Origin of the sequence: Pseudomonas sp. HMSC065H01 (assembly GCF_001815235.1) — a bacterium.
Taxonomy (GTDB): Bacteria; Pseudomonadota; Gammaproteobacteria; order Pseudomonadales; family Pseudomonadaceae; genus Pseudomonas; species Pseudomonas aeruginosa.
The window spans coordinates 222,347-278,522 of sequence record NZ_KV819855.1 but is presented as its reverse complement, the minus strand read 5'-3'; the positions used below and the strand labels follow the sequence as shown (position 1 = coordinate 278,522).

The window sequence follows — 56,176 nt, the reverse complement described above, 5'->3', positions numbered from 1 at the left end:
CCCGGAAAGATCCTCGCGCGGCGGGAAGAACACCCAGCCGAGCATGCCCAGGCCGCGCTTGAGCACGTTCACCGGGGTCTGCAACAGCGCCGCGGCCAGGGTGCCGCCGATCACGATCAGCGCCGCCGGACCGTTGAGCAGGGCTCCGGCGTGGCCGCCCTCGAGAAAGTTGCCGCCGACGATGGCGACGAACGCCAGGATGATCCCGACCAGGCTGAGCACATCCATCAGCGCGTCCCCTCGGCTCGGCGAAGGCGCGCGCAGCTCGTCACGTGGGTGGCCATCGAAGGCAGTCTCCTCATTCCTGCACGCACGCTTACTGGCACGCCTCGACCAGGTGCCGGCCGATGTCGTCGAGCCCGTACACCGCGTCCGCCAGGTTGGCCTTGACCACGGCCATCGGCATCCCGTAGATCACGCAACTGGCCTCGTCCTGCGCCCACACCTGGCTGCCGCCCTGCTTGAGCAGGCGCGCACCCTCGCGCCCGTCGGCGCCCATGCCGGTGAGGACCACCGCCAGGACCTTGTCGTTGTAGGCCTTGGCCGCCGAGCCGAAGGTCACGTCGACGCAGGGCTTGTAGTTCAGGCGTTCGTCGCCGGGGAGGATGCGCACCGTGCCGCGGCCGTCGACCATCATCTGCTTGCCGCCCGGCGCCAGCAGCGCCAGGCCGGGACGCAGGATGTCGCCGTCCTCCGCCTCCTTGACGTTGATCCGGCACAGCTTGTCGAGGCGCTCGGCGAAGGCCTTGGTGAAGGCCGCCGGCATGTGCTGGATCAGTACCAGCGGCGCCGGGAAGTTGGCCGGCAACTGGGTCAGCACCCGCTGCAAGGCAACCGGTCCACCGGTGGAGGTACCGATCGCGACCAGCCGGTAGGCCTTGCGCTTCGGCGCCGCCGAGGTCGACGCCGGGGCCGGCGACGCGCCGGCACCAACACGCGCGCTCGCGCCGACGCTGGAGGACGACGCCGGCGCATGGCTGGACGAGGTGGCCGAAGGCAGCGGCGGCAGGCTGATCGAGCGACGATTGCTACGGGCGATGGTCAGGACCTTCTCGCAGAGCAACTGGCGGACCTTGTCCGGGTTGCGCGAGATGTCCTCGAAATTCTTCGGCAGGTAATCGACCGCTCCAGCGTCCAGTGCATCCAGGGTCACCCGCGCGCCCTCGTGGGTCAGCGAGGAGAACATCAGGACCGGGGTCGGGCAACGCTGCATGATGTTGCGTACCGCGGTGATGCCGTCCATCAGCGGCATCTCGTAATCCATGGTGATCACATCGGGTCTCAGGGCCAGCGCCTGCTCGATGGCCTCGCGGCCATTGGTGGCGGTGCCGACCACCTGGATCTGTCCATCGGCGGAGAGAATCTCCGAGACACGGCGGCGGAAGAACCCCGAATCGTCCACCACCAGGACTTTGACTGCCATAGCTACTCCTCAGAGGGCGACGCTCCTGCGCCGCCGGAAACCCATACGCGGCGTCAGATGCGCCGTGCGTAACGCTTGAGCATGCTCGGCACATCGAGGATCAGGGCGATGCGCCCGTCCCCGGTGATGGTGGCACCCGCCATGCCGGGGGTGCCCTGCAACATCTTGCCGAGTGGCTTGATCACCACTTCTTCTTGTCCCACCAACTGGTCGACGACGAAACCGATGCGCTGGGTGCCGACCGACAGGATCACCACGTGTCCCTCACCCTGCTCTTCGTGGGCCGCACTCGGCACCAGCCAGCGCTTGAGATAGAACAGCGGCAAGGCCTTGTCGCGGACGATCACCACTTCCTGGCCATCCACGACATTGGTGCGCGACAGGTCAAGATGGAAGATTTCGTTGACGTTGACCAGCGGGAAGGCGAACGCCTGGCTGCCCAGCATCACCATAAGGGTAGGCATGATCGCCAGGGTCAGCGGCACCTTGATGACGATCTTCGAGCCGGACCCCTTCTGCGAGAACACGTTGACCGTGCCGTTGAGCTGGGAAATCTTGGTCTTCACCACGTCCATGCCGACGCCGCGGCCGGACACGTCGGAAATCTCGGTCTTGGTCGAGAAACCCGGGGCGAAGATCAGGTTGTAGCACTCCAGGTCGGTCAGGCGGTCCGCCGCATCGCGCTCCAGCAGGCCCTTCTCCACCGCCTTGTTGCGCAGCACCTCGGCGTCCATGCCCTTGCCGTCGTCGGTGATCATCAGGAGGATGTGGTCACCCTCCTGCTCCGCTGACAGCACCACCTGGCCGACCCGCGGCTTGCCGGCGGCCTCGCGCTCCTCCGGACTCTCGATGCCGTGGTCGACGGCGTTGCGCACCAGGTGCACCAGCGGATCGGCGAGGGCCTCGACCAGGTTCTTGTCGAGGTCGGTCTCTTCGCCCACCAGCTCCAGGTTGATCTCTTTCTTCATGTTCCGCGCCAGGTCGCGAACCAGGCGCGGGAAGCGGCCGAAGACCTTCTTGATCGGCTGCATGCGGGTCTTCATCACCGACATCTGCAGGTCGCCGGTGACCACGTCGAGGTTGGCCACGGCCTTGGCCATGGCCTCGTCGCCACTGTTCAGGCCCAGGCGCACCAGGCGGTTACGCACCAGCACCAGCTCGCCGACCATGTTCATGATCTCGTCGAGACGCGCCGTATCCACCCGCACGGTGGTCTCCGCCTCGCTTGCCGCGGGCCTGTCGGGCGCCGCCGGACGCGCGGCGGCGGCCTTGGCCGGAGCGACCGGTTTCGCCGCGGGACTCTTCGCCGCGATGTTCTTGGCTACCGCCGCGGCGGCCGCCACGGCCTCGGAGGCGCCGTTGAACTTGCCCTTGCCGTGCAGTTCGTCGAGCAGCGACTCGAACTCGTCGTCGCTGATCTCATCGCCGCCCGCGGCGGCCGGCGCCTTGCCCTGCTCCGCCGGCGCAGCCGCTGGAGCCGCGGCAGCCGGTGCGGCGGGTGTGCCGGCGGCTTCCGGGACATCGCCGAACTTGCCCTTGCCGTGCAGTTCGTCGAGCAGCGCCTCGAACTCGTCGTCGCTGATATCGTCACCAGCGGCAGCCGCGGCCGGCTCGACCGCCTCGGCGGGGACTTGCGCAGGCTCGGCCGAGACCGCCGGCGGGACGAACTTGCCCTTGCCGTGCAACTGGTCGAGCAACGCCTCGAACTCGGCGTCGCTGATCTCGTCGCCAGCGGGAGCCGCGGGCGCTTCTGCAACGGCGGAGGCCGGCGCTTCGTCGCCCTGGAGAGCATCCAGCAACTGCTCGAACTCGTCGTCGGTGATATCGCTGGAGGCACTCTGCGCGGGCGCTTCCGGCGGCGCCGCAGGCTCGGCTGGCGGAACGGCCGCTGGCGGCGCTTGCACAGGTTCCGCGGGCGCGGCGCCCTCGGGCTCGGCCAGGCGGGCAAGGGCCGCCAGCAGTTCGGGCGTCGCCGGGGTCGGTTCGGACTGCTCGCGCACTTGGTCGAACATCGCGTTGACCGTATCCAGCGCCTGCAGCACCACATCCATCAGTTCGGAGCTGACGCGCCGCTCGCCCTTGCGCAGGATATCGAAGACGTTTTCCGCAATGTGGCAGCATTCCACCAGCGCGTTCAGCTGGAGGAAGCCGGCACCGCCCTTGACCGTATGGAACCCACGGAAAATGGCATTGAGCAGGTCCATGTCGTCCGGCCGGCTCTCCAGCTCGACCAGTTGCTCGGACAATTGCTCGAGAATCTCGCCGGCCTCAACCAGGAAGTCCTGGAGGATTTCTTCATCGGCGTCGAAGCTCATTCGGCTGCTCCCAGAGACGTGTTACTCGAAAGGATCGGCAGGACCGCTGTCCTGCCGGAAATACCGGCCCGGCTTTCCGGACCGACTTCAGCCCGCCCGCCGGGATCACCGGCATGACGAAGGCTGTGCCGGCAGCCCGCGGATGCCAGCGTTCAATGCTTACTTAACGGCAGCGATGCCGCAGTCTTGAGCCGGGCGGGTCAGAAACCCAGGCTGGACAGCAGATCGTCCACGTCATCCTGCCCGGACACCACATCCTCTCGTTTTTCCGCGGCGACCTGCGGCCCCTCGCCCTTGGCCGAACGCTCCAGCGCGGCCTGGTGGCGCATGCTCACGTGGTCGTGCTCGATCCCGGCGTAACGGTCCACCTGGCCGGCCATCCAGACCAGCTTCACGAGGTTGCTCTCGACCTCGGTGACCAGCTTGGTGACACGCTTGATCACCTGGCCGGTCAGGTCCTGGTAATCCTGCGCCAGCAGGATGTCATTGAGCTGCGAGGACAACTGGCCGGCGTTCTCGCCGCTGCGCACGAGGAACTGTTCGATGCGCTTGGCCAGCTCGCGGAAGCCGTCAGCGTCGATTTCCCGGCGCATGAAGCGTTGCCACTCCTGGTGCAGCTCCCGCGAATCGTCGCCCAACTGGTTGACCAGCGGGGCGCTCTGCTCCACCAGGTCCATGGTCCGGTTGGCGGCCTTCTCGGTCATTTCCACCACGTAGGAAAGACGATCGGTGGCATCGGCGATCTGCGACATTTCCTGCGCGTGGGGGGAATGCGGGTCGATCTGGAAATCGACGATGGCGTTGTGCAGTTCGCGGGTCAGCTTGCCCACTTCCTGGTAGAGGCCACGGTCCCTGGCCTGGCTGAGCTCCTGGATCAATTGCACCGCCTGCTGGAAGTGCCCCCGTTCGAGACAGTCCACCAGTTCGCGCGCATGTTTTTTCAGGGTCGATTCGAATTCGTCGCCCGTGGAATCGTTACCAAGCACCATGACACCCTCTTGGCCGGCTTCAGCCGTTGACCCGCTCGAAAATCTTCTCGATCTTTTCCTTCAGGACCTGAGCGGTGAAGGGTTTGACCACATAGCCGTTGACCCCGGCCTGGGCCGCTTCGATGATCTGGTCGCGCTTGGCCTCGGCGGTGACCATCAGCACCGGCAGGTGCTTGAGGCGCTCGTCGGCGCGAACCGCGCGCAGCAGATCGATGCCGGTCATGCCCGGCATGTTCCAGTCGGTGACGAGAAAGTCGAAATTGCCGCTGTGCAGCATCGGCAGCGCCGTGGTGCCGTCGTCGGCCTCGGCGGTATTGGTGAAGCCCAAGTCCCGCAAGAGGTTCTTGATGATGCGTCTCATCGTGGAAAAGTCGTCCACGATGAGAATTTTCATGTTCTTGTCCAAGTAAACCTCCGTACAGACCAGAGCGCGCCCCAGGGGACGCGCCACACATTCTTTTGCGTTAATGGTTACAAGCTGCGGTCGAGGCCGGTTCAGGCCGACCGCCAATCGGCCAGGCGCGCGCGCAAACGCGCGGCGCACTGGCTGTGCAACTGGCTGACCCGCGATTCGCTGACGCCCAGTACCTCGCCGATCTCCTTGAGGTTGAGTTCCTCGTCGTAATACAACGCCAGCACCAGGCGCTCGCGCTCCGGCAACTTGGCGATGGCATCCGCCAGGGCCGCCTGGAAACGTTCGTCGAGCAGGCCGTGGATCGGTTCGTTGTGACTGAGGCTGGTGTCTTCCGGCAATCCATGTTCGCCGTCCTGCAACAGGTCGTCGAAGCTGTACAGGCGGCTGCCCTGCGTGTCGCTGAGGATGCCGTAGTAATCTTCGAGGCTCAATTGGAGTTCGGCAGCAACTTCGTGATCTTTAGCGTCGCGCCCGGTTCTCGCCTCGATCGCGCGGATCGCGTCGGTCACCATGCGCGTGTTGCGGTGCACCGAACGCGGCGCCCAGTCGCCCTTGCGGACCTCGTCGAGCATGGCCCCGCGGATGCGGATGCCGGCATAGGTCTCGAAGCTGGCGCCCTTGCCGGCGTCGTATTTCTTCGCGGCCTCGAGCAGGCCGATCATGCCGGCCTGCATCAGGTCCTCCACCTGCACGCTGGCCGGCAGGCGGCCGAGCAGGTGATAGGCGATGCGCTTGACCAGTGGTGCGTAACGCTGGATCAGTTGCTCCTGGGAGTTCTGCGCTTGCGCCTTGCTATACATACGCACTCCAGAGGCCGCTGTCATACGGCCGAACCTGTCGCGGGGTGTTGGACCAGTCGTTCGACGAAGAACTCCAGGTGCCCGCGCGGGTTGGCCGGCAGCGGCCAGCTGTCGACCTTCTGCGCGACCGCCTTGAAGGCCAGGGACGCCTTCGAGCGGGGGAATGCCTCGTATACGGCTCGCTGTTTCTGCACGGCCTTGCGTACCGACTCGTCGTAAGGGATGACACCTACATACTGTAGTGCGACGTCGAGGAAACGGTCAGTGACCTTGGTCAGTTTGGCGAACAGGTTGCGTCCTTCCTGCGGGCTGTGGGCCATGTTGGCCAGGACCCGGAAGCGGGTCATGCCGTGGTCGCGGTTGAGCAGTTTGATCAGGGCGTAGGCATCGGTGATCGAGGTCGGCTCGTCGCAGACGACCAGCAGCACCTCCTGCGCGGCGCGGACGAAACTGACCACCGAATCGCCGATCCCGGCGGCAGTGTCGACGACCAGGACATCGAGGTTGTCGCTGATATCGCTGAACGCCTGGATCAGCCCCGCATGCTGCATCGGCGAGAGGTGCACCATGCTCTGCGTGCCGGAGGCCGCGGGAACGATGCGCACGCCACCGGGACCGAGGAGGAGGACATCGCGCAGTTCGCAGCGTCCCTCGATCACGTCGGCCAGGGTGCGCTTGGGCGTGAGTCCCAGCAGGACGTCGACGTTGGCCAGGCCGAGGTCGGCATCCAGCAGCATGACGCGACGGCCGAGATCGGCCAGAGCCAGTGCCAGGTTCACCGACACATTGGTCTTGCCGACGCCGCCCTTGCCGCCAGTTACTGCGATCACCTGTACGGGATGCATGCTACCCATCTGCTTCATACCTTGTGTTGTCGTCTTCCCGGAACGCCCCTTCCAGCGCTCTCCGGTATTGGCGGGAACGATGCGCCATCGCTCCCGGCCCGGCGGAAGCCACCTTCGCTTCCGTCACCCGCGCCACGCGCGGTTCTTCCCACGTCCTCAGCCGGCACGCCGCGCCGGTTGCTGGTAGAGCCCGGCGAACATCTCGGCCATGGCGTCCTCGCTGGGCTCTTCCGGTGCCTGCAGGCTCACCGCCCGGCTGACCAGTTGGTGACTGCGCGCCACCTGCAGGTCGTCCGGAATCCGCGGCCCATCCGCCAGATAGGCTACCGGGAGACGCTGGGCGATAGCCAGCGCCATCGATTCACCGAGGCTGCCCGCCTCGTCCAGCTTAGTCAGGATGCAACCCGCCAGCCCGCAGTGCCGATAGGTCTGGTAGGCCGACTTGAGCACCTGGCTCTGGCTGGTGGTGGCCATCACCAGGTAATTCTTCACGTTCAGGCTCGGCGACGCCAGTGCCTCGAGCTGCATGCGCAATGCCGGGTCGCTGGCCGGCAGGCCGGCGGTATCGATCAGCACCATGCGCTTGCGCGCCAGCGGCGCCAGGGCCTGGATCAGCGACTGGCCGGGATCGACCAGGGTCACCGGTACGTTGAGGATCCGACCGAGGGTCTTGATCTGCTCCTGGGCGCCGATCCGGTAGCTGTCCATGCTCACCAGCGCCAGGCTCTGGGCGCCGTACTTGAGGACGTAGCGCGCGGCCATCTTCGCCAGGGTGGTGGTCTTGCCGGCACCTGCCGGGCCGACCAGGGCCAGTACGCCGCCCGCGTCGAGCGGGTCCTGCTCGGGGGTCTGCACGGCACGCGACAGGTGCGCCAACAGCATGCGCCAGGCCTGGCGCGTATCGCCCACCGCGGCGACCCGCTCCAGCAACGGCTTGCTCAGCTCCGCCGGCAAGCCCATGCGCTGCAGGCGCCGCCAGAGATTGGCCTGCTGCGGACGCTGGTGCTGCAACTGGCCCCAGGCGATGGAACCCAGTTGTACCTCGATCAGCTCGCGCAGGCCGTTCAGTTCGAAACGCATTGCCTCGAGGGTCTGGCCGCCCGCCTGGGGCTTGGCCTGCGCCGCCGTCATGGACTCGGCCAGGGACGGACGCGCCGGCTTCTCCTCGGCGAACAATTGACGGTCCTTGCGCTGGGTTTCCGCCGGACGCGCCGTCAACTCGGCGCGCGCCTCTGCGATCCGCGCCTGGGTCTTGCGCAGCTCCACTTCCAGCGCCGGGTTGGGCTTGCTCGGCGCCGGCGGGGCCTGGTAATCCAGCGCCGCGGTCAGCTCGATGCCGCCGGCGACCCGGCGGTTGCCGAGAATCGCGGCGTCCGGACCCAGTTCGTCGCGGACCAGTTTCATGGCCTGGCGCATATCGGCGGCGAAGAAGCGTTTGACTTGCATTGCCCGAACCCCTCAGTTCAGTAGTCTTGCCGGCAACCTCAGGTTGCCCGGTGTGCCGGCCCTGGAGCCGGCGCAGCCCTCGTTCAGTTCTGTCCCACCGTCGCGACGATGGTGACTTGCTTGTTGTCCGGGATTTCCTGGTAGGCCAGCACATGCATGCTGGGCACCGCCATCCGCGCGAAGCGCGACATCATCGAGCGGATCGGTCCGGCAACCAGCAGGATCGCCGGCTTACCGAGCATCTCCTGGCGTTGTGCGCTCTCGATCAGCGAGCGTTGCAGCTTCTCGGCCATCCCCGGCTCCAGCAACATGCCGTCCTCGGAGCCTTGTCCGGCCTTCTGCATGCTGTTCAGCAAAATCTGTTCCAACCTCGGCTCGAGCGTGATCACAGGCAGCTCCGGCTCAAGCCCGACAATGCTTTGCACGATTGCGCGGGACAACGCGACGCGAACCGCGGCGACCATCGCGCCGGGATCTTGACTCCGTGGAGCGACGTTGGCGATGGCCTCGGCGATGGTACGGATGTCGCGCACCGGCACCTGCTCCTGGAGCAGCGCCTGCAGGACCTTGAGCAGGGTGGACAGGGAAATCAGCCCCGGCACCAGCTCTTCCGCCAGCTTCGGCGAGCTGCGCGCGAGCAATTGCAGGAGCTGTTGCACTTCTTCATGGCCCAGCAGCTCGTGGGCGTGCTTGTGCAGCACCTGGTTCAGGTGAGTGGCGACCACGGTGCTCGCATCCACCACGGTGTAGCCCAGCGACTGCGCCTGGTCGCGCTGGCCGGGCTCGATCCATACCGCCTCCAGGCCGAAGGCCGGGTCCTTGCCGGCGATGCCGTTGAGGCTGCCGAATACCTGGCCGGGGTTGATCGCCAGCTCGCGATCGGGATAGATCTCCGCTTCGGCCACGCTGACCCCCATCAGGGTCAGACGGTAGGCGTTGGGCAGCAGGTCGAGGTTGTCGCGGATGTGCACCGAGGGCATCAGGAAGCCCAGCTCCTGGGACAGCTTCTTGCGTACGCCCTTGATCCGCGCCAGCAGTTGCCCGCCCTGGTTGCGGTCGACCAGCGGGATCAGCCGGTAGCCGACTTCCAGGCCGACCATGTCCACCGGGGTGACGTCGTCCCAACCCAGTTCCTTGACCTCCTGGGCGCGCTGCGCCGGCAGCAGCTCCTGCTGGCGCTGCACCTCCTGCTCGGCGACCTGCTTGGCCTTGTTCTGCCGGTGCCAGATCCAGTAGGCGGCAGCGCCGGCCAGGGCGCCGAGGCCGATGAAGGAAACATGCGGCATGCCCGGCACGGCGCCCATGGCGATCAGGATCGCCGCGGAAATCGCCAGCGCCTTGGGCGAGGCGAACATCTGCCGGTTGACCTGCTGGCCCATGTCCTCGGAACTGGAGACCCGCGTCACCATGATCGCCGCCGCGGTCGACAGCAGCAGCGACGGCAGTTGTGCCACCAGGCCGTCACCGATGGTCAGCAGGGCGTAGACCTTGCCGGCGTCGCCGAAGGACATCGAATGCTGGATCATGCCGATGGCGACGCCGCCGATCAGGTTGATGAAGAGAATCAGCAGGCCGGCGATGGCGTCACCGCGGACGAACTTGCTGGCACCGTCCATCGAACCGTAGAAGTCGGCCTCCTGGGCCACCTCGCTGCGGCGCTTCTTGGCTTCCTCCTGCTCGATCAGGCCGGCGTTGAGGTCGGCGTCGATGGCCATCTGCTTGCCGGGCATGGCATCCAGGGTGAAGCGCGCGCTGACTTCGGAAATCCGCCCGGCGCCCTTGGTCACCACCACGAAGTTGATGATCATGAGGATCGCGAACACCACCACCCCGACCACGTAGTTGCCGCCGATCACCACTTCGCCGAAGGCCTGGATCACCTTGCCTGCGGCGCCATGGCCGTCGTGGCCGTGGAGCAGCACCACGCGGGTCGAGGCAACGTTCAGCGCCAGGCGCAACAGGGTCGCCACCAGCAGGATGGTCGGGAACACGGCGAAGTCCAGCGGCCGCAGGGCGTACACGCAGACCAGCAGGACGACGATGGACAGGGCGATGTTGAAGGTGAACAGCACGTCCAGCAGGAATGGCGGGATCGGCAGGGTCATCATCGCCAGCATGGCCAGCAGCAGGATCGGCACGCCGAGGCTGCCGCGCCCCAGCCCCGCCAGGTTGCTGCGCACATTGCTGATCAGTTGCGTGCGATCCACTCTCGACTCCCCTGCCCTGCGTATGGCGCCCGTAGGTGGGCGCCGAACAAACTTTTGACGCCGGAATGCGCGTCGGGCGGGTCATTGCAGGAACCGTTCCAACTTTTCAATTCATTGATTGAAAAAGGGTTTTCGCCAATCACCAACTGCCGGAGGCGCCACCACCGCCACTCGAGCCTCCGCCGCCGGAGAACGAGTCCGAAGACGAACTGGACGAACTCGACGACGAGGAAGACGAGGAACCCGATGAGCTAGCGTAATCGCCGCCGCGCCGACGCCCTCTCCCCGAGCCGCCGGCGCTGAAATTGCAACCGATGAGCAGCGGCAGGCAAGCGGCGGGCAGGATGATCAGCGCCTCGATGCTGTTCAGCGGGTCGTCCACCAGCAACAGCAGACACTCCAGGGCCAGGGTCAGCAGCAGGCCGAGCAGGCCCGGCAGGTAGGCCCAGCGCCGTCCTCTGCGCAGCCCCTGCCAGGCACCGGCCAGCATCAGCAGGGTCAGCCCCAGCGAAAGCGGCACGGCCAATCCGTAATGAAGCACCGGCAGGCCATAACGGCCGTAGGCCCAGAACAGCCCCAGCGCATAGAGCACAAGAATGGCGAAGAACCAGCGGGCACCGCGCGAATACTTGAGCAACGCGCCGAAGCCGACGCCCAGGACCGCCACCATCTCCGCCAGCGCCACCATCGCCCCTGCCGGCCAGTGCCGCCCCAGTGCCAACGCCGCAGCGAGCGCCACTACCGCCCCCAGGGTCCAGTACCAGGCGCGCGGACGTACCAGCAGCGCCACCCCGCCGAGAGCGCCGAGCAGGAATGCGATAGCCAGGGTCTGCCGTACCGCGCCGGGCTCCAGCGGGTCGCGCGGCGGCGGCGGCAACGCCTCGCCGTCGATCAGTCGTACCAGGCGCTGCGCCGCCGCTTCCAGGCCGCCGGCGTAGTCTTGCTGACGGAACGCAGGGGTCATGTATTCGCGGATGATCCGCCCGGCATCGATGTCGGTGATCGTTCCTTCCAGGCCATAGCCGACTTCAATGCGCATGCGCCGGTCGTCCTTCGCCACCAGCACCAGGACGCCGTCATCGATCCCCTTGCGCCCCAGCTTCCACGCCTCGAAGACCCGCGTCGCATAGGCCTCGATGCTGTCCGGATAGGTGCTGGGCACCATCAGGATCGCTACCTGGGCACCCTTCCGGGCCTCCAGCGCGGCCAGCGAAGCTTCCAGGCGGGCACGCTCGGCGGCGTCGAGGGTCGCGGTAAGGTCGGTCACCCGCCGCGCCAGCGCTGGAACCTCCGCGGACTCGTAGCCCGCATCGCGCGCTGCCTCGGCCTCGGCGCCGACCGCCGATGCCTCCACGGCCTCCTCCTCGACATCGGACGCTGCCACCGCGACGGTGACCGGCACCGTCGCGGTGGCAACGGAGGGAATCGCGGCGGCGCAGAGCAGCATGCCGAACAGCCGAAGCATGGCGAGATAACGCGTGATTGCAGACATCCTTGTCTCCGAATGAAATGAACGGGAACCCATTACCAACTGCCCGAGGCACCGCCTCCGCCGCTGGAACCACCGCCCCCGGAAAAGCCGCCGGACGACGAGGAGGAAGAGGAGGAGGAACCGCCGCCGGAGCTTCCCGACGAGCCTCCACCACCCCCACTCAGGCGTACCTGGCCGAACACCAGCAGCCCGAGCATGAGCTGGAACGGTAGCAGGGCCAGCCAGACCAGCGGTGCGTCCAGGCCACCGGACAGCAATCCGAGCAGCAGGTAGGCCGCCAGCAACGCCCACAGTCGGCGGTGGAAACTTTTCCGCCGCTCGCGCCATAGCGAGCGCATCAGGCGGTAGTTCGACCAGCAGAGAACCGCCAGCATCAGCACCCCGGCCGGCCACAGCAGGCCGTAGATGAAGGACACCGCGCTGAACCAATGCGCCGCCAGCCCGAGCAGGGCTACATAGACCAGTACGCCGATCACCAGGTAGAAGGCCGGGCGCACCGTCCACAGCGCGCCGAAGGTCGCGCCGCCGACCAGCATGCACAGCGGAGCGACCAGCAGCACGCTCATCCATTCGCCGGAAGCGCCGGCCAGCGTGCCCAGCAGCCAGCAGAGCAGCGCCCCGCCGAGCAGCCAGGGCCAGCGCAGCGCCCGGGCACTCAACAGCACTCCGGCCAACGATCCGTAGATGAAGGCGACCAGCAGCGCCCAGGCTTCCGCCGGCAATTGCCCCAGCGAGACTTTCGGCGCACCCGACGACGCGGCCGCCGGCAGCGTTTCGCCGTCGACCAGGCGGATCAGCTCGTCCACCGCGGCCTCGATCCCGCCGGCGTAGTCGCCCTCGCGAAATGCCGGGGCCATCCGCTCGCGAATGATCCGTCCGGCGACCACATCGGGCACCGCACCCTCCAGGCCGTAGCCGACCTCGATGCGCATGCGCCGGTCATCCTTGGCCACCACCAGCAGCAGACCGTCGTCGACCGCCTTGCGGCCGAGCTTCCAGGCCTGGAACAACTTGTCGGAGAAGGCTTCGATATCGAGGGTACCGGTAGTCGGCAGCATCACCACCGCGATCTGCGCACCGCGTCGCCGCTCCAGCGCCTCGAGCTTCTCCACCAGGCGTTGGCGCGTCGCCTCGTCCAGCGTGTGGGTGGCATCCACCACCCGCTCCGACAGGGGCAAGGCGACCCATTCCGCCGGCGCTTCGGCGTGCGCAGGCATCCAGGGCAGCAGCCAGGCCAGGGCGAGCAACAGGAGGACAGGCGGGAAAATACGATCAGACAAGGTTCGATCCATGAACGGCAAAGCTCTCATCCCGAGCGGGTATCGGCCAAGGCTGCCACAGCGCGGCGCGTAGCTCCAGCCAGGTCACTCGTCGCGACGCAGGTCCGGCGGGATCGGCAGGTCCTTCAACGGGCTCGGCCGCTTGCCCTTGCCGGCCTGGTACTGCTTGAGCTGGTAGACATAGGCCAGCACCTGGGCCACGGCGAGATAGAGCCCGGCGGGAATCTCCTGATCCAGCTCGGTGGAGTAGTACACCGCTCGCGCCAGCGCCGGCGACTCCATGACCATCACCTTGTGCTCCTGGGCCACCTCGCGGATCTTCAGGGCCAGGAAATCGTTGCCCTTGGCCAGCAGCAGCGGCGCCCCGCCGCCCGCCGGGTCGTACTTCAGGGCTACGGCGAAGTGGGTCGGGTTGGTGATCACCACGTCGGCCTCCGGCACCGCCGCCATCATCCGTCTCTGCGCCATCTCGCGCTGCATCTGGCGGATCTTCGACTTGACCTCGGGCTTGCCCTCGGAGTCCTTGTATTCGTCGCGGACTTCCTGCTTGGTCATCAGCAGCTTCTGGCGGTTGTCCCAGATCTGGTAGGGCACGTCCACCGCGGCGATCAGCAGCAGGCTGCAGGCCATCCAGAAGGCGCTCCAGCCGACCACCCGCACGCTGTGCAGGATCGCCTGCTCGAGCGGCTGGTGCGCCAGCGCCAGGAGGGCGTCGCGGTCGGCGGAGAGCACCAGCAGGGCCACCGCCAGCACCACCAGGAACTTGATCAGCGCCTTGCTCAGTTCGAGCAGCGACTTGGCGGAAAACATCCGCTTCAGCCCCGACAGCGGGTTGAGCCGGCTGAACTTGGGTTGCAGGGCGTCCATCGAGAACAGCCAGCCGCCGAGGGCGATCGGCCCGACGATCGCCGCCACCAGCAGCATCAGCAGGATCGGCCAGAGCCCCTGGGCAGCCAGGTAGGCCGAAGCGCCGAGCAATTGCAGCATGCTCTCGGTATTCATCGCGGTTTCCCGGGACAGCTCGAAATTGCTGCGCATCAGGCGCAACAGGGCGCCCGCCAGGTCGGCGCCGTAGATCAGCAGGCCGCCGGCGCCGGCCATGAGGATGGCCAGGGTGTTCAGCTCCCGCGAACGCGGCAACTGCCCTTTCTCGCGCGCCTCGCGGCGGCGTTTCTCCGTGGGTTCCTCTGTCTTGTCCTGCCCGCTCTCGCTCTCGGCCATGGCTATTTCGCCCGCACCAGTTCACGGAGGAATTGCAGGGCCTCGCCGGCCAGCACCTGGTACTGGCTGAGCAGGTCGGCGGTGCCGATCCAGAGGATCACCAGGCCCAGCACCAGGGTCAACGGAAAGCCGATGGAGAAGATGTTCAGTTGCGGCGCCGCGCGGGTCATGGCGCCGAAGGCGAGGTTCACCACCAGCAGCGCGGTGATCGCCGGCAGCGCCAGCAGCAGTGCCGCGCCCATCACCCAGCCGAGCTTGCCGGCGATGATCCAGAAATGGTTGCCGCTCAGGCCCTCGCCCACCGGCAGGGTGACGAAGCTCTCGGCGATTACCTCGAACACTACCAGGTGCCCGTTCATCGCCAGGAACAGCAGCGTCACCAGCATGGTGAAGAACTGGCCGAGCACCGGCACCGAGACGCCGTTGGCCGGGTCAACCATGGAAGCGAAGCCCAGGCCCATCTGCATCGAGATGATCTGCCCGGCGATCACGAAGGCGTGGAACAGCAACTGCAGGGAAAAGCCGAGCAAGGCGCCGACCAGGATCTGCTCGCCGATCAGCAGCATGGCCTTCATGCTCAGCGCGTCCACCTGCGGCATCGGCGGCAGGTTCGGCACCAGCACCACGCAGACGCCCAGCGCCAGGTAGAGGCGCACCCGCACCGGCACCAGCTGGGTGCCGATCACCGGCATGGTCATCAGCAGCGCCGCGACCCGGAACAGCGGCAGCACGAAGCTGGCGATCCAGCCGCCGATCTGCGCGTTGGTCAGCTCCAGCATCAGCCGATCAGCAGCGGGATGTTGCCGATCAGCGTCTGGGTGTACTCCATCAGCTGCCGCAGCAGCCAGGGGCCCAGCACGATCAGGGTGAGCAGGATCACCATCAGGCGCGGCAGGAAGCTCAGGGTCTGTTCGTTGATCTGGGTGGCGGCCTGGAACATCGCCACCACGAGACCGACCAGCAGGCTCGGAACCACCAGCACGCCGACGATCATCGCCGTCAGCCACAACGCCTCGCGGAACAGGTCGAGTGCCACCTCAGGGGTCATGTCTCTCTCCAGCGCGCCAGCGGCGCGTCAAGCCGGCGGCACCGCTAGACGGTGCCGAAACTGCCCGCCAGCGTCCCGATGATCAGCGCCCAGCCATCCACCAGGACGAACAGCATGATCTTGAACGGCAGGGAAATGATCAGCGGCGACAGCATCATCATGCCCATCGCCATCAGCACGCTGGACACCACCAGGTCGATGATCAGGAACGGGATGAAGATCATGAAGCCGATCTGGAACGCGGTCTTCAGCTCGGACGTGACGAAGGCCGGGACCAGGATGGTCAGCGGCGTCGCCTCCGGGCTGCCGATGTCGGTGCGCTTGGACAGGCGGACGAACAGCTCCAGGTCGGAGGTACGAGTCTGCGCCAGCATGAACGCCTTCAGCGGTACCTCGGCCTTTTGCAGGGCTTCCTGGGCGGGAATCTGCTCGTTCAGGTAGGGCTGCAGGGCCTGGCTGTTGATCTTGTCGAACACCGGGGCCATGACGAACATGGTCAGGAACAGCGCCAGCCCCACCAGCACCTGGTTCGACGGCGTCGATTGCAGGCCCAGCGCCTGGCGCAGGATGGAGAAGACGATGATGATCCGGGTGAAGCTGGTCATCAGCATGACGAACGCCGGGATGAAGCTCAGCGCGGTCATGATCAGCAGGATCTGCAGGCTGACCGAATACTCCTGCTGGCCCTGGCCGTTGGTGGTCACGGTGATCGCCGAGATCGATGTCGGGTCGGCGGCCAGCGCCGGCCACGGCGCCAGCAGCAGAAGGCAGAGCGCGGCGAGCGCGCCGGCCAGGGAGATGCGCGGAGTCATGGCTTGCCCTTGGGGTCCTTGTTCAGCAGCTCCAGCAGGCGCTGGGCGAATTCCGGCGTGGCCGGCTCGCCGTCCGGCAGGTGTACCGGCTCCTTGAGCACGTGCAACGGCGTGATCCGGCCGGGCGTCAGGCCGAGCAGGATCTGCTCCTCACCGACCTGCACCAGCACCAGCCGGTCGCGCGGACCCAGCGGCTGGCTGGCAAGGGTGCGGATCAAGCGGTTGCCGCGCGGACCGGCCTGTTGCACCCGGCGCACCAGCCAGGCGAGCAGGAAGATCAGGCCGATCACCAGGCCCAGGCCGAGCACCAGTTGGGCCAGTTGCGCGGCGGCGCCGGAAGCGGCGCCCACCGTCGGCGCGGCGGCACCCGTCGTCCCCTCGGCGGCGCACAGCGGCGCGCTCAGCGAGGCGAGTGCCGGCAGGAAGCCGGCGAACAGGTAGCGACGCATGTCAGCGCAGCTTCTTGATGCGTTCGCTGGGACTGATCACGTCGGTCAGGCGGATGCCGAACTTCTCGTTCACTACCACCACCTCGCCGTGGGCGATCAGGGTGCCGTTGACCAGTACGTCCAGCGGCTCGCCGGCCAGGCGATCGAGTTCGATCACCGACCCCTGGTTGAGCTGCAGCAGGTTGCGGATGCTGATGTCGGTATGCCCGACCTCCATGGAAATGGTCACCGGGATGTCCAGGATCACATCCAGGTTGGGCCCCTCCAGGCCGGAAATGGTCGGTGCCTTCGGCGAAGCGCCGAACTCTTCCATCGGCGCCCGCGGGGTGCTCGGCTCCGCCACGGGGGTCGCGCCGCCCTGGGCCATCAGCGCATCGATGTCGTCCTGGCTGGCGTCGCCCGCCTCGGCCAGCGCCGCCGCCCATTCGTCGGCCAGTGCCTGTTCCTCGGTGGTCACTTTTTCTTCGTCTGCCATGGTTCGTCTTTCCTCCGGGGGAAGCGGTCAGCGCGAGCGCTCGACCGCTTCGAGAATCTGTAGCGCCAGGTTGCCCTTGTGGGCGCCCAGCTTGACCTTGAAGGCGGGCACGCCGTTGGCGCGCATCACCATGTGTTCCGGCATCTCCACCGGGATCACGTCGCCCGGCTGCATGTGCAGGATGTCGCGCAGCTTGAGCTGGCGGCGGACCACGGTGGCGCCGAGCGGTACCTGGACGTCCAGCACGTCCTCGCGCAGGGCCTTGATCCAGCGCTCGTCCTGGTCGTCGTGGTCGGACTGGAAACCGGCGTCGAGCATCTCGCGGATCGGCTCGATCATCGAATAGGGCATGGTGATGTGCAGGTCGCCGCCACCGCCGTCCAGTTCGATGTGGAAGGTGGAGACCACCACCACCTCGCTGGGACTGACGATGTTGGCCATGGCCGGGTTGACCTCCGAGTTGACGTACTCGAAGTTCATCTCCAGCACCGCCTGCCAGGCTTCCTTCAGATCGACGAAGGCCTGCTCCAGCACCATCCGCACCACCCGCAGTTCGGTCGGGGTGAACTCGCGGCCCTCGATCTTGGCGTGGCGGCCGTCGCCGCCGAAGAAGTTGTCCACCAGCTTGAACACCAGCTTGGCGTCGAGGATGAACAGCGCGGTGCCGCGCAGCGGCTTCATCTTCACCAGGTTGAGGCTGGTGGGAACGTACAGCGAGTGCACGTACTCGCCGAACTTCATCACCTGCACGCCGCCGACCGCGACGTCGGCCGAACGGCGCAGCAGGTTGAACATGCTGATGCGGGTGTAGCGGGCGAAACGCTCGTTGATCATCTCCAGGGTCGGCATGCGGCCCCGGACGATGCGGTCCTGGCTGGTCAGGTCATAGGACTTGACCGATCCCGGCGTCGCCTCGACTTCGGTTTCCACCAGGCCATCGTCGACGCCGTGCAACAGCGCGTCGATTTCATCCTGGGAAAGCAGATCTTGCACGGCCATGGGATACCTACTGCAGCACGAAATTGGTGAACAACACTTGTTCGATAGCCAGTTGGCCGGTTTCCTTCTTGGCCAGTTCCTGCAATCCGGCGGTCGCCTGCTGGCGGAGCATCTCCTTGCCCACCGGCGTCACCAGCGAGTCGAAACTCTGACTCGAGAACAGCATCACCAGTTTATTGCGAACCAGCGGCATGTGCTCGCGCAATGCGTCCATCTGCGCCTTGTCGCGCCCCATCAACGCGACGCCGACCTGCATGTAGCGCTGCCGGCCGTTCTGGTTGAAGTTGACGACGAAGGCCGGCGCCAGGATCTCGTAGAGCGCCGGCTGCTTGCCCGGCTTCGCCGCCTCGCTGGCGACTTCCTCGGTCTTCTCGGCCTTCAGCGACTTGCTGAGGAAGAACCAGGTGCCGCCCACCGACAGGCCGATCGCCAGCAGCAGGCCGACCACGATCAGCAGGATCAGCTTCAGCTTGCTCTTGCCGCCGCTCGGAGCCCCCGCGTCGGCGGGTGTCGCCTCTTTCTTAGCCATGCCAAAAATCCGTCGCTATAGCGTCAAATGAAGGGTTTCACAGGGGCAGAGCAAGGGTTGTGCCATTTCTGCAACGCCGCCCCGCCTCCTGGGACCAGCCCCGGAGGGCTGTCCGAGATGATAGACGGCGCGGATATTACAGCCTGGCCACAGGAAATCATCCCCGTCTTTTGCGAAATTGCCCGCTCCGGAAAAAGAAAGGCCTCCCGCAGGAGGCCCAAAGGGGAAATGCAGTCGTTCGCCTCAGGCGTAGTAGTCGACCAGACCGCGCGCCGCCGACGAACCCGGCCGGCTGCGGATCTCGCTGACTCCGGCAAGGGTTTCCTCATCGCCCGAGGCGTCGCCGGCCAAGCCGCGTCCGCGCGCCGATCCGCCCTCGCCCTGCTGCTGGCCCTGCCAGCCCCGCGCCAGCGACTGGTCGGAGACGTTCACGTCGAGCTGGTTCATGCCCTGCTGGCTGAACATGTCGCGCAGCCGGTGCATCTGGCTTTCCAGGGCGTCGCGAACGCCGGCGTTGGGACTGGCGAAGGTCACCTGGGTCTGGTCGGCGGTCATGTGGATGCGCACGTCCAGGCGTCCCAGCTCGGCGGGGTCGAGCTGGATCTCCGCCGACTTCAGGTTCTGGCTGGACATCCACATCACCCGGTCCACCACCGCCTCGCTCCAGCCGTTCTGCTGCATCGCCACCGGCTGGCCGGGCACCGTGCCGTTCACCGGACGGTTGGTCAGGGCCTGTTGCGCCATGGCCTGGGTCAGCCCGTTGAGCTTGGCCGCGAAAGGCTCGCCGCGCGGCTCCGCCTTGCTCTCCAGCAGGCTCTCGGAGGCGGCGCTGGCGACGGCCGGCTCGGCGGTCTGCTGCAACTGGGCCTCGAGCGCCTTGCCGTCGACGGCCTTGGTCAAGGAATCCGAGGTCAGGCCGGCAAGGGCATCGCCGAGGCTCGCCTGGCGGGGATCGGCGCTCTTCGCCGGCCCGCCTTTCGCCGCCTGCGCGGCGTCCTGGGCACCCTGCTCCAGGGCCATGTTCACCGCCGGAACGCCGTTGAGCTTGACCAGGGTCGGGTCGCTGCTGGCTTCGGTCAGGCTGGCCGGAGCACTGCTGGCCGTCGGCACGGCCGGCGGCAGCAAAGTCGCCTGGGTATTCTCGTCGAGCATCGGCACGGCGCCGCCGAGGCCGAGCAGTTGCAGCGGATCGACCGGCGTTTCGACTTTATCTTCGCCGTCGGCCTTGGCCTGGCCGTCGGCCGGCAAAGGCTTGCCGTCTTCGGCAACGGCCGGTTGCCCGGCGGCATCCGTCGGCTGCGCCTCGGCAGCCTCCTTGCCGGCGTCCCTCGGCTTGTCCCGCGAACCCTTGGAGGGACCGTCGGCGCGCTCGGCGGGCTTCTTCGCGGTCTCCTTGGCATACATGTCGGAGAAGCTGGAAGTCTTGTCGTTACTGGGCTCAGGCGTTTTCTGCTGGCTCTTCGGCGCAGCGGCCTTGGGCTTTACATCAGGCGTCGGCGGCAACAACACACCAGGGGCGACGGCCATGGGAATTCTCCATTTGCGAAGGGATTGCGTCGTGGCTTGCGCAAGGGACCGAGCAAGGTCCGGGCCAACTTCGCCGAGAGCGTCCGCGAAACGCTCGCCAGGGCGCCGCAGCAGGCACGTTCGCTTTGCCCGCAGGTCCCGTCTGGACTACAATCCAGAGCCGCATCCCTCCCGAGGTAGTACCCTGATGTCCTTCGCCGAAAAACTGTCCCGTCTGCAAGCCTTCCTCGATGCCGATGACCTGCACGAAGAAGCGCTGGACTACGTGGCGACCCACGGCTACCTGACCGCCCTCTCCATCTGCCCGGAGCAGGTGCCGGAGCGGGAGTGGATCGACGCCCTGTTCGCCGAACCGCCGCACTACCGCAGCGATGAGGAGCGCCAGGAGATCGAGACTTCCCTCGAGCAGCTCAAGGCGCACATCACCCGCGTGCTGGCCAGCGACGAAGACCTCGAGCTGCCCTGCGACCTCGACCTCGGCGACGAGCCGGACGACTCCGACCTGCGCGGCTGGTGCATCGGCTTCATGGAAGGCGTGTTCCTTCGCGAGGAAGTCTGGTTCGAGCAGGCCGAGGAGGAAGTCAGCGAGCTGCTGCTGCCTATCATGGTCGGCTCCGGCCTGTTCGACGAGCAGCCCGAGTTCGACGAGATCGCCCGCGACCGCCACCTGGTGGACGACATGGTCGCGCAGATTCCCGACCTGCTGACCAACCTGTTCCTGCTCTGCCAGGCGCCGGAAGAAAAGCCCGCCCTGCTCAAGCCGCGCACGCACTAAGGAGCGCCGCGGTGGCGCAGCGGGAAATTCGCCCGAGCGCTCGCGCCTGGGTGCGCTATAGCCTCCAGGCCGTGGGTTTCCTAAGCGTAGCCCTGGGCGTGATCGGCATCTTCCTGCCGGTGCTGCCGACCACGCCTTTCCTGCTCCTCGCGGCGGCCTGCTTCATGCGCAGCTCGCCGCGCTTCTACCACTGGCTGGTCGGCCATCCACGGCTCGGCCCGTGGATCCGCGACTATCTCGACGGCGAAGGCATCCCGCTCAAGGGCAAGGTCTACGCCATCGGCCTGATGTGGGCCAGCATCGCCCTTTCCTGCTACCTGGTCCGACGCCCCTGGGCCCAGGGCTTCATGCTGACCAGCGCGGTACTGGTCAGCATCTATATCCTCCGCCAGAAGACCCGCCCGCCGCACGACGCCTGATGGCCCGCTCAGGACAGCGCCGGATCGCCCTCGCCCAGCGGCAAGCGGTCGCCGGGCCCGCGCCGCTCGGGGCTCAGCACGGTGAAGCCGAAGGTGTTCCAGCCGTCCGCGCTGTCGACGAACACCGAACCGCCGTGCATGCTCGCCACCGCCTTGACGATGGACAGGCCGAGGCCGTGGTTGGCCTCGCTGTTGCTGCGCGCCGCGTCGACCCGATAGAAGCGTTCGAACAGGTGCCTGCGGTGCTCGTCGGCGATCGGCACGCCGGGGTTGCTCACCGCCACCCGCACTTCGTCGCCGCGCCGCTCGACGCCGACCCGCAGCGTGCCGCCGGCGGCGGTGTGCTGGGCGGCGTTGTACAGCAGGTTGGTCACCGCCCGCTGGAACAGGGCGCGCTCGACCAGCGCGCGAGCCTCGCCACGCACCTCGATGCCGACCCCAGCCTCGTCGAAGATCACCTCGAGGAAATCCACCGTGGTGGCGATCTCGCCGGCCAGCGAGGTTTCCTCGCGCTCGCAGGCCAGGCGTCCCTGGTCGGCGCGGGCGAGGAACAGCATGTCGTTGACGATCGCCCGCAGCCGCTCCAGCTCCTCCAGGTTGGATTGCAGGACCTCTTCGTAATGTTCGCCGCTGCGTTCGCGGGACAACGCCACCTGGGTCTGGCCGATCAGGTTGGTCAATGGCGTGCGCAGCTCGTGGGCGACGTCGGCATTGAACGACTCCAGGCGCACGTAGGCCTGCTCCAGGCGGTCCAGGGCGCCGTTGAACGCTCCCACCAGCTCGCGCAGCTCGGCCGGCAGCGGCGAGAGCTGCAAGCGCTGCGACAACTGCCGCGGGCTGATCCGCCGGGCCTCCTCGGACAGCCGATGCACCGGCCACAGGCCCAGGCGGGCGATCCAGTGGCCAAGCAACGAGGCCAGCAGCACACCGAGGGCGGACAGGCCGAGCAGCCATTTCAGGGTGGAGGTCCGCGCCTCATGGAACGCCGCGCTGTCGATGGCGGTGACGTAGGTCAGCCGCGGCCGCCCCTCGCGCGCCGGCAACACGCCGACCCGCGCAGTCAGCGCGTACCGGTGCTCCGGCAACTCCAGTTCGTAGCGGCCGGCGCCATCGGCGATCAGCCGCTGCACCGGTTCGCTGAAGCGCCCGTAGTGATAGCGCGGGTCGTCGCTGTCGATCCAGAAACGGATCAGCTCGTACTCCTGGCTCAGGTTGTCCAGCTTGCCCTGCAGGTGCGGCCAGCGCTCGGCCAGGTCGGGATGGTCGAGCATCCGCGAGACCATGTTGAAGCGCACGTCCACCTCGCCCTGCTGCAGGCGCTCGGTCTGGCGGTCGAGGATGCAATAGAGCATGGTGCCGATGAGGGCGAAGATCACCACCGCGGCGCCGGCGAACATTCCCGCCAGGCGGGTCGACAAGGACATGCCCACCTCAGCCCGACTCCGCCAGCGCACGGTTCTCCAGGACGTAGCCCATGCCCCGGATGGTATGCAGCAGCTTGTTCTCGAACGGACCGTCGAGCTTGGCGCGCAGGCGCTTGATCGCCACCTCCACGACATTGGTGTCGGTATCGAAGTTGATGTCCCAGACCAGTTCGGCGATCGCCGTCTTCGACAGGATCTCGCCGCTGCGCTGGGCCAGCACGCAGAGCAGCGCGTACTCCTTGGCAGTCAGCTCCAGACGGGTGTTGCCACGGAAGACCTTGCGGCTGAGCAGGTCGATGGACAGGTCGGCGATGCGCATCTGCGAATGGCTTTCGTGGTTGCCGCCGCGCCGGGTCAGGGCCTGCAGGCGGGCGACCAGTTCGAGGAAGGAGAACGGCTTGATCAGGTAGTCGTCGGCGCCCTCGCGCAGCCCGCGCACCCGGTCTTCCACGCGCTCGCGCGCGGTGAGCATGATCACCGGGGTCTGCCGCCGCTCGCGCAACGCCCGCAGAACGCCGTAGCCGTCGACGCCCGGCAGCATCACGTCGAGCACGATCACGTCGTACTCGCCATGGAGCGCCAGGTGGCGACCGTCGATGCCGTTGTCCGCCAGGTCCACGGTGAACCCCTGTTCGCTGAGGCCACGGTTCAGGTAGTCCGCCGTCTTCGCCTCGTCCTCGACAATCAGTACCCGCATCTATCGCCCGATCCTCTGTTCGCCTTCGCATCCCGGGCGGGACGCATGCCTGCCTGCATCCTAGCCACGCGCCGCCGTCCAGGAAAGCCGCGTCCGTTACGCCTCATGTCGCCGTCGCCCCAGCGGTTCCGCCGTCCGAGGTCGTCGTCCCGCGCCGGTGGAACAGCCGCTCCAGGGCCAGGTATACCACCGGCGTGCTGAACAGGGTCAGCACCTGGCTCACCAGCAGCCCGCCGACCACCGCGATGCCCAGAGGCTGGCGCAGCTCGGAACCGGTGCCGAAGCCGATCATCAGGGGTATCGCGCCCAGCAGCGCGGCCAGGGTGGTCATCATGATCGGCCGGAAACGGGTCAGGCAGGCCTGGTAGATCGCCTGCTCCGCGTTCATGCCCTGCTCGCGCTGGGCGACGATGGCGAAGTCGACCATGAGGATGCCGTTCTTCTTGACGATGCCGATCAGCAGCACGATGCCGATCAGCGCCATGATCGAGAAGTCCTGGCCCCAGGCCCAGAGCAGGAACACCGCGCCGATCCCCGCCGAGGGCAGGGTCGAGAGGATCGTCAGCGGATGTACGAAACTCTCGTAGAGCACGCCGAGGATGATGTACACCGCGATCAGCGCGGCGAGGATCAGCAGCGGTTGCGAGGCCAGCGAGCTCTGGAAGGCCTGCGCCGCGCCCTGGAACACGCCGATAATGGTCGAGGGCATGCCGATCTCCTCCTGGGCGCGCTGCACCGCCTGCACCGCCTCGCCGAGGGACACCCCGGCAGCCAGGTTGAAGGACAGGTTGACCGCCGGGAACATGCCGTTGTGGTTGATCTGCAGCGGCCCGGAGCGCGGCGCCGCGACCTTGGCGATGGCCGACAGCGGGACCATCTCGCCGCTCAGCGGCGAGCGCAGGTAGAACCAGTCCAGGCTTTCCGCGCGGCCGCGCTGGCGCGCATCGAGTTCGAGGACCACCTTGTACTGGTTGACCTCGGTCTGGTACTCGCCGACCTGGCGCTGGCCGAAGGCGTCGTAGAGGGTCTGGCTGACATCCTCGGCGCTGAGGCCGAAACGCGCCGCGGCCACCCGGTCGATGTCCAGCGCGGTGACGCTGGCGCCGACCTGCAGGTCGTTGGACACATCCATCAGCCCCGGCACCTGCTTCAGGCGCTCGGTGAGGCGTTGCGCCCAGAGCGCCAGCTGGGTGCTGTCGCTGCTGCGCAGGGCGTACTGGTACTGGGTCCGCGAGGGTCCGGAACTGAGGTTGATGTCCTGCGCCGCGCGCAGGTAGAGCATGATTCCCGGCACCTTCGCCAGTTGCGGGCGCAGCCGGTCGATGAACTCGCCGACCGAGACATCGCGCTCGCCACGGTCCTTGAGGACGATCCAGAAACGTCCGTTGGCCAGGCTCTGGCTACCGCCGGTGACGCCCACCGCATGGTTGTAGCTCTGCACCGCCGGGTCGCTGGCGATGATCTCGGCCAGTTGCCGGTGCTTGGCGACCATGTCGTCGTAGGAGATATCCTCGGCAGCCTGGCTCGTGCCGAAGACGAAGGCGGTGTCCTGCAAGGGGAAGAAACCCTTGGGAATCCCGACGTAGCCGGCCACCGCCACCAGCACGGTAAAGGCGAAGCCGACCAGCATCAGCCGCTGGTGCCCGAGCGCCCAGCGCAGGCCGCGTTCGTAGCCGCCGGTCAGCCATTCGGCGAAGCCCTTTCTCGGCGCGTCGGCATGCCGCAATGCCGGCATGAAGCGCGAAGCCAGCATCGGCGCCAGGGTCAGCGAAGCGAGCACCGAGATCAGGATCGCCACCGTCACGCTGACCGCGAATTCGCGGAACAGCCGGCCGACGATCCCGCCCATGAACAGCAGGGGAATGAACGCGGCGATCAGCGAGAAGCTGATGGAAATCACGGTAAAGCCGATCTCCGCCGCGCCCTTGAGCGCCGCCTCGACCTTCGAGGCGCCCGCTTCCAGGTGTCGGTGGATGTTCTCCACGACCACGATGGCGTCGTCGACGATGAAGCCGACGGCGATGATCAGCGCCACCAGGGTCAGGTTGTTGAGGGTGAAACCGAGCACGTACATCGCCGCGAAGCTGGCGCTCAGGGACACCGCCAGCACCGTGGCGACGATCAGGGTCGCCGACAGCTGGCGGAGGAACAGGCCCATCACCAGCACCACCAGGCCAATGGTCAGCAGCAGGGTCAGTTCGACCTCGTGCAGCGACGAGCGGATGGTCCGGGTGCGATCGTTGAGCACGTCTACCTCGATGGTCGCCGGGAGCATCTCGCGCAGGCGCGGCAATGCGGCCTGGATCGCGTCGGCGGTATCGACGATGTTCGCCCCAGGCTGGCGGAGGATCACCAGTGCCACCCCGGGCACCCCGTTCGGCCAGGCCTGCACGTAGTCGTCCTCGGGCGCCGAGACGATCCGCGCCACGTCCTTGAGGAACACCGGCGCGCCCTGGCGGTAGGCGACCACCAGGTCGTCATAGTCGCTGGCGTTGAACAACTGGTCGTTGGCCGCGAGGGTCGACACCCGCCCCTCGCCGTAGAGCGCGCCCTTGGCCAGGTTGACGCTGGCCGACTGCAACGACTGGCGCAGGTCGGCCAGGGTCAGCTGGTAGGCGGCGAGCTTCTCCGGCTGGGCCTGGATGCGGATCGCCGGGCGCTGCTGGCCGACCACGAAGATCTGCCCCACGCCGTTCACCTGGCTGAGCTGGCGGGCGAGGATGGTCTCGGCGTAATCGCTGAGTTCGATCAGCGGCATCATCTCCGAGTTGACCCGCAGGATCATGATCGGGCTGTCCGCCGGGTTGACCTTGCGCCAGGTCGGCAGGTTCGGCATGTCCACCGGCAGCCGCCCCGCCGCGGCGTTGATCGCCGCCTGGACCTCCTGGGCGGCGACGTCGATGCTCTTGTCGAGGCTGAACTGCAGGGTCAGGGTGGTGGTGCCCAGGGCGCTGCTGGAAGTCATCTCGGTGATCCCGGGAATCGCGCTGAACTGCACTTCCAAGGGGGTGGCCACCGACGAGGCCATGGTTTCCGGGCTACCGCCGGGCAGCAAGGCGTTGATCTGGATGGTCGGGAAGTCCGCCTCCGGCAACGGCGCCACACCGAGCCGGAGGAACGCCAGCAGCCCCAGCAGCAGCGAGGCCAGGGTCAGCAGCGCGGTGGCGATCGGGTGCCGTACGCACCAGCCGGAAATCCCGGCGCGCGGCGTCACGGCTGCCGCTCCGCCGCCTGAGCCAGGCTCGGGCGCGGCTCCTGGATATCGACCAGGGCGCCGGGCATCAGCCGCGAGTGGCCGTCCACCACCACCTGGTCACCGCTGGCCAGGCCTTCCACCACACTGAGGCCGTCGATGTCCTGGAGCACCCGCACTGGCACCGCCTCGACCCGGTCGGCGGCGACCCGGTAGACGAAATTACCCTCCAGGCCGCGGCGCACCGCCTTGCTCGACAGCACCAACTGGTCGCGCCGGACCCCGGTGTGCAGGCTCACCGCGACGAACTGCCCGGGCCAGAGCCGGGCCTGGCGGTTATCGAAGGAGGCGCGCACGCGGATGGTACCGGTGGAACTGTCGATCTGGTTGTCGATGGTCAGCAACCGGCCCTCGCCCAGCGCGCTCCCGCCGTCGCGGCTGTAGGCGCGCACCGCCGCCTCGCCGCCGAGCAGCGCCTGCAACTGGGGCAACTGTTCCTGTTGCAGGGAGAAGACTACGGAGATCGGTGCGATCTGGGTCACGCTGAACAGGCCGAGACTGTCGCCGACCCGCACCAGGTTGCCGACATCGACGTTGCGGATACCGACCTTGCCGGATACCGGCGAGGTGATCCGGGTGTAGGACAGGCGCACCCGCTCGGCGTTGATGGTGGCATCGTTGGCCTTCAGGGTCGCGCGCAACTGGTCGACCGTCGCCTGCTGCTGGTCCAGCAGTTGGCGTGACACCGCACGCTCGGCATACAGGCTGCGGTAGCGTTGCAGGTCCTGCTCGGCGGATTTCAGCTGGGCCTGGTTGCTCGCCCTGGAGGCCTGCGCCTGCTCCAGCGCGGCGACGACGGCGCGGTCATCGATGGTCGCCAGCAACTCGCCCGCCTCGACCATCTGCCCTTCGCTCACCAGCAGGCGGGTCAACTGGCCGTCGATCTGGGTGCGGATCACCACGTTGTGCAACGAAGTCACCGTGCCGATGCCGCTGACCTGTTGCTCGACGTCGCGCCGCTCCACCCGCGCCACGTTCACCGGGACCCTGGCCGGCGCGGGCGCCGCCTTCGCCCCGGCGTCGCCGCCGAGCCATGCCCAACCGCCGAAGGCGACCAGGCCCGCCGCCAGCACGCCCACCAGGACCCGTCCCCCACTACTGCGCAACGCCTGCATCTGTCCACCTTTCCCAGTAGCCGGCCTCGCGCGGCCGACTTCGTTCTTCTTTATAAGCAGCGCAGCGGGACCCCACCCTGACCCCTGAATGACAATCCTGTCAGTTTCGCCGGACACCCCGCGCTGGCAGGCCGCCCGGCGCTCTCGTAGACTTCGCTGAGTCCTTCCGGAGCCCGCTCGATGTCCCCAACCCCCGGCGCCCGCCGGCCCTGCCCCAGGGCCTACGCCCCCTGGCTGCTGTCGCTGGCGGCGACATTGCTGCTGGCAGTCGGCGCGGCGCTGGCGCAGTGGGACCTGGAGTCGATACTGAGCCGTGCCGAGCAGCGCTACGGCGAGCTGGGCGCGGCGAAATCACGCCTGGGCGACTGGGGCCGCCTGCTCGAACAGGGCGGCACGCTCGACGAAGCAGCCAAGCTGCGCGCGGTCAACGACTTCTTCAACCGGTCGCTGCGTTTCACCGACGACATCGAGATCTGGCAACAGGAAGACTATTGGGCGACTCCGGTCGAGGCGCTGGTCAAGGGCGCCGCCGACTGCGAGGACTACGCCATCGCCAAGTACGTGACCCTGCGTCGCCTCGGCGTCGCCAGCGACAAGCTGCGCATCACCTACGTCAAGGCCCTGCGCCTGAACCAGGCGCACATGGTGCTGACCTGGTACGCCAGCCCGGGCGCCGACCCACTGGTGCTGGACAACCTGATCGGCGAGATCCGCCCCGCTTCGCAACGTGACGACCTGTTGCCGGTGTACGCCTTCAATGCCGAGGGCCTCTGGCTGCCCGGCGCCGACGGCGGACGCCGGACCGGCGACAGCAAGAAGCTGTCGCGCTGGCAGGACCTGCTGACCAAGATGCGCGCCGAAGGCCTCGACCTCGACGCACCCAAGGAGGATTGAATGTCACTGCTCAAGCAATTGTTCCTCGCCATCTGCCTGTTCCTCGTCGTCGCCTTCAGCGGCAGCTTCGTCAGCAGCGTGGAGAACTCCCGCGAGCAGTTGCGCGGCCAGTTGCGCTCCCACGCCCAGGACGCCGCCACCGCCCTCGGCCTGTCCCTGACGCCACACGTGGACGACCCGGCGATGGTGCAACTGATGGTCAGCTCGATCTTCGACAGCGGCTACTTCGCCAGCATCCGGGTGATCGACATCAAGAGCGGCAAGCCGCTGGTCGAGCGCGTGCAAGCGCATGCCGAGCGTACGGTGCCCGGCTGGTTCGAACGCCTGGTGGATCTCCAGCCCCAGGGTGGCGACGCGCTGATCATGCGCGGCTGGGAACAGGCGGCGCGGGTCGAGGTGGTCAGCCATCCGCAATTCGCCCTGGCGCGCCTGTGGGACAGCGCCCTGGGCAGCCTCTACTGGTTGCTGGCCTGCGGCGCGGCGAGCCTGCTGCTTGGCGGCTGGCTGCTGCGCCGCCAACTGCGCCCGCTCGACCAGATGGTGCGCCAGGCCCATGCCATCAGCCGGCGGGAATTCCTCAGCCTGCCCAGGCTGCCGCGCACGCCGGAGCTGCGCCGCGTGGTGCAGGCGATGAACCAGATGGTGGAGAAACTTCGCACGCTGTTCGCCGAGGAGGCCGCGCGTAGCGACAAGCTACGCGCCCAGGCCTACCAGGACAGTCTCACCGGCCTGCCCAACCGGCGCCTGTTCGACGCCCGCCTCAACGAACAGCTGGGTGCCGGCGAGCACGAGCATGCCGGGCAGCTCCTGCTGCTGCGCCTGAACGACCTGAACGGGCTCAACCAGCGTCTCGGCGGGCAACGCACGGATGAATTGATCCAGGCGGTCGCCCGCTTGCTGGTCGACTCCTGCGGCCAGCAAGGGCGCACCGACTGGCTGCTGGCCCGCAGCCGCGGCGGCGAGTTCGCCGTGCTGGCTCCCGGTTGCTCCCGCGAGCAGGCCGAACGCCTGGCCGAGGAACTCTGCGAAGGCCTGGAGAACCTTGCTCGCACCGGTGCCAGCGATCTCACGCCGGTCGCCTATCTCGGTATCAGCGCGTTCGCCGAAGGCGACTCGCCCGCGGATCTCCTGGCCCGTGCCGACCAGGCCCTGGCCCAGGCCGAAAGCCAGCCCGCCCAGCCCTGGGCGAGCCAGGACGGCACCGCGCTCGCGGCGCTCAACGATAGCCAGGACTGGCACGACTGGATCGACCAGGCCCTGACGGAGCGCCGCCTGCTGCTCTATTTCCAGCCGGTGGTGGACTGCCTGGACACCCAGCGCGTCCTCCACCACAAGGTCCTCGCGCGTCTGCTCGACCCGCAGGCCACGGCCATCGCCGCCGGGCGCTTCCTGCCCTGGATAGAACGTTTCGGCTGGGCCGCGCGCCTGGACCTGGCGATGCTCGAACAGAGCCTGGAGCACCTGCGGCGCCATCCACGGCCGCTGGCGCTGAGCCTGTCGGCCGCCAGTGTCCGCAATGCGCAGACGTTTGCCCCGCTACTGGCCCTGCTCAAGGCGCATCCGCAGGAGGCGCGCCAGCTGACCCTGGAACTGGACGAGCGGCACCTGCCAGCCGCGGCCGAACTGGAACGCCTCAGCCAGGTCCTGCGCGAACTGGGCTGCGGTCTCGGCCTGCAGCATTTCGGCGGCCGCTTCAGCCTGATCGGCAACCTTACCCATCTGGGGCTGGCCTACCTCAAGCTGGACGGCTGCTACCTGCACGCCGTAGACCGGGAAGGCGACAAGCGGTTGTTCATAGAAGCGGTCTATCGCACCACCCACAGCATCGACCTGCCGTTGATCGCGGAACAGGTGGAAACCCTCGGTGAACTCGAAGTACTGCGGGAAATGGGCTTGCGTGGCGCCATGGGACGCCTGTTCGGCAGCCCGGCGCCCTGGTCCGGGGATGCCTGATAGCGAGTCCGGAGCGGGTCGGACTCGCTTTACAGCGGATTCGGCATCGACGCCAGGCGCTCCCTCTCCGACAGAGAACGCGCCGGCGCGAGCCGACAGATCCCCGTCATGAAACCGCCAGTCGCTGTTCCACCAGCACTCCCCCGTAAAGCGCGATCTGGGTCTTGGCATTGAGTTCGATGCGCAAGGCCACCGCGCGCTCGATGCCGATCTTCAGGTGCGGACCGAAGCGCGATACGTCCAGGCCGGCACGGATCATCATCTTCTCCACGCCTACGGTGGTTACCGTCACCAGCGTCTGGATGTCGTTCTGCAGGCTGTAGCGGGCCAGCGCGCGCATCGCCTCCAGCGTACAGTCGGAAAAGCCCAGCGAGCCTTTCTGTCCAGAGTTGATGGCGAAACGGCTGAGTTCCCAGATGTGCGGCGAGCAAGGTGCTTCCTTGCCGTGGAGAAGCTCCGGGAAGGTGTTCTTCAGCATGTAGGGGCCAGTGGTATCGAGAATTCGCCAGCAACCGAAAACCTGGGCTTCAGGAGTATCTTCCTGGATCAACATGTAATAAGGACTGAGTGCGTCATAACCATCGATTTCCATCTCGTCGATGACACTAACGTCCCAGCCTTTGCGCTCCTTGAACACTTGAGCACGCAACTTGTGCATCTCGCCCAGCAGTTTTTTATCGAACTCTTCGCGCCGACCAATTTGTACGATCATCTTCACTTCCTCCAAATAGGAAGCTGAAGAATTTATGCAAATTTCATAATTTTATAACTAGCAAATGAGATAGATTTCGGTGAACCCGGACCCTTGCTAGGCTCGAAGAAACGTCCGAAAAGATCAGAGCAATGGCTTCACACGAGAGAACACAGCCCCAAAACATGGCCTTCCGGGCAAAGGCCACCCGCACCGCCCGACGGGAAAGCCAGGAAACTTTCTGGAGCCGCTTCGGGATAAGCCAGTCCTGCGGCAGTCGTTTCGAGAATGGCGAGAACCTGCCCTTCCCTATATATCTGCTTTTGCATTTCTATATAGAAGGGCAAATTACCGATCGCCAGCTCGCCGACCTGAGAGGCAAGATCAGAGAGTAATAAGACCCAAATTAACAGCCATAATGGCCGCTACGCGGCGGGAGGTCACACCGAACTTCCGCCGAATATTTCCCATATGGAAGTTCACATTGGCTTCCGAGCAGTTGCAGATAACCGATATCTCCCAACTGGTCTTGCCGATGGCGCACCACTGCAACACTTCCTTCTCCCGGCTGGTCAGAACCACCGGTTTGCTGACCGGATGTTCGAAGGCCAGTCCGGCACCGCTCTGCAGTGCGTAGTCCTTGAGCATCCACAGGGTCGGCAGGACCGACTCCATGAAACGGTTGGCCTCGGCCCGGTTTTCCGCTTCCACGCTGAGGCTCAGCGCGCCGAGTTCGCCGCGAGCACCATGCAGCGGCATGGTCAGCCCATACACCAGGCCGGCGGCCGAGGCTTCCTCGAAGAACTCGTGCTGCTTTCGCGTCTGGTAGATGGACGGTTCCCAGAAAATCGGCAGTACGCTCTGGGTACAGTGACTGACCGTCGGGTCGACCCGCGCGTAGCCAGCCCGGTCGTAATGCTCGCGCCAGGCGGCCGGGTAGTTGCCGACGATGAAGGCGTTCTCGTAGTCCTGGCTGTCCTTAGGCAACAGGCCGAACAGGATCTTCGAGAATCCAAGGTCGCTCGCCATCTTCTGCAGGATGGCGCTCCACTCCAATTTTCCACTTGAGCGTTCCAGCTCAAGAAAACCGTCAACCAAGGCCATAGCGCTACGTTCTTCTTAAACTATTAACCAATCAGCCAAATATGGATTCGGCACCCGATATCCGGCACGTTGTACGGCAGTCCGAGAATCCCGGCTTCCTGCCGAGGCGCATGCGCCCGTGCCCGACGACCCCTGAAGATGTCCAGTCAGCCCACTCTATAGAGTTGGCGTTGTGCCGGAAAGGCACATTTCAGTCCCACTTAACAATAGACCGCAGCGTTTGATGCACCTAGTACGATACCCGTCCTAGAGGGTAAGCAAACGTTTAAATGTGATCTAGATCACATTTTATGCGAACTGAATACCCAGTCACACCTGGTCCCCGGGTTCACTGTCGGCCCATCGCCACGCGTGCGACCGCTCTCGGCCGGGCGATCCGAGGCGCAGACGTCTGTGCGCGGCGCACGCGCAAAGGCACAGCGCCGCGGCCAAGGGGGCGACCTCGCGGCGTCAGGCCTGCCGGGCACGGACCCGGCGACATAGCCACTTTTCCAGTTCGGCGACGCAGAACAGGCCGAGCCCGGCCAGCAGCACCCGCGCCCACTCGCCCGGGGCCAGGCCGACCGAGCCGAACAGCGCCTGCAACGGCGGCGCGTAGGTATAGAGCAGTTGCAGCACCACGCAAGCGGCGATCGCCAGCAAGACCTGGCGGTTGCCGAACAGGCCCTCGCGGCTGAGCACCGAATCGTAGATATGCCGGCTGTTGAGCAGGTAGAACATCTCGCACACCACCACGCTGTTCACCGCCATGGTCCGCGCGCTCTCCAGCCCGGTGCCATGCTCCAGCTCCCAGAGGAACAGGCCCAGGGCGCCCGCCATCATCAGCAGCGAGACCAGCAGCACCCGCCAGACGAAGAACAGCGACAACAGGGGCTCCGCCGGCGGACGCGGCGGACGCTGCATCAGGCCGCGCTCGGCCGGATCGAAGGCCAGCGCCAGGCCCAGGGTGCTGGAGGTGACCATGTTGATCCAGAGGATCTGCGCCGGTGTCATCGGCAGGGTCAACTGGAACAGGATCGCGGCGATCACGATCAGCGCCTCGCCACCGTTGGTCGGCAGCATGAAGAGGATGAATTTCTTCAGGTTGTCGTAGACCGCCCTTCCCTCGCGCACGGCATTGGCGATGGTGGCGAAATTGTCGTCGGCGAGGACCACCTCGGCCGCCTCCTTGGCCGCCTCGGTGCCCTTGTTGCCCATCGCTACGCCGACGTCGGCGCGCTTCAGCGCCGGCGCATCGTTGACCCCGTCGCCGGTCATCGCCACCACCTCGCCGCTGGCCTGCAGGGCCTGCACCAGGCGCAGCTTGTGCTCGGGGCTGGCGCGGGCGAACACATCGACGCCCGGCAGCACTTCGCGCAGGCGCTGGTCGTCGAGCAGTTCGATCTCCGCGCCGGTCAGCGCCGGCCGGTCGATGCCGATCCCGAGCATGGCGCCGATCGCCCGCGCGGTGTCGACGTGGTCACCAGTGATCATCTTCACCGCGATACCCGCCGCCTGGCATTCGGCGACCGCGGCCACGGCCTCCTCGCGCGGCGGATCGATGATGCCCACCAGGGCCAGCAGGGTGAAGCCATGTTCCACGTCGGCGAAATCCAGCGTGCGCTGCTCCGCCGGCATCGCCCGTCGGGCGATGGCCAGCAGGCGCAGGCCGCGAGCGGCGGTGTCGGTGGCCAGGCGCCGCCAGTAATCCGGGTCCAGCGGCCGCACCGAGTCGCCCACCCGTTCAGCCTCGCACATGTCGAGGATGCGCTCCGGCGCGCCCTTCAGGTAGACCATCGCCTGGCCCGCGTGGTCGTGGTGCAGGGTGGCCATGAAGCGATGCTCGGACTCGAACGGAATCGCATCGCTGCGTGGCCGTTCCGCCGCCAGCGCCTGCGGATCGAGGCCCAGCTTGAGGCCGAGGCTGAGCAGCGCGCCTTCGGTGGGGTCGCCCTCCAGTTGCCATGCCTCGCCCTCCTGGTGCAGGCGCGCCTCGTTGCACAACAGCGCCGCACGACCGATCTCCTGCAGATCGTCGCGTCCGGCGGGATCGAGGCCTTCGCCGTTGTGGCTGAAACCACCCAGCGGAGCGTAGCCGGCGCCGCTGACCTCGATCACCTGGTCGGCGGTGACGATACGCTGCACGGTCATCTCGTTGCGGGTCAGGGTGCCGGTCTTGTCCGAGCAGATCACCGTCACCGAACCCAGCGTCTCCACCGCCGGCAGGCGGCTGACGATGGCGTTGCGCCGGGCCATGCGCTGTACGCCGAGGGCGAGGATCACCGTCATGATCGCCGGCAGCCCCTCGGGAATCGCCGAGGCGGTCAGCGCCACCACCAGCATGAACATGTCCACCATCGGCTGGCCCTGCCAGAGGGTGCCGAGGACGAAGGTGGCGCCGGCCAGCAGCAGGATCGCCAGGGCCAGCCAGCGACTGAAGCTGGCGATCTGTCGCAGCAGCGGAGTGGCCAGGGTGCGGACTTCGCGCAACAGCGTACCGATCCGGCCCAGTTCGGTATCCCCGGCGGTGGCGACCACCACTCCGCGCGCCTGGCCGCTGGTCACCAGGGTGCCGGAATAGGCCATGCAACGGCGGTCGCCGAGCAGCGCGTCGATGGCCACCGCGACGCAGCCCTTCTCCACCGGCACCGACTCACCGGTCAGGGCCGACTCGTCGACATGGCAGTTCTTCGTTTCGAACAGCCGCAGGTCGGCCGGCACCCGGTCGCCGGAGGCCAGCAGCACCACGTCGCCCGGTACCAGGCGTTCAGCGTCCAGCGCCTGGCGCTGGCCGTCGCGCAGGACCAGGGCATGCAGCGAAAGCATGTCGCGGATGGCGTCCAGCGCGTTGGCCGCCTTGCCCTCCTGGACGAAACCGATCAGCGCGTTGACCACCACCGCCAGGAGGATTACCGCACTGTCCACCCAGAAGCCGAGCAGCGCGGTGACCAGCGAGGCGAACAGCATCATGTACAGCAGGACGTTGTGGAACTGCCGCAGCAAGCGCAGCAGCGGCCCCTGGCGTTTCGGCGCGGGCAACCGGTTGTAGCCGTGCGCCGCCAGGCGGCGGGCGGCCTCGTCCGCGTCCAGGCCGGCGGCGGAGCTGTGCAATCGTTCCAGCACCCGTTGCGGCGGGCTGGCATGGGCGTCGCGGGAAGACAGGGGTGGGATGCCGTTCATGGGATTCCTGCGCCTCGTTCTGATGAACAGAACTATCGGGCAGGCCTGCGCCGCAACGTTTGACCTGTCTCAAACGGATGCTTGCAGTTGAAAGCATCTGGCCGGGGAAAACTTTTCCGGATGTTGCGCGGCACCTCGCCCCACGTGGCGAGGTGCCGCGCCCTCCTAGAGGCTCATGTGCAGCAGCGGGAACGGCCGCCCCGCCGAGTCGGTCGCGGAGCGGCCGGTCTGGCGGAACCCATAGTGTCGATAGAAACCGCAGGCCTGCGGGTTCTGCTCGTTGACATCGACGCTCAGGCGCGGCCAGGTCGCCCGCGCATGATCGAGCAGGCGTCGGCCGATACCCCGGCCGCGCAGCCCGGGTTCGACGAAGAGCATCTCGACATGCGTCTGGTTCAGGCCAATGAAGCCCTGGGCCACGCCGTCGTCGTCGACCAGCACCCAGACCTCGACGGCCGGCAGGTACAGGTCGCGGACCTGTGGGTAAAGCTCGACGATGTCCGCTTCACTGAGAAAGTCGTGGGTCGCGCGGACGGAACGTTCCCACAGGTCGACCAATGCCGTGTTGTCGGCGTCGACGCGCTTGCGAATGTGCATGCTGGATTCCTTTATCCGAAAGATTCCAGGTAGAACGAAAGGCAGCCGCAACCGCCAGGCCGGGCGCCACGCTGAGGTTCGTCGTCTGGATGCCCGTGGCGCGAATCAACGCATGGACGGTGCACAGCGGCGACGACGAGGGAGGAAGGGAGCGCCATCCTAGAAGAAAACGACTGGTCGGAACAGCCGCTCTTCCCATGCTTTTCCCGAAACGACGAATGAACGACACTGCGCCCGACTCTCTTTCCCGGTATCGCCCATGCCCAACTCCCCGCTTCCTTCCGGCCGCAGGCTGCCCGCTTGCGCCTTCGCCGACATCGGCGAGCCCTGCGCCGTGTTCCAGGCTCCCGGCGGCGCGCTCCTCGCGGTGGCCAGCGCCTTTCATGGGCAACACCCGGGCCGACAGCTCGACGTCTACGAACAGAGCCTGCGCCTGTACCGCGGCGGCGACCTCGAATGCATCGCCGTCCTGCCGGACCTGGGCTTTCCGCTCAACGCCATCGCCTGGCACCCGAGCCGGCCCGTACTGGTGATCGGCGGCGGACGCTACGACGGCGGCGCCTTCTTCGAAGGCGGTCTGCTGGCCTGGGACTACGCGAGCGGCAAGACCCAATCGCTGCTCGCCGACAACCGCGAAGTGCTCGCCTGCGACTTCGAGGACGACGGCCGGCGCCTGACCTTCACCGTCGCCCCCAGCGACGACCTGGAGGACCGACCGTTGTTCCGCCAGCGCCATTCGCTAGCCTTTCCGGTCGACGCCCCACTGGTGCTGGACGACCTGCCCGGCACCCGCCTGCCCTTCGACTGGGCCCTCTACCCTGCCTCGACACAACGCGAAGCAGCGCTGCCGATCCTGGAAAACCTCGCCCTGGGCAAAGATCGGCGGTTCCTGCATCGTCCACCGGTGTGGGACCTGTGCTTTCTCGACGGACAACGCCTGGCCATCGCCCGCGCCAACCCCCGGCTCGAGCTCTGGAATCTGGCCGACGACAGCCTGCGCAGCTTCGAACTGGCCGAACGGGGCCAGTGCCTGCAGGTCTTCCATAACGCCACGGACGACAGCCTGCTGGTCAATCTGCAACTCGGGTATGCCGCCCAGCGACTGTTCAAGGTGCCGCTGACACCGGGACAACCGCTGCTCCTGAGCGACTGCCGCCATCTGCTGGCGCAATCCGCCCAAGGCGGTTTTCTCGCCCGCCAGATCGCCCTCGAGGGCAAAGACCTGGAAGACCTCGTGCTCGACCCGGCCGGCCGGATCATCCACAGGCGCCGTCTCGGACACTACGACCTGTTCAACCATCATCTGCGCATCGACCGTGGCGAAGCCTTCTTCTACCTGGCCGGCAATCCGCCGGAGCAGCACCAGGACAAGGGCCTGTTCCGCCTCGACCCGCAGACCTTCAAGACCTGCGAAGTGCTACGCCTGGAGCGCCACCCGGAGCACTTCAACAACCTGCACGGCTGCCTGCTGGGCAATCGCCTGCTGCTCAACGCCAAGGTCTACAACTCGCCGCATCACGCCTACGGTACCCAGCGCCTGACCTGCTACGACCTGGAGAGCCGCGGCACGCTCTGGGGCGCGACCCTGTCCGCCCAGGTCAGCGCCTTCGCGCCGTTGCCCGGCGGACAATGGATCGCACTGGCGCTGGTCGATGGTCAGGTCGAGGTACGCGACCTCGCCAGCGGCGAATGTCGCTGGCGCTACCGCACGGCAGACGCCATACCGCTGTGCCTGGCAGTCAGCGACAAACTCCTCGCCATCGGTTTCAGCCACGGCGGAGTCAGCCTCCTGCAGGTCGCGGCGGATGGCCAGCTCATCGGTCCTCCAGGCGCCAACCCGCGGCAGTAGCCCGCAGTTCGCCGTCCAGCGCCAGGTGGCGGAGAAACACCGGGTCGTGGGACACCACCAGCAAGGCCCCACGGTACTGCCCGAGCATGCTTTCCAGGGCCTGCCGCGCAGCCAGGTCGAGGTGGTTGTCCGGTTCGTCGAGCAGTAGCAGCTGCGCCGGCCGGTCGGCGTAGAGCACCAGGGCCAGGGCCGCCTTCAGGCGTTCGCCGCCGCTCAGCGTCGCGCACGGCTGGGCGAGCCGTTCAGCCGGCAAGCCGAGTTGCGCCAGGCGCGTGCGCAGCCAGCTTTCGCCGCGACTGCGATTGACCTCCAGCAACTGCTCCAGCACGCCTCGCCCGTGGTCCAGCACGCTCAGCCGCTGGTCGAGATAGGCGGCGCCCACCGTCACCGCGCAGGTTCCCGCCAGCGGCGCCCGTTGCCCGGCCAGAAGCCGCAGCAGGGTCGACTTGCCGCTGCCGTTCGGGCCGACCAGCGCCAGCCGTCGCGGACCGCTCAGGAGCAGGTCGATTTCGCGCAACGGCCCGCACAGATGCGGCAGGACCGCGCCCTTCAACTCGACGATCCGGCGCTGTGCCGCCAGTTCGGCATCGGGCGAATCGAGCAGCAGCGGCGACGCCTCCTCGACCTCCCGGGCAGCCTCGCGCACCTCGCGGTCGAGACGCTCGCGCTCCGCCTGGTGGGCGTTGCGCAGCTTGCCGGCGCTGACCTCGCTACGTTCCCTGAACCCACCGAGCAGGATCTTCGCCTGGTTCGCCGTCTTGCCTTCGCGCCGGCCGCTGGCCTGGCGCCGCTCCTGGCGCTGCTGCTGTTCGCGCATGGCCAGGGTCTGCCGCTTGCGCTCCAGACGACGCTGGTCCAGGCGACGTTCGGCGGCCTCGCGCGCCTCCTCCCGGCTCTGCGCGTAGAAGGAATAGCCGCCGCCATAGCTGCGCAGGCCGAGGGTCGACAGCTCGACGATCCGCTGCATGCCCTCCAGCAGTTCGCGGTCATGGCTGACCAGCAGCAGGCCGCCGTCCCATGCCGCCAGGCGCGCCCGCAGCAAAGCGCGTGCCGGCCCGTCGAGAGGGTTGCTCGGTTCGTCGAGGATGAGAAAGTCGGCGTCGTCGAGGAATGCGCCGAGCAGCGCTACGCGCATGCATTCGCCGCCGCTCAGGCGTTCGCTCGGGGTGTCCGCGCGGAGATGGCCGAGCCCCTCGGCGGCCAGGGCGTCGGCCAGGCGTTGGCGGATGTCCCAGCGCTCGCCCAGGCATTCGTAGTCGGCGGCGTCGAGGCTACCCGCCTCGATCCGCGCCAGCGCCTCCAGCCATGGGCGGACGCCGGCCAGATCGGCGACGGTCGGATACTCGGCCGGATCGAGCTGCTGCGCCAGGTAGCGCACGCGCCCCTGGCGCCGGACGCTGCCGCTGGACGGCTGCAAGTGTCCGGCGAGCAGGCGCGCGAGCAGCGACTTGCCGACGCCGTTGCGTCCCACCAGCCCGGTGTGCCGGGTGTCGAAGGTTTCGTCGAGATCGGAAAACAGAAGGCTGCCGTCCGGCAGCTGGAAAGAGACGCCATCGAGCGCCAGGGTCGACGTATTCGTCATGGATACCCCCTTGATGCCATGCATTCCCCCGGGCCCTCGGGCCAGGGACGGAAAACCGGCCGTGCGGACACGGCAGCATCAAGTGCGCATCGGACGAACACCTCGTAAGGAAGGAAAGACCGCGGCAGTCTACTCCGCCCATGCGGTCCCGCCAATCGGGCATACTTTTCGCTTTCGACAGACACGACCGACCGACATGGCCAGACTGCGCATCGCCGAACTCTTCGAACGGGAACCCTCGCGCTGGGGCGGCCGTGGCGACCCCTACCTCTGGCAGGAAATGGCCGGGCAACTGGCGGACGCGCCCTGGCCGGCCTCCGCCGCGGCCCTGGAACGCCTGCTCGGCGAGACCTTCGAGCGCCTCAGCGGCCATCCGCTGGAATACGATGCCCTGATCTACCTCGCGCGCCACGCCCACGGCGGCATGTCCAGCGGCATGGTCAGCCCGGAGTTCTGGCGCGAAACGGCGATCCCGGAACTGCTCGACCGCTATCGGCGGCGGCGCTCCTGGTTGAGATGGTTGCGCCGGTAGGTATCCTCACCCATCGCCGCGATCTGCCCCTCGATCAGGGCATCGAATGGCTTCAGCAGGGCTTCGTGGGTACGCGGCGCCTCCAGTTCGTCGAGCGCCGCGGCGATTGCCTCGATGGTCGACAGCGCGCCCTCTCCCGGCGCCTTGCGCAGGCGATAACGCGACGCCATGCCTTCGGCCAGGCTCACCCGCGGCAGGGCCGCCAGGGCCGGGTTCAGGTGCAGCAGCTTGCGCGCCTTGCGCCAGGTGCCGTCCGGCACCACCAGCAGGAGGGGCTCGCCGGCGGCCTCGGCGGCCATCGCCGCCAGCGCTCGCGCCTGCTCGCCGGGAAACAGCAGGCAGGCCCGGTAGCCCGGCACTCGCCAGGTCTCCTCGGCGAAACGCTCGCCGACCCGCAATTCCGCATTGCGCAAGCCGAGCACGGCCAACCCTGCGGTATTCAGCGCGTGCCCGACCTCGCTGGGGTGCTGCAGGACCAGCACCCGCGTACGCGACGGCAAGGAGGGAATCAATGCGCAGAGGCAGTGGCTGGCGGGGCGAGCGCAACGCTCGCAGCGGATACGTGACATGGGACGACTCCTGGAAGGGGCCCAGTGTGCCACAGGCGGAGAGGCATTCTCTCGCTCGCAAAAACGTCATATTTCCGACGAATGGCGGTAATTTGTTTCACCCATTAAGAATAACGACGAATTTTTGTCGTTCGATGAAAAAATACAATCGTCCCACCCTCTCAACTCCCGCCCATCGGCGCCGAAGACAGGGATGAGCCCCTCTCTCTATCCAAGGATTTTTCTCATGTTCACTCGCAAGTACCGACAGATGAACGCCGACTTGCAACAGCAACTCGCCGCCGAGCGCCTGCACATGGCGGCCCTGGACCGCTCCATGGCGCGCGTGGAGTTCGATCCGGACGGCAATATCACCGATGCCAATGAGAATTTCCTGACCCTGCTGGGCTACCGCCGCGACGAGATCCTCGGCAAACCGCATCGCCAGCTTTGCGACGGCGCCTACGCGCAATCGGAAGACTACCGGCGCTTCTGGGAACGCCTGCGGCGCGGCGAACACTTTTCCGGCCGCTGCAAGCGCATTACCCGCGAGGGCCGGCCACTCTGGCTGGAAGCCACCTACAACCCCGTACGCGACGGGCAGGGTCGACTGCTCAAGGTGGTCAAGTACGCCAGCGACATCGATGCCATCGTCCACCAGGAACACGAGATGCAGAGCAAGCTGGATGCCCTGTCCCGCTCGATGGCGATGATCGAGTTCGACCTCGACGGCAATGTCCTCGCGGCCAACGACAACTTCCTCGCCACCATGGGCTATGGCCGAGCCGAGCTGGCCAGCGCCAACCACCGTCAGTTCTGCGAACCGGGCTACCGCGACGGCCCGCAGTACGCCGACCTCTGGCGCCGCCTGAACCGCGGCGAGTACGTCACCGGGCAGTTCCGCCGGGTCCACCGCAACGGCCAGCCGGTCTGGCTGGAAGCCAGCTACAACCCGGTCTACGACGCCGACGGCAAGCTCTACAAGGTGGTCAAGTTCGCCAGCGATGTCAGCGACCGCATGCGCCGCTACCAGGCCGAGGCGGACAACGCCCACCAGGCCCATACCCTGTCCACCGAGACCCGCACGGTCGCCGAACACGGCGCGCTGATCATCCAGAGCGCGGTGGAGGAAATGCTCAAGATCGCGAATACCCTGGATGCTTCCTCGCTGAACATCGGCGAACTGTCACAGCACTCGCAACAGATCACCTCGATCGTCAACACCATCCGCGAGATCGCCGAGCAGACCAACCTGCTCGCCCTCAATGCCGCCATCGAGGCCGCCCGCGCCGGCGACCAGGGTCGCGGCTTCGCCGTGGTGGCCGACGAGGTGCGGCAACTGGCGGAACGCACCAGCAAGTCGACCAAGGAGATCGCCGACATGATCGGTCGCATCCAGACCGGCACCCGCAGCGTCATCGACGACATGCAGCACAGCCAGGAACAGGCGCGGCGCGGCGTGGAGCTGGCCAACGAGGCCGGCGCGGCGATCCTTGGCATCCGCGAGAGCACGCACAAGGTGGTAGAAGCGGTGCAGCAGTTCTCGCGCACCCTCAACGCCGATCTCTAGGGCTCAGGCCAGGCTCATCTGCGTCCGCAACTGGTCGCGGAAGGCCTGGATCAGCGGCTCGCGCGAGCGGCCGCGACGGAGGATCAGGGAGAATGGCGCCTGGTAGCCGAAGGTCGCCGGCAGCAGGGCGCGCAGGCGCCCCTGCTCGACCCACGGGTGGGCGTAGTGCTCCGGCAGGTAACCGATGTAGCCGCCGGAAAGGATCAGGATCAGTTGCGCCTCCATGCTCTCCACCGTTCCCGCGCTGTGCTTGAATCCGTGCCGGGCCAGCTCGGCCTGGCTCCAGTAGCCGCGGCCGACCATGCGTTGCTGGGTGATCAGATCGGCGGGAATTCTCCGCCCGTCGAACAGCGGATGCCGGTCGCTGCAGTACAGCCAGTGCTGTTCGCGGTACAGCGGCTGGTAGACCAGTCCGTTCATGCGACTGGAAAAGGCGCCGATAGCCAGGTCCTGGCGGTTCTCCAGCACGCTCAGTTGCAGTTCGTAGGGGCTCTGCACCAGCAGGTGCAGGTGAACCGCCGGGTGTTCGCGGCTGAAGGCGCCGATCACCTCGGCCAGCGGCAGCGCCGGGTCGCTCACCGTGGAATCGAGCACGCCGAGGTTCAGGGTGCCGCGCAGCTCGCCCTTCAACGCCAGCGCGTAGCGTTCGAAGCCTTCCAGTTCGCCGAGGATGCGCAAGGTTTCCTGGTGGAACAGCTCGCCCTTGCTGGTCAGGCTGAAGCCACCGCGGCCACGGTGGCAGAGCACGATGCCGAGCTGGTTCTCCAGTTGGCTCATGTAGGTGCTGATCGCCGAGGTCGACAGGTTCAACTCCTGCTGGGCGGCGGCGAAGCCCTGGTGGCGCACCACCGCGGCGAAGATGCGCAACAGGCGCAGGTCGGGCAAGGCGTTGGACACGGCGACTCCGGTTTGCGGGCGAGGATTTCGGACAGCAGGCCGCCGTCCGGGCTCGGCGGCGAAGTCTAGCCGCTTCGCCGTTAGTTTAGAAATCTCTGAACTGATTATTTGTAGCCAGCGATTTGACTCGCTACCGGCTGTGAAGAGAATCCGTCCGACCCCTAAAACAACCACAACGACCGTGAGGCCACCCCGTGGACAAGAATCTCCACCAGCCCCTGGGCGGCAATGAAATGCCCCGCTTCGGCGGCATCGCCACCATGATGCGCCTGCCCCATGTCCAGTCCCCCGCCGAACTCGACGCCCTTGATGCCGCCTTCGTCGGCGTGCCCCTCGACATCGGCACCTCCCTGCGCTCCGGTACCCGCTTCGGCCCCCGCGAGATCCGCGCCGAATCGGTGATGATCCGTCCCTACAACATGGCCACCGGCGCCGCCCCCTTCGACTCGCTGAACGTGGCGGACATCGGCGACGTCGCGATCAACACCTTCAACCTGCTGGAAGCCGTGCGCATCATCGAGCAGGAATACGACCGCATCCTCGGTCACGGCATCCTCCCGCTGACCCTCGGCGGCGACCACACCATCACCCTGCCGATCCTCCGCGCGATCAAGAAGAAGCACGGCAAGGTCGGCCTGGTCCACGTCGACGCCCACGCCGACGTCAACGACCACATGTTCGGCGAGAAGATCGCCCACGGCACCACCTTCCGCCGCGCGGTGGAAGAAGACCTGCTGGATTGCGACCGTGTTGTGCAGATCGGCCTGCGCGCCCAGGGCTACACCGCCGAGGACTTCAACTGGAGCCGCAAGCAGGGCTTCCGCGTGGTGCAGGCCGAGGAGTGCTGGCACAAGTCGCTGGAGCCGCTGATGGCCGAGGTCCGCGAGAAGGTCGGCGGCGGCCCCGTCTACCTGAGCTTCGACATCGACGGCATCGACCCGGCCTGGGCGCCCGGCACCGGCACCCCGGAAATCGGCGGCCTGACCACCATCCAGGCGATGGAAATCATCCGCGGCTGCCAGGGCCTGGACCTGATCGGCTGCGACCTGGTCGAAGTCTCGCCGCCCTACGACACCACCGGCAACACTTCGTTGCTGGGCGCCAACCTGCTCTATGAAATGCTCTGCGTCCTCCCGGGCGTGGTGCGTCGCTGAGCCGTAGCGCGACCATGACCGACGACCGCGTCGAACAGGTGCTGGAGGCCGCCCGCCGACTGGTGGCGGCCTTCGCCCGCAACGATGCCGAGGCCTATTTCGCCGCCTTCAGCGAGGACGCCAGCTTCATCTTCCACAACTGGCCTCAGCCGCTGCGCTCGCGCGCGGCCTACCGCAAGTTGTGGGAGCGCTGGCGACGCGAGGACGGCTTCGAAGTGCTGGCGTGCGAATCCAGCAATACCTGCGTCAGCCTGCAAGGCGACCTGGCGATCTTCAGCCACGATGTCGCCACCCGGCTGCGCCTCCAGGGAACGGAAAGCCTGAACCGGGAACGGGAAACCATCCTGTTCCGCCTAGAACAACAAGAAGGCCGTTGGCTGGCCTGCCATGAGCACTTGTCGGCGATGCCGGAGTACCTGCCATCGACTAGCTAGCTCTCCCGGGAGAACGTCATGGATAACAACAATAACCAACACGCAATCACACGCATCGAAACCTTCGGGGTCGAACAGATTCCCGACCACGAACGCAACGCCACGCCGGTCGATCTGTTCCGCATGATCTTCGGCGGCGCCAATACCTTCGCCACCGCCGTGCTCGGCAGCTTTCCGGTGCTCTTCGGGCTGTCCTTCCAGGCCGGGCTGTGGGCGATCCTGCTGGGCGTCACGCTGGGCGCGCTGATCCTCGCCCCGATGGGCCTGTTCGGCCCGCTCAACGGCACCAACAACGCGGTCTCCTCCGGCGCGCACTTCGGCGTGCACGGGCGCATCGTCGGCTCCTTCCTCTCGCTGCTGACCGCCATCGCCTTCTTCTCGCTCTCGGTGTGGAGTTCCGGCGATGCCCTGGTCGGCGGCGCCCGGCGCCTGGTCGGCCTGGAAGAGAGCGAACTGAACCTGGGCCTGGCCTACGGCCTGTTCGCCGTGCTGGTGCTGACCGTATGCATCTACGGCTTCCGCTTCATGCTGCTGGTCAACAGGATCGCCGTGTGGGCCGCCAGCCTGCTGTTCCTGCTCGGCCTGTTCGCCTTCGCCGGCCCCTTCGACGCCGCCTACGCCGGCAGCGTGCAACTCGGCCAGCCGGGCTTCTGGGCCGCCTTCATCGGCGCCACCCTGCTGGCCATGAGCAACCCGATCTCCTTCGGCGCCTTCCTGGGCGACTGGGCCCGCTACATCCCGCGCCAGACCTCGCAGGCACGGATCATGCTGGCGGTGATCGGCGCGCAGCTGGCGACCCTGGTTCCCTTCCTGTTCGGCCTCGCCACCGCGACCATCGTCGCCGTCCGCGCGCCGGACTACATCGCTGCCAACAACTACGTCGGCGGCCTGCTGGCCATCGCTCCCGGCTGGTTCTTCCTGCCGGTATGCCTGATCGCGGTGATCGGCGGCATGTCCACCGGCACCACTTCGCTGTACGGCACCGGGCTGGACATGTCCAGCGTGTTCCCGCGCCTGCTCTCGCGGGTGCAGGCCACGGTGCTGATCGGGGTCGCCTCGATCGGCTTCATCTTCGTCGGCCGCTTCGCCTTCAACCTGGTGCAGAGCGTCTCTACCTTCGCCGTGCTGATCGTCACCTGCACCACCCCGTGGATGGTGATCATGCTGATCGGCCTGCTGACCCGTCGCGGCTTCTACCGCCCGGACGACCTGCAGGTGTTCACCCGCGGCCAGCGCGGCGGCGCCTACTGGTTCGAGCACGGCTGGAACTGGCGCGGAATGGGTGCCTGGATTCCCAGCGCGGCAGCCGGCCTGGCCTTCGTCAACCTGCCGGGGCAATTCGTCGGTCCGCTCGGCGAACTGGCCGGCGGCATCGACCTCAGCCTGCCGGTCGCCCTCGGCCTGGCCGCCCTGCTCTACCTGGCACTGCTGCGCCTGTTCCCGGAACCGCCTTGCGTCTATGGCCCGCGAGGACCGCGCTGGGTGCGCGCGCACTGCACGCGGAGGGCACCGGCGATAGCCACCGCCTGAGGTGGGGTACACACACGGCGGGACGCCAGCGTCCCGCGCTTCCGGCGCCTCGCCGGATACAACAATGACAATGAGAAACTTGGGAGACCTGATATGGCCCTCGACATATTCGTCGTTCTGATCTACGCCGCGGGCATGATCGCGCTGGGCTGGTACGGCATGCGCCGCGCCAAGACCCGCGACGACTACCTGGTGGCCGGCCGCAACCTCGGCCCCGGCTTCTACCTGGGAACCATGGCCGCCACCGTCCTCGGCGGCGCCTCCACCATCGGCACCGTGCGCCTGGGCTACGTCCATGGCATCTCCGGCTTCTGGCTGTGCGGCGCGATCGGCCTCGGCATCGTCGGCCTCAGCCTGTTCCTGGCCAAGCCGCTGCTGAAGCTGAAGATCTACACCGTCACCCAGGTCCTGGAGCGTCGCTACAACCCCGCCGCGCGCCACGCCAGCGCCCTGATCATGCTGGTCTACGCACTGATGATCGGCGCCACCTCGACCATCGCCATCGGCACCGTCATGCAGGTCCTGTTCGGCCTGCCGTTCTGGGTCTCGATCCTGATCGGCGGCGGCGTCGTGGTGCTCTACTCCACCATCGGCGGCATGTGGTCGCTGACCCTGACCGACATCGTGCAGTTCCTGATCATGACCGTCGGCCTGGTGTTCCTGCTGATGCCGCTGTCGATCAACGACGCCGGCGGCTGGGACGCCCTGGTAGCCAAGCTGCCGGCCAGCTACTTCGACTTCACCGCGATCGGCTGGGACACCATCGTCACCTACTTCCTGATCTACTTCTTCGGCATCTTCATCGGCCAGGACATCTGGCAGCGGGTGTTCACCGCCCGCAGCGAGACCGTGGCCAAGGTCGCCGGCTCCGCCGCCGGTATCTACTGCGTGCTCTACGGCATGGCCGGGGCGCTGATCGGGATGGCCGCCAAGGTCCTGCTGCCGGACCTGGAGAACGTCAACAACGCCTTCGCCAGTGTGGTCGAGCACAGCCTGCCGAACGGCATCCGCGGCCTGGTCATCGCCGCCGCCCTGGCGGCGCTGATGTCCACCGCCAGCGCCGGCCTGCTGGCGGCGTCCACCACCGTCACCCAGGACCTGCTGCCGCGCCTGCGCCGCGGCCGCGGCCAGTCCGACAACGGCGACGTGCACGAGAACCGCATCGCGACCCTGCTGCTGGGCCTGGTAGTGCTCGGCATCGCCCTGGTGGTCAGCGACGTGATCAGCGCCCTGACCGTGGCCTACAACCTGCTGGTAGGCGGCATGCTGATCCCGCTGATCGGCGCGATCTACTGGAAGCGCGCCACCACCGCCGGCGCCATCACCAGCATGACCCTGGGCTTCCTTACCGTGCTGGTGTTCATGATCAAGGATGGCCTCGACGCGAATACGCCGATCTACTACAGCCTGGCGGTCGGCCTGCTCAGCTTCGTCCTGGTCAGCCTGTTCTCGCGGCGCCCGACGGGTGTCGCCAGCGCCGCCTGAACCAGGCACAACCCCGACAGGCGAGGGACTTTCCCTCGCCTTTTCCATTCCCGAGAACATGAAAAAGGAACGGCCATGACCACCTGCGGCGAATTCCTCGTCAAGCAACTCGAAGCCTGGGGCGTCGAGACCGTCTTCGGCATCCCCGGCGTGCATACCGTAGAGCTCTATCGCGGCCTGCCCGGCAGCCGTATCCGCCATGTCACCCCGCGCCACGAGCAGGGCGCCGGCTTCATGGCGGACGGCTACGCACGGGTCACCGGCAAGCCCGGCGTGTGCTTCATCATCACCGGCCCGGGGATGACCAACATCCTCACCGCCATGGCCCAGGCCTACGCCGACTCGATTCCGATGCTGGTGATCTCCAGCGTCAACGAACGCGCGCGCCTGGCCCACGGCAACGGCTACCTGCACGAGCTGCCGAACCAGCGCAACCTGGTAGGCAACGTCTGCGCCTTCAGCCATACCCTGATGAGCGCCGAGGAGCTGCCGGCGGTGCTCGCCCGCGCCTTCGCCGTGTTCGACAGCGAGCGGCCGCGGCCGGTGCACATCGAGCTGCCGCTCGACGTCATTACCGCGCCCGCCGAACACCTGGCCCTGCGCCCACGCACCGTCACCAGCCGCCCGGCGCCGGCCCTCGCGCCCTTGCGCGAGGCCGCGGCGCGCCTGCGCAACGCGAAGAAGCCATTGCTGCTGCTCGGCGGCGGCTGCGTCGAGGCCGCCGCCGAAGCGCGTGCCCTGGCCGCCGCGCTGGACGCGCCGACCGCCCTGACGATCAACGCCAAGGGCCTGCTACCGGCCGACCACCCGCTGCTGCTGGGCAGCAACCAGTCCTGCGTGCCGGTACGCGAGCTGGCCACCGAGGCCGACGTGGTGCTGGCCATCGGCACCGAGCTGGGCGAAACCGACTACGACGTGGTGTTCGACGGCGGCTTCGCCCTCGATGGCGAGTTGATCCGCATCGACATCGACCCGCAGCAACTGATGCGCAACTACACGCCGAGCCTGGCCATCCACAGCGACGCCCGGCTGGCCATGCGCGTGCTGCTGGCCGAACTGCCGGGCGGCGAGGCCTCGCCGGACAGCCCCGGGGCCCGGCGCGCCGCCGCCGTGCGCCAGCGCCTGGCCGAAGACTTCGCCGGCTGGTCGCACTATCGCCAGCTATTCGCCGCGATCCTGGCCGAGTGGCCGGACGCCCGCTTCGTCGGCGATTCGACCCAGACCGTCTACAGCGGCAACCACCTGGTCGATCTCGACGAGCCGCGCCGCTGGTTCAACGCCTCCACCGGCTACGGCACCCTCGGCTATGGCCTGCCCGCCGCCATCGGCGCCAAGCTCGGTGAGCCGGGACGCCCGGTGGTCAGCCTGATGGGCGATGGCGGCCTGCAGTTCACCCTGCCGGAACTGGCCAGCGCGGTGGAAGCCAAGGTCGGCATCGTCGTGCTGCTGTGGAACAACCACGGCTATGGCGAGATCAAGCGCTACATGGAGCGGCGCGAGATCACTCCGCTCGGGGTCGATATCTACACCCCGGACTTCCTCGCCATCGCCCGCGGCTTCGGCTGCGCCGCCGAACGCGCGCGCGATCTCGAGCACCTGCGCGAACTGCTGCGCGGCGCCCCGGCGGACCGTCCGCTGATCGTCGAGGTGCTGCAAGCCGCGCCCTTCCATCCCTGACCCGGAGCCCGCCATGGACGATTCCGAACTCTACCGCTCCCTCTGCGAGATCCTCGGCGCCCGTGGCGTGCGCGACAGTGCCGCGCTCGCCGGGCAGGACCCCGGCTACCATCCGCAGAACCTCGCCGGAAGCTTCCTGGTCCTGCCGGAAAGCACCGACCAGGTCGCCGCCGTGGTGCGTCTGTGCCGCCAGGCGGGACGCGCCCTAGTACCCCAGGGCGGACTCACCGGCCTGGTCGGCGGCGGCGCCGCGCAAGCCGGCGACGTGCTGCTCTCGCTGCGCAGGCTGAACCGCATACATCGGCTGGATGCGGCCAGCCAGACCCTCGACCTCGACGCCGGCGTCACCCTCGAACAGGCCCAGGCGCTGGCCGCCGAGGCCGGACTCGACCCCGGCATCGATCTCGCCGCGCGCGGCAGCGCCAGCATCGGCGGGCTGGTCGCGACCAACGCCGGCGGCATCCGCGCCTTCCGCTTCGGCACCATGCGCCAGCGCGTGCTCGGCCTGGAAGCGGTACTCGCCGACGGCAGCGTCTACAGCGACCTGCGCGGGCTGCTGAAGAACACCACCGGCTACGACCTCAAGCAGTTGTTCGTCGGCGCCGAAGGCACCCTCGGCATCGTCACCCGTGCGGTACTGCGCCTGGAGCCGTTGCAGCGTCCCGGCGCCACCGCCCTGCTCGGCCTGCCCGACGTCGACGCGGCGATCGCCATCGCCGCGCGCCTGCGCCGCGAGCACGCCGAACGCCTGTTCGCCTGCGAGATCCTCTGGCACGACTACCTGCAATGCACCGCCGCCCCCATGGGCGACAGCGCGCCGAGCCTGGCGCCCTGCCCTCTCTACCTGCTGGTGGAGCTGGCCGAGGACCGCCACCTGGATGCCGGCGAGGCGCTCACCGCCCTGCTGGAAGACTGCTTCGAGGACGGGCTGGTGGAAGACGCCCTGCTCGCCGCCAACGAAACCCAGCGCCTGGCCATCTGGCGCCTGCGCGAAGACTCCGACGCGGCCATCCACGCCGGCGTCGACAGCCTGTCCTTCGACGTATCGCTGCCGGTGCCGGCCCTGGCCGGCTACGTCAAGCGCATCCGGCGGCGCCTGGACGACCTGGTGAAGGGCATGCAGGTCTTCCTCTTCGGCCATTTCCTCGACGGCAACCTGCACGTCATGCTCGCCGCCGACGTCCCGCTGCTGCCGCTGCACCAGGCGGTGGAGGAAATCCTCTACGGCGAGTTGGGCGAATGCGCTGGCGTGATCTCCGCCGAGCACGGCATCGGCCTGGAGAAGAAGGAAGCCCTGGGACGCTACGCCGATCCGCTGAAGCTCGCGCTGATGGCGCAGATCAAGGAACTGCTCGACCCCAGCGGGCTGTTCAACCCGGGCAAGGTCATACCCTGAACGCCTATCCTCCTGGGATAGCCTTTCCACCGACAGAGACCGCGATGAGAATCGTCAGCCGCGACCGCTGGTTCGAAACCCGGCACTTCTACAACGGTATCAGCCTGATCCACGAGCCCTACGTGCGCCCCTTCTATCGCTGCAACATGTGGCATGTCCAGGGCCGCGAGCGCGACGTGCTGGTGGACAGCGGCTCCGGTCTGGTCAGCCTGCGCGAGCAACTGCCCTGGCTCACCGAACGACCGCTGCTGGCGGTGGCCAGCCACACCCACTTCGACCATATCGCCGGCCACCACGAATTCGCCGAGCGCCTGGCGCATCCGGCCGAGGCGGAGATCCTCGCCGCGCCGGACGGCGACAACACCCTGGCGCGCGCCTATGTCGGCGACGAGATGTTCGAGGCGCATCCGGAGTGCCCGCTGTGCTACGCCGAATACCGGGTGCGAGCAGCGCCGGCGACCCGACTGATCGACGAAGGCGACGTGCTCGATCTCGGCGACCGCGTGCTGCAGGTGCTGCACACGCCCGGGCACTCGCCGGGCGGCATCAGCCTGTGGGAAGCGGCGACACAGACGCTGTTTTCCGGCGACATCGTCTACGACGGTCCGCTGGTCGAGGACGCCTATCATTCCAACCTCGACGACTATGCCTCCAGCCTCGCGCGCCTGCGCGAGCTACCGGTGCGCACCGTGCATGGCGGGCATTTCGCGAGCTTTTCCGGGGAGCGTTTGAGGGAAATGATCGTCGCCTGGTTCAGGAACCACGATCGATAGACCAAAACCGGGACTCTGGCCAGCGCCGCAGGCGGAGGCCAGAGCGTCGGGGAACCGGCTCAGCGACGTTGCCGCGCGGCGAGGCGCCGGCGTTGCTCGTCGTTTTCCACCGGGATGGGTTGCATGCGCGGGGGCTCGATCAGGCCAAGGGCGACACCGAGTTGCCACGCCAGGTTTTGCAGCCAGAGTTTCATGACAGGCCCCTTGTCCAAGGGAAGGAGAATCGGGCGACCTGACAAGTCAGGTCGCCCTAGGAAAGAGTAGACCGGCGTCCCACTCTCCGCACGTTCCACTCCGTCCTTGGAAACAACTTTACTGCGGGAAACCGGCCCCGGACCCTGACCTGAATCAAGCCAACGCCGATTCCCGCCCTTGCAGGAGACCGATCCAGGCCTTCAGGTTGGCGCCGACCATGCCCTTGCGCCAGACCAGCCAGGTATTCGCCCGGGCGAACGGTTCGGCCAGCGCATGCACCGCCACCGACTCCCGCCCCGGCAGGCTTTGCAGCATCGACACCGGCATCAGCGCCACCCCGCCGCCGGCCACCACGCAGGCCAGCATGCTGTGGTAGGACTCGATCTCCATCACCCGGCCCATGCTCACCCGCGCGCTGGCGAACCAGGACTCCAGCAGCAGGCGATAGGAGCAGCGCGGGCGGAAGGCGATCACCGCGCTGCCGGCCACGTCCTCGGGACCGCGCACCGGCGGGTGGCCATTCTCGGTGACCAGCACCATGCGCTCCTCGAACATCGGCAGGCCCTCCAGACCGTCGAAGTCCAGCGGGCCGTCCACCAGCACGGCATCCAGGCGCCCGCCCAGCAGCGACTCGACCAGCTCGCCGCTGGGCGCGGTCTGCAATTGCAGGTTCACCGCCGGATAGCGCCGGTGGTATTCCGCCAGGCGCGGCGGCAGGTGGATCGCCGCGGTGCTGTACATCGAGCCGAGGGCGAAGTCGCCCACCGGTTCGCCCCCCTGCACCGCCGCGCGCGCCTCCTCCTGCAGGGCGAACAGCCGCGCGGCGTAGTCCAGCAGGACCTTGCCGGCCGGCGACAGTTGCAGGCGCTGGCGTTCGCGGAGGAACAGGTCGACGCCAAGCTGTTCCTCCAGTTGCCGCAGGCGCGTCGACAGGTTCGACGGCACCCGGTGCAGGCGCTCGGCGGCGCGGGCGATGGAGCCTTCCTCGGCGACCGCCTGGAAGATCCTCAACTGGCCGAACTCCACGGTTAATTCTCCAAAACAGAACAAGTAATTCACGATTATTCATTTTTACAGAATTGCCGCAAGACCTAACCTGCTGCCATTCATCCCCCGGCAGGAATCCGCACATGTCCCGTGATTTTCTTCGTTCGCCGCTGGTCGGCCTGCTCGCCTGCCTGCTGGCGCTGGTGGTCGCCATGGGGGTCGGACGCTTCTCCCTGACCCCGCAACTGCCGCACCTGATCCGCGAAGGCCAGCTCGACCTGACCGGCGCCGGCCTGCTGGCCGCCGCCAACTACCTCGGCTACCTGGTCGGCGCGCTGGACGCGCTGTTCGCCCGCGAAGCGCGGCAGGCGCGCTTGCGCCTGCTGGTCGGGCTATGGGCCTGCTTCGGCCTGACCCTGGCCTCGGTCTGGGCCGAGGGCTTCTGGCCGCACGCGCTGCTGCGCTTCGGTCTTGGCGTGGCCAGCGCCTGGGTACTGATCATGGTCACCGCCCTCAGCCAGCGCCTCGCCGCGGAAAGCGGTCGGGCCCGGCTGGGCGCGCTGGTGTTCGCCGGCCCCGGCATCGGGGTGATGGTCACCGGCCTGCTGGCGGCATTGGGCAACGCCCTGGGCCAGGACTCGGTGTTCATCTGGAAGCTCTTCGCCGACCTCGCGCTGGTCCTGATCCTCATGCTCCTGCCGCTGCTGCCGCGCCCGGCCGCACGCAGCGCCGGCCACGACGCGCCTGCCACGGCAAGCGAAAACGCCGGCCTCGGCCGCCTGACCTGGGCCTACGGACTGGTCGGCCTCGGCTACATCATCCCGGCCACCTTTCTCTCGCAGATGGCCGCGGCGCGTTTCCACGGGCAATGGCAGGCCGACCTGTTCTGGCCCTGCTTCGGCCTGGCCTCGGCCACCGGGGTAGTGCTGATCAGCCTGCGCCGGCAGCGCCCGGACGGCACCCGCCGCTGGCTGGTCGGCGCGCTCTGGCTACAGGCCCTCGGCGTGCTCGCCTGCCTGCTGCCGGGGATCGGCGGACTGGCCCTGGGGGTAGTTCTGACCGGCCTGCCGTTCCTCGCCGGCATGCAACTGGTGATGCAATACGCCCGCGAACTGGCGCCGCATACGCCGCAGCGCAACGCCGGCCAACTGACCACCGGTTTCGCCCTCGGCCAGTTGCTCGGCCCGCTGCTGGCGGCGCTCAGCACGCATTTCGCCGGCGGCCTGCAACCGGCGCTGGCGCTCGCCGGGCTCGGCCTGGTCTTCGCCGGCCTGCTGTTGCGCCGGCCGCACTCGCTCAGCGTCGCAGCAGGCGTCGCAGCCACTGCTCGCCGCTGACCAGGGTGATGCCGGCGAGGACCAGCGCCGCGCCGGCGACGAAGTTCAGGCTGAGCGGCTCGCCCAGCAGCAATACACCGAAGGTGACGCCGAACAGGGGGGTCATGAAGGAGAAGATCGCCAGGTTGTTCGCCAGGTAGCGACGCAGTAGCCAGAACCAGCAGAAGTAGCTGGCGAACGACACCACCACGCCCTGGAACAGCACGCTGGCGGTGCTCACCGGGGTCCAGCGGACCTCGCCGAACTGGCCGCTGAAAAGAGCGATCAGCAATAACCCGGCGCATGCCACGAACAATTGGTAGAACAGCGTCAGGCTTGGCGGTGCCTCGGACAGCCGGGTGCCGCGCACTGCCACCGTGGTCGCGCCCCAGGACATCCCGGCGAGCAGGCCGAAAGCGTCGCCGAGCAGCATCCGCCCATCCATTTCCGCCCACGACAGGCCTCCGCCGAAGGCCACCGCTATGCCGCCGAAGCACACCGCCACGCCCAGCCACTGCAAGGGCCGCAGGCGTTCGCTGGGAAGCAGGAAGTGCAGCCCGAGGGCAGAGAAGATCGGCGCGGTATAGAGGAACACCGACATGTGCGAAGCCGTGGTGTATTGCAGGCCGAGGGCGATGAACAGGAACTCCAGGGCGAACAGCGTGCCGGTCAGCAGGCCGGCGCCCAGGGTGCCCTGGCGCAAGCCCTCCCAGCCGCCGCGCCAGCACATCAGCAGGCCGACCAGGGCGGCGGCGATGCCGGAACGGATGGCCGCCTGCATGACCGGCGCGATGTCCGTCGCCGCCCACTTGATGGTCACCTGCTGGATGCCCCAGATCACGCAGAGCAACAGCATGGTCTGGAAGGCGAAGGCATCGGCGGACTTACGCATGGCGGACTCACAGGCAGGCATGGAAGGAAGCGGCCGCCAGCGGCGACCGTCGGGCAGCGCCATTATGGACAAGCCGGCGCGCCCGGTCGAAGCCTGGAAGCGACCTCCAGCGGGCCGTGGGCGGCGGTTCCGGCCTGCTTGCCTGGCCTGGCCTGGGGAACGCTATCCGTCCTGCGAACCCGCCATCTGGCCGCGGCCGCTCACTTGCCGGTCTTGATCCTGCTCCAGGTCCGCGTGCGCAGCCGCTCCAGCTTCGGCGGCAGCATCTCCACCGAATACAGCCTGGCCTGCACTTCTTCCGGCGGGTAGACGTTCGGGTTGTCGCGCAACTCCGCCGAGATCAGGCCGTCCGCCGCCTTGTTCGGGTTGGCGTAGGCCACGTAGTCGGAGATCGGCGCCACCACCTCCGGGCGCAGCAGGTAGTCGAGGAAGGCGTGCGCCTGCTCGACGTTCTTCGCGTCGCGCGGGATCGCCAGCACGTCGAACCAGGCCGCGGCGCCCTCCTTCGGGATGCGGTACTCGATGCGCATGCCGTTCTTCGCTTCCCTGGCCCGGTTGGCCGCCTGCATCGCTCCGCCGGACCAGGCGATGGCCACGCAGACGTTGCCGTTGGCCAGGTCGCTGACGAACTGCGAGGAACTGAAGTAGGTGATGTACGGGCGCAGCTTCGCCAGGTGCTCCTCGGCTCGGCGGTAGTCTTCCGGCTGGTGGCTGTTGGGCGACAGGCCGAGATAGTGCAGCACCTCGGGGATCACCTCGGTGGGCGAGTCGAGGAAGGCCACGCCGCACTGTTGCAGCTTCGCCAGGTTCTCCGGCTTGAACACCAGGTCCCAGGAGTCCAGCGGCGCATCGTCGCCGAGCACCGCGCGGACCTTGTCGAGGTTGTAGGCGATGCCGTTGGTGCCCCACATGTAGGGCATCACGTAGCGGTTGCCGGGGTCCTTGCCGGCGAGCACCTTGAGCAGGGCCGGGTTGAGGTTCTTCCAGTTCGGCAGCTTGCTCTTGT

At 67.2% G+C, this 56,176-nt stretch carries 51 protein-coding genes (1 of these 51 only partly in view); 16 read left to right on the top strand and 35 right to left on the bottom strand.

The genetic code is table 11. The features are described from left to right. From HMPREF3014_RS06920 to HMPREF3014_RS06825, 20 genes are all read right to left on the bottom strand, one after another. Positions 1-228: the beginning of a flagellar motor protein gene (locus tag HMPREF3014_RS06920; protein WP_003083089.1), read on the bottom strand. It extends 513 nt beyond the left edge of the window; the window shows 228 of its 741 coding nt (coding positions 1-228); the start codon lies at positions 226-228; its stop codon lies off the left edge, out of view. 88 nt (positions 229-316) lie between these two features. After that, the gene (locus tag HMPREF3014_RS06915; RefSeq protein ID WP_003083085.1) at positions 317-1,423 is read right to left on the bottom strand and encodes a protein-glutamate methylesterase/protein-glutamine glutaminase; all 1,107 of its coding nucleotides are present in this window, start codon (positions 1,421-1,423) and stop codon (positions 317-319) included. A gap of 53 nt (positions 1,424-1,476) precedes the next feature. Then, the gene (locus HMPREF3014_RS06910) at positions 1,477-3,738 is read right to left on the bottom strand and encodes a chemotaxis protein CheA (protein WP_023087615.1); all 2,262 of its coding nucleotides are present in this window, start codon (positions 3,736-3,738) and stop codon (positions 1,477-1,479) included. Between the two features lie 200 nt (positions 3,739-3,938). Continuing rightward, complete coding sequence (locus HMPREF3014_RS06905) at positions 3,939-4,727, bottom strand: protein phosphatase CheZ (protein WP_003083075.1); 789 nt, start codon at positions 4,725-4,727, stop codon at positions 3,939-3,941. 19 nt (positions 4,728-4,746) lie between these two features. Then, a complete protein-coding gene (locus HMPREF3014_RS06900) occupies positions 4,747-5,121 on the bottom strand; it encodes a chemotaxis response regulator CheY (RefSeq protein WP_003083073.1) in 375 nt (124 codons plus the stop codon). 101 nt (positions 5,122-5,222) lie between these two features. Further along, positions 5,223-5,966, bottom strand: coding sequence for an RNA polymerase sigma factor FliA (gene fliA / locus HMPREF3014_RS06895; protein WP_003083070.1), 744 nt, complete (start codon positions 5,964-5,966; stop codon positions 5,223-5,225). Continuing rightward, complete coding sequence (gene fleN, locus HMPREF3014_RS06890; RefSeq protein ID WP_003083064.1) at positions 5,963-6,805, bottom strand: flagellar synthesis regulator FleN; 843 nt, start codon at positions 6,803-6,805, stop codon at positions 5,963-5,965. Before fleN ends, fliA begins: the two co-directional genes overlap by 4 nt. 138 nt (positions 6,806-6,943) lie before the next feature. Further along, positions 6,944-8,233, bottom strand: coding sequence for a flagellar biosynthesis GTPase FlhF (flhF, locus tag HMPREF3014_RS06885; protein WP_003083061.1), 1,290 nt, complete (start codon positions 8,231-8,233; stop codon positions 6,944-6,946). An 83-nt stretch (positions 8,234-8,316) separates the two neighbouring features. Then, entirely contained in the window at positions 8,317-10,440 is a 2,124-nt protein-coding gene (gene flhA, locus HMPREF3014_RS06880; protein ID WP_003087100.1) for a flagellar biosynthesis protein FlhA, read from the bottom strand. Between the two features lie 139 nt (positions 10,441-10,579). Next, the gene (locus HMPREF3014_RS06875; protein ID WP_023087616.1) at positions 10,580-11,932 is read right to left on the bottom strand and encodes a TPM domain-containing protein; all 1,353 of its coding nucleotides are present in this window, start codon (positions 11,930-11,932) and stop codon (positions 10,580-10,582) included. Positions 11,933-11,964: 32 nt separating this feature from the next. Then, the gene (locus tag HMPREF3014_RS06870) at positions 11,965-13,224 is read right to left on the bottom strand and encodes a TPM domain-containing protein (protein ID WP_003083057.1); all 1,260 of its coding nucleotides are present in this window, start codon (positions 13,222-13,224) and stop codon (positions 11,965-11,967) included. 72 nt (positions 13,225-13,296) lie between these two features. Beyond that, positions 13,297-14,433 carry a flagellar biosynthesis protein FlhB gene (gene flhB / locus HMPREF3014_RS06865; protein ID WP_003083056.1) on the bottom strand — a complete coding sequence of 379 codons (1,137 nt, stop codon included), beginning with the start codon at positions 14,431-14,433 and terminating at the stop codon, positions 13,297-13,299. Between the two features lie 2 nt (positions 14,434-14,435). Beyond that, positions 14,436-15,212 (bottom strand): flagellar biosynthetic protein FliR, encoded by a 777-nt coding sequence (gene fliR / locus HMPREF3014_RS06860; RefSeq protein WP_003083054.1) that lies wholly within the window; start codon positions 15,210-15,212, stop codon positions 14,436-14,438. After that, positions 15,212-15,481 carry a flagellar biosynthesis protein FliQ gene (fliQ, locus tag HMPREF3014_RS06855; RefSeq protein ID WP_003083053.1) on the bottom strand — a complete coding sequence of 90 codons (270 nt, stop codon included), beginning with the start codon at positions 15,479-15,481 and terminating at the stop codon, positions 15,212-15,214. Before fliQ ends, fliR begins: the two co-directional genes overlap by 1 nt. 44 nt (positions 15,482-15,525) lie before the next feature. After that, complete coding sequence (fliP, locus tag HMPREF3014_RS06850) at positions 15,526-16,293, bottom strand: flagellar type III secretion system pore protein FliP (protein ID WP_003083052.1); 768 nt, start codon at positions 16,291-16,293, stop codon at positions 15,526-15,528. Continuing rightward, positions 16,290-16,742, bottom strand: coding sequence for a flagellar biosynthetic protein FliO (fliO, locus tag HMPREF3014_RS06845; protein WP_003083051.1), 453 nt, complete (start codon positions 16,740-16,742; stop codon positions 16,290-16,292). The genes fliP and fliO overlap by 4 nt, the downstream gene beginning before the upstream one ends. Position 16,743: 1 nt before the next feature. Continuing rightward, the gene (fliN, locus tag HMPREF3014_RS06840; protein ID WP_003083049.1) at positions 16,744-17,217 is read right to left on the bottom strand and encodes a flagellar motor switch protein FliN; all 474 of its coding nucleotides are present in this window, start codon (positions 17,215-17,217) and stop codon (positions 16,744-16,746) included. A 27-nt stretch (positions 17,218-17,244) separates the two neighbouring features. Then, positions 17,245-18,216, bottom strand: a complete 972-nt coding sequence (fliM, locus tag HMPREF3014_RS06835) for a flagellar motor switch protein FliM (RefSeq protein WP_003083045.1) — start codon at positions 18,214-18,216, stop codon at positions 17,245-17,247. 7 nt (positions 18,217-18,223) lie between these two features. Then, positions 18,224-18,745 carry a flagellar basal body-associated protein FliL gene (gene fliL, locus HMPREF3014_RS06830; RefSeq protein ID WP_003083042.1) on the bottom strand — a complete coding sequence of 174 codons (522 nt, stop codon included), beginning with the start codon at positions 18,743-18,745 and terminating at the stop codon, positions 18,224-18,226. Positions 18,746-18,988: 243 nt separating this feature from the next. Next, positions 18,989-20,272 (bottom strand): flagellar hook-length control protein FliK, encoded by a 1,284-nt coding sequence (locus HMPREF3014_RS06825; RefSeq protein WP_023087617.1) that lies wholly within the window; start codon positions 20,270-20,272, stop codon positions 18,989-18,991. 187 nt (positions 20,273-20,459) lie between these two features. On the opposite strand from HMPREF3014_RS06825, the gene HMPREF3014_RS06820 reads away from it, so the two are divergent. Together HMPREF3014_RS06820 and HMPREF3014_RS06815 are read left to right on the top strand one after the other, a co-directional pair. Then, positions 20,460-21,047 carry a UPF0149 family protein gene (locus HMPREF3014_RS06820; RefSeq protein ID WP_003083037.1) on the top strand — a complete coding sequence of 196 codons (588 nt, stop codon included), beginning with the start codon at positions 20,460-20,462 and terminating at the stop codon, positions 21,045-21,047. A gap of 11 nt (positions 21,048-21,058) precedes the next feature. Then, entirely contained in the window at positions 21,059-21,466 is a 408-nt protein-coding gene (locus HMPREF3014_RS06815) for a YbaN family protein (RefSeq protein ID WP_003087079.1), read from the top strand. Between the two features lie 8 nt (positions 21,467-21,474). On the opposite strand, the gene HMPREF3014_RS06810 is transcribed toward HMPREF3014_RS06815, so the two are convergent. The 4 genes from HMPREF3014_RS06810 to mexM form a co-directional block, all read right to left on the bottom strand. After that, entirely contained in the window at positions 21,475-22,920 is a 1,446-nt protein-coding gene (locus HMPREF3014_RS06810) for a sensor histidine kinase (RefSeq protein ID WP_003083034.1), read from the bottom strand. Beyond that, the gene (locus HMPREF3014_RS06805; protein WP_003083028.1) at positions 22,898-23,587 is read right to left on the bottom strand and encodes a heavy metal response regulator transcription factor; all 690 of its coding nucleotides are present in this window, start codon (positions 23,585-23,587) and stop codon (positions 22,898-22,900) included. Before HMPREF3014_RS06805 ends, HMPREF3014_RS06810 begins: the two co-directional genes overlap by 23 nt. 103 nt (positions 23,588-23,690) lie before the next feature. Further along, the gene (gene mexN / locus HMPREF3014_RS06800; RefSeq protein ID WP_023087618.1) at positions 23,691-26,801 is read right to left on the bottom strand and encodes a multidrug efflux RND transporter permease subunit MexN; all 3,111 of its coding nucleotides are present in this window, start codon (positions 26,799-26,801) and stop codon (positions 23,691-23,693) included. After that, the gene (gene mexM / locus HMPREF3014_RS06795; RefSeq protein WP_023084455.1) at positions 26,798-27,955 is read right to left on the bottom strand and encodes a multidrug efflux RND transporter periplasmic adaptor subunit MexM; all 1,158 of its coding nucleotides are present in this window, start codon (positions 27,953-27,955) and stop codon (positions 26,798-26,800) included. Before mexM ends, mexN begins: the two co-directional genes overlap by 4 nt. 180 nt (positions 27,956-28,135) lie before the next feature. Here mexM and lapG point away from each other — a divergent pair, with 180 nt between their 5' ends. Further along, positions 28,136-28,849: a cysteine protease LapG gene (lapG, locus tag HMPREF3014_RS06790; protein WP_003083022.1), complete on the top strand. Its 714-nt coding sequence runs from the start codon at positions 28,136-28,138 to the stop codon at positions 28,847-28,849. Next, a complete protein-coding gene (gene lapD, locus HMPREF3014_RS06785) occupies positions 28,850-30,802 on the top strand; it encodes a cyclic di-GMP receptor LapD (RefSeq protein WP_003122949.1) in 1,953 nt (650 codons plus the stop codon). Positions 30,803-30,908: 106 nt separating this feature from the next. Here the strand turns inward: lapD and lasI are convergent, their stop codons facing one another. Then, the gene (gene lasI, locus HMPREF3014_RS06780) at positions 30,909-31,514 is read right to left on the bottom strand and encodes an acyl-homoserine-lactone synthase LasI (RefSeq protein ID WP_003083017.1); all 606 of its coding nucleotides are present in this window, start codon (positions 31,512-31,514) and stop codon (positions 30,909-30,911) included. 131 nt (positions 31,515-31,645) lie between these two features. Between lasI and rsaL the strand changes: the two genes are divergently transcribed. Further along, the gene (rsaL, locus tag HMPREF3014_RS06775) at positions 31,646-31,888 is read left to right on the top strand and encodes a quorum-sensing transcriptional regulator RsaL (RefSeq protein WP_003083010.1); all 243 of its coding nucleotides are present in this window, start codon (positions 31,646-31,648) and stop codon (positions 31,886-31,888) included. On the opposite strand, the gene lasR is transcribed toward rsaL, so the two are convergent. From lasR to HMPREF3014_RS06760, 3 genes are all read right to left on the bottom strand, one after another. Further along, positions 31,878-32,597 (bottom strand): transcriptional regulator LasR, encoded by a 720-nt coding sequence (gene lasR, locus HMPREF3014_RS06770; protein ID WP_003082999.1) that lies wholly within the window; start codon positions 32,595-32,597, stop codon positions 31,878-31,880. The genes rsaL and lasR overlap by 11 nt on opposite strands. Before the next feature lie 450 nt (positions 32,598-33,047). After that, positions 33,048-35,756, bottom strand: coding sequence for a cation-transporting P-type ATPase (locus HMPREF3014_RS06765; protein WP_023087619.1), 2,709 nt, complete (start codon positions 35,754-35,756; stop codon positions 33,048-33,050). A 165-nt stretch (positions 35,757-35,921) separates the two neighbouring features. After that, positions 35,922-36,353, bottom strand: a complete 432-nt coding sequence (locus HMPREF3014_RS06760; RefSeq protein WP_003140292.1) for an acetyltransferase — start codon at positions 36,351-36,353, stop codon at positions 35,922-35,924. 259 nt (positions 36,354-36,612) lie between these two features. Here HMPREF3014_RS06760 and HMPREF3014_RS06755 point away from each other — a divergent pair, with 259 nt between their 5' ends. Next, positions 36,613-38,202 (top strand): hypothetical protein, encoded by a 1,590-nt coding sequence (locus HMPREF3014_RS06755; RefSeq protein WP_023087620.1) that lies wholly within the window; start codon positions 36,613-36,615, stop codon positions 38,200-38,202. Here HMPREF3014_RS06755 and HMPREF3014_RS06750 read toward each other — a convergent pair. Beyond that, the gene (locus HMPREF3014_RS06750) at positions 38,168-39,784 is read right to left on the bottom strand and encodes an ATP-binding cassette domain-containing protein (protein ID WP_073647862.1); all 1,617 of its coding nucleotides are present in this window, start codon (positions 39,782-39,784) and stop codon (positions 38,168-38,170) included. The two genes, HMPREF3014_RS06755 and HMPREF3014_RS06750, sit on opposite strands and share 35 nt — an antisense overlap. A gap of 196 nt (positions 39,785-39,980) precedes the next feature. Between HMPREF3014_RS06750 and HMPREF3014_RS06745 the strand changes: the two genes are divergently transcribed. Then, the gene (locus HMPREF3014_RS06745; RefSeq protein WP_003087031.1) at positions 39,981-40,316 is read left to right on the top strand and encodes a hypothetical protein; all 336 of its coding nucleotides are present in this window, start codon (positions 39,981-39,983) and stop codon (positions 40,314-40,316) included. Here HMPREF3014_RS06745 and HMPREF3014_RS06740 read toward each other — a convergent pair. Beyond that, positions 40,274-40,885, bottom strand: coding sequence for a tRNA-uridine aminocarboxypropyltransferase (locus HMPREF3014_RS06740; protein ID WP_019484685.1), 612 nt, complete (start codon positions 40,883-40,885; stop codon positions 40,274-40,276). The two genes, HMPREF3014_RS06745 and HMPREF3014_RS06740, sit on opposite strands and share 43 nt — an antisense overlap. A gap of 295 nt (positions 40,886-41,180) precedes the next feature. Between HMPREF3014_RS06740 and bdlA the strand changes: the two genes are divergently transcribed. Further along, positions 41,181-42,434, top strand: a complete 1,254-nt coding sequence (gene bdlA / locus HMPREF3014_RS06735; protein WP_003082971.1) for a biofilm dispersion protein BdlA — start codon at positions 41,181-41,183, stop codon at positions 42,432-42,434. A gap of 3 nt (positions 42,435-42,437) precedes the next feature. Here bdlA and HMPREF3014_RS06730 read toward each other — a convergent pair whose 3' ends face one another. Further along, positions 42,438-43,331: a LysR family transcriptional regulator gene (locus HMPREF3014_RS06730; RefSeq protein WP_003082969.1), complete on the bottom strand. Its 894-nt coding sequence runs from the start codon at positions 43,329-43,331 to the stop codon at positions 42,438-42,440. Between the two features lie 194 nt (positions 43,332-43,525). Here HMPREF3014_RS06730 and speB point away from each other — a divergent pair, with 194 nt between their 5' ends. The 7 genes from speB (at position 43,526) to HMPREF3014_RS06695 (ending at position 51,780) form a co-directional block, all read left to right on the top strand. Further along, positions 43,526-44,485 (top strand): agmatinase, encoded by a 960-nt coding sequence (gene speB, locus HMPREF3014_RS06725; RefSeq protein WP_003082966.1) that lies wholly within the window; start codon positions 43,526-43,528, stop codon positions 44,483-44,485. 14 nt (positions 44,486-44,499) lie between these two features. Further along, positions 44,500-44,919, top strand: coding sequence for a YybH family protein (locus tag HMPREF3014_RS06720; RefSeq protein ID WP_003112430.1), 420 nt, complete (start codon positions 44,500-44,502; stop codon positions 44,917-44,919). A gap of 18 nt (positions 44,920-44,937) precedes the next feature. Further along, positions 44,938-46,449, top strand: a complete 1,512-nt coding sequence (locus tag HMPREF3014_RS06715) for a purine-cytosine permease family protein (protein ID WP_023087622.1) — start codon at positions 44,938-44,940, stop codon at positions 46,447-46,449. A gap of 93 nt (positions 46,450-46,542) precedes the next feature. After that, positions 46,543-47,934, top strand: a complete 1,392-nt coding sequence (locus HMPREF3014_RS06710) for a sodium:solute symporter family protein (protein ID WP_003100479.1) — start codon at positions 46,543-46,545, stop codon at positions 47,932-47,934. A gap of 75 nt (positions 47,935-48,009) precedes the next feature. Then, positions 48,010-49,611, top strand: a complete 1,602-nt coding sequence (locus tag HMPREF3014_RS06705; RefSeq protein ID WP_003112428.1) for a 5-guanidino-2-oxopentanoate decarboxylase — start codon at positions 48,010-48,012, stop codon at positions 49,609-49,611. A gap of 13 nt (positions 49,612-49,624) precedes the next feature. Continuing rightward, entirely contained in the window at positions 49,625-51,007 is a 1,383-nt protein-coding gene (locus HMPREF3014_RS06700) for an FAD-binding oxidoreductase (RefSeq protein ID WP_023087623.1), read from the top strand. Positions 51,008-51,051: 44 nt separating this feature from the next. Continuing rightward, positions 51,052-51,780 (top strand): MBL fold metallo-hydrolase, encoded by a 729-nt coding sequence (locus HMPREF3014_RS06695; RefSeq protein ID WP_003118669.1) that lies wholly within the window; start codon positions 51,052-51,054, stop codon positions 51,778-51,780. 59 nt (positions 51,781-51,839) lie between these two features. On the opposite strand, the gene HMPREF3014_RS35035 is transcribed toward HMPREF3014_RS06695, so the two are convergent. Together HMPREF3014_RS35035 and HMPREF3014_RS06690 are read right to left on the bottom strand one after the other, a co-directional pair. Further along, on the bottom strand, positions 51,840-51,974 hold the full coding sequence (locus HMPREF3014_RS35035) for a PA1414 family protein (RefSeq protein ID WP_003087006.1): 135 nt from the start codon (positions 51,972-51,974) through the stop codon (positions 51,840-51,842). A gap of 154 nt (positions 51,975-52,128) precedes the next feature. Continuing rightward, positions 52,129-53,001 (bottom strand): putrescine utilization regulator PtrR, encoded by an 873-nt coding sequence (locus HMPREF3014_RS06690; protein WP_003082949.1) that lies wholly within the window; start codon positions 52,999-53,001, stop codon positions 52,129-52,131. Positions 53,002-53,105: 104 nt separating this feature from the next. Here HMPREF3014_RS06690 and HMPREF3014_RS06685 point away from each other — a divergent pair, with 104 nt between their 5' ends. Then, complete coding sequence (locus HMPREF3014_RS06685) at positions 53,106-54,299, top strand: MFS transporter (protein WP_003105421.1); 1,194 nt, start codon at positions 53,106-53,108, stop codon at positions 54,297-54,299. Here HMPREF3014_RS06685 and HMPREF3014_RS06680 read toward each other — a convergent pair. Both HMPREF3014_RS06680 and HMPREF3014_RS06675 read right to left on the bottom strand, forming a co-directional pair. Next, a complete protein-coding gene (locus tag HMPREF3014_RS06680; protein WP_003082945.1) occupies positions 54,259-55,170 on the bottom strand; it encodes a DMT family transporter in 912 nt (303 codons plus the stop codon). The two genes, HMPREF3014_RS06685 and HMPREF3014_RS06680, sit on opposite strands and share 41 nt — an antisense overlap. Before the next feature lie 200 nt (positions 55,171-55,370). After that, positions 55,371-56,176: extracellular solute-binding protein (locus HMPREF3014_RS06675; RefSeq protein ID WP_070734533.1), on the bottom strand; the 806-nt coding region annotated here is incomplete at its 5' end.

Excerpts from the sequence above, each read along its gene's own strand:
- HMPREF3014_RS06915 (WP_003083085.1), bottom strand. The coding sequence starts at position 1,423 with ATGGCAGTCAAAGTCCTGGTGGTGGACGATTCGGGGTTCTTCCGCCGC.
- HMPREF3014_RS06910 (WP_023087615.1), bottom strand. The coding sequence starts at position 3,738 with ATGAGCTTCGACGCCGATGAAGAAATCCTCCAGGACTTCCTGGTTGAG.
- HMPREF3014_RS06905 (WP_003083075.1), bottom strand. The coding sequence starts at position 4,727 with ATGGTGCTTGGTAACGATTCCACGGGCGACGAATTCGAATCGACCCTG.
- HMPREF3014_RS06900 (WP_003083073.1), bottom strand. The coding sequence starts at position 5,121 with ATGAAAATTCTCATCGTGGACGACTTTTCCACGATGAGACGCATCATC.
- fliA (WP_003083070.1), bottom strand. The coding sequence starts at position 5,966 with ATGACAGCGGCCTCTGGAGTGCGTATGTATAGCAAGGCGCAAGCGCAG.
- fleN (WP_003083064.1), bottom strand. The coding sequence starts at position 6,805 with ATGAAGCAGATGGGTAGCATGCATCCCGTACAGGTGATCGCAGTAACT.
- flhF (WP_003083061.1), bottom strand. The coding sequence starts at position 8,233 with ATGCAAGTCAAACGCTTCTTCGCCGCCGATATGCGCCAGGCCATGAAA.
- HMPREF3014_RS06875 (WP_023087616.1), bottom strand. The coding sequence starts at position 11,932 with ATGTCTGCAATCACGCGTTATCTCGCCATGCTTCGGCTGTTCGGCATG.
- HMPREF3014_RS06870 (WP_003083057.1), bottom strand. The coding sequence starts at position 13,224 with ATGGATCGAACCTTGTCTGATCGTATTTTCCCGCCTGTCCTCCTGTTG.
- flhB (WP_003083056.1), bottom strand. The coding sequence starts at position 14,433 with ATGGCCGAGAGCGAGAGCGGGCAGGACAAGACAGAGGAACCCACGGAG.
- fliR (WP_003083054.1), bottom strand. The coding sequence starts at position 15,212 with ATGCTGGAGCTGACCAACGCGCAGATCGGCGGCTGGATCGCCAGCTTC.
- fliQ (WP_003083053.1), bottom strand. The coding sequence starts at position 15,481 with ATGACCCCTGAGGTGGCACTCGACCTGTTCCGCGAGGCGTTGTGGCTG.
- fliP (WP_003083052.1), bottom strand. The coding sequence starts at position 16,293 with ATGACTCCGCGCATCTCCCTGGCCGGCGCGCTCGCCGCGCTCTGCCTT.
- fliO (WP_003083051.1), bottom strand. The coding sequence starts at position 16,742 with ATGCGTCGCTACCTGTTCGCCGGCTTCCTGCCGGCACTCGCCTCGCTG.
- fliN (WP_003083049.1), bottom strand. The coding sequence starts at position 17,217 with ATGGCAGACGAAGAAAAAGTGACCACCGAGGAACAGGCACTGGCCGAC.
- fliM (WP_003083045.1), bottom strand. The coding sequence starts at position 18,216 with ATGGCCGTGCAAGATCTGCTTTCCCAGGATGAAATCGACGCGCTGTTG.
- fliL (WP_003083042.1), bottom strand. The coding sequence starts at position 18,745 with ATGGCTAAGAAAGAGGCGACACCCGCCGACGCGGGGGCTCCGAGCGGC.
- HMPREF3014_RS06825 (WP_023087617.1), bottom strand. The coding sequence starts at position 20,272 with ATGGCCGTCGCCCCTGGTGTGTTGTTGCCGCCGACGCCTGATGTAAAG.
- HMPREF3014_RS06820 (WP_003083037.1), top strand. The coding sequence starts at position 20,460 with ATGTCCTTCGCCGAAAAACTGTCCCGTCTGCAAGCCTTCCTCGATGCC.
- HMPREF3014_RS06805 (WP_003083028.1), bottom strand. The coding sequence starts at position 23,587 with ATGCGGGTACTGATTGTCGAGGACGAGGCGAAGACGGCGGACTACCTG.
- mexM (WP_023084455.1), bottom strand. The coding sequence starts at position 27,955 with ATGCAGGCGTTGCGCAGTAGTGGGGGACGGGTCCTGGTGGGCGTGCTG.
- lapG (WP_003083022.1), top strand. The coding sequence starts at position 28,136 with ATGTCCCCAACCCCCGGCGCCCGCCGGCCCTGCCCCAGGGCCTACGCC.
- lapD (WP_003122949.1), top strand. The coding sequence starts at position 28,850 with ATGTCACTGCTCAAGCAATTGTTCCTCGCCATCTGCCTGTTCCTCGTC.
- lasI (WP_003083017.1), bottom strand. The coding sequence starts at position 31,514 with ATGATCGTACAAATTGGTCGGCGCGAAGAGTTCGATAAAAAACTGCTG.
- rsaL (WP_003083010.1), top strand. The coding sequence starts at position 31,646 with ATGGCTTCACACGAGAGAACACAGCCCCAAAACATGGCCTTCCGGGCA.
- lasR (WP_003082999.1), bottom strand. The coding sequence starts at position 32,597 with ATGGCCTTGGTTGACGGTTTTCTTGAGCTGGAACGCTCAAGTGGAAAA.
- HMPREF3014_RS06765 (WP_023087619.1), bottom strand. The coding sequence starts at position 35,756 with ATGAACGGCATCCCACCCCTGTCTTCCCGCGACGCCCATGCCAGCCCG.
- HMPREF3014_RS06760 (WP_003140292.1), bottom strand. The coding sequence starts at position 36,353 with ATGCACATTCGCAAGCGCGTCGACGCCGACAACACGGCATTGGTCGAC.
- HMPREF3014_RS06755 (WP_023087620.1), top strand. The coding sequence starts at position 36,613 with ATGCCCAACTCCCCGCTTCCTTCCGGCCGCAGGCTGCCCGCTTGCGCC.
- HMPREF3014_RS06750 (WP_073647862.1), bottom strand. The coding sequence starts at position 39,784 with ATGACGAATACGTCGACCCTGGCGCTCGATGGCGTCTCTTTCCAGCTG.
- HMPREF3014_RS06745 (WP_003087031.1), top strand. The coding sequence starts at position 39,981 with ATGGCCAGACTGCGCATCGCCGAACTCTTCGAACGGGAACCCTCGCGC.
- HMPREF3014_RS06740 (WP_019484685.1), bottom strand. The coding sequence starts at position 40,885 with ATGTCACGTATCCGCTGCGAGCGTTGCGCTCGCCCCGCCAGCCACTGC.
- bdlA (WP_003082971.1), top strand. The coding sequence starts at position 41,181 with ATGGCGGCCCTGGACCGCTCCATGGCGCGCGTGGAGTTCGATCCGGAC.
- HMPREF3014_RS06720 (WP_003112430.1), top strand. The coding sequence starts at position 44,500 with ATGACCGACGACCGCGTCGAACAGGTGCTGGAGGCCGCCCGCCGACTG.
- HMPREF3014_RS06715 (WP_023087622.1), top strand. The coding sequence starts at position 44,938 with ATGGATAACAACAATAACCAACACGCAATCACACGCATCGAAACCTTC.
- HMPREF3014_RS06710 (WP_003100479.1), top strand. The coding sequence starts at position 46,543 with ATGGCCCTCGACATATTCGTCGTTCTGATCTACGCCGCGGGCATGATC.
- HMPREF3014_RS06705 (WP_003112428.1), top strand. The coding sequence starts at position 48,010 with ATGACCACCTGCGGCGAATTCCTCGTCAAGCAACTCGAAGCCTGGGGC.
- HMPREF3014_RS06700 (WP_023087623.1), top strand. The coding sequence starts at position 49,625 with ATGGACGATTCCGAACTCTACCGCTCCCTCTGCGAGATCCTCGGCGCC.
- HMPREF3014_RS06695 (WP_003118669.1), top strand. The coding sequence starts at position 51,052 with ATGAGAATCGTCAGCCGCGACCGCTGGTTCGAAACCCGGCACTTCTAC.
- HMPREF3014_RS35035 (WP_003087006.1), bottom strand. The coding sequence starts at position 51,974 with ATGAAACTCTGGCTGCAAAACCTGGCGTGGCAACTCGGTGTCGCCCTT.
- HMPREF3014_RS06685 (WP_003105421.1), top strand. The coding sequence starts at position 53,106 with ATGTCCCGTGATTTTCTTCGTTCGCCGCTGGTCGGCCTGCTCGCCTGC.
- HMPREF3014_RS06680 (WP_003082945.1), bottom strand. The coding sequence starts at position 55,170 with ATGCGTAAGTCCGCCGATGCCTTCGCCTTCCAGACCATGCTGTTGCTC.